Raw genomic sequence first — 54,481 nt, 5'->3', positions numbered from 1 at the left:
GTCCTGGTCGTTCAGCCATTTGCCGCCGTCGAGCGTGTCCATGAAGTGGCGCTCGGCGGAATCGCCCTCGGCGATGGCGACGTTGTAGCCGCCCTGGACCATGCGGGTGCAGCCACATTTGCCGAGCAGGCCCTTCACCGCGATGGTGACGTCGAGCGTCGGGTTGGTGTCCTTGGCATGCAGCGCGGCGAGCAGGCCGGCACCACCGGCGCCGAGGATCAGGATGTCGGTGCGGCGGCGTTCGATGGTGGTCAACGCGGGCCTCGTGGGCTGGCGGGGACGCCGCAGCGGCAATCCTCCGCGCTGGCTGGGGCGGGCGGTGTGGCCGGCAGGGTGGCGGTCGTTTCGTGCGGGGCGGGTGGCTGGGCGGGCGCGGATGGCGCGGTGACCGGACTGGGTGCCGCGATGGGTAGCGCGGGCGTGGCGAGGTGAAGCAGCAGGACCAGGGGCAGGGCGGCCATCATGCCGCGCCCAGCTTTTCCAGCACGGCCTGGCGGCGCCTGGCGGCCTCGGCGTTCACGGTGGCGTAGAGGCTGCCGCCGTGGGAATCCATCGCCACCAGCAGCGGGCCGAAACCCTTGATGCGGAATTTGTAGAGAGATTCGGGGTTGAGGTCGTCGAGGTCGACATCCTCCACCGCCTCGATCCAGGTGGTCTCGAGTGCCGCCGCGCCGCCGACCACGGCGAGATAGGCACCGCCGATTTCACGGAAGGCTTCGAGCGAGCCGTCGCGCAGGCCGCCCTTGCCGATGATGATGCGCACGCCCTCGCGTTCCATCAGGGGGCGAGTGAAGCGTTCCATGCGGTCGGAGGTGGTGGTGCCGACGCAGACCGCCTCATAGCCGGAGTGGTTGGTGCCGGAGCGTTCGACCTTGCGCAGGTTTGGCGCGGTGTGGATGACCGCGTGGCCGCGCAGGTCGAACTTGGTGCGGCGGCCGTGATCGAACATGTGGATCTGCGTGGCGTCGCGGATGCCGTAGAGGGTTTCCTCGAGCGTCACGGTGTCGCCGGCACGTAACGCGCGGACCTGCGCTTCGGTGATCGGCATGGGCAGGACGTGGTGCGTCATGGCGTCAGAACCCGATCGCGATGCCGGCGGGGGTGAAGGTCGCACTCGCCCGCCGTGCCGAATGGCACTGGATGTTCACCGCGACGGGATTCATCGTGATGTGCGTCGCCGCGGTTTCGACATGCACGGCGAAGGCGGTGGAATCGCCGCCCAGGCCCTGCGGGCCGATGCCCAGCGTGTTGACCGCCTCGGACAGCGCTTCCTCCAGCTTCGCACCTTCCGCATCGGTGCAGCGCGAGCCGAGCGGGCGTGTCGCGGCCACCTTGGCGAGATGCATGCACAAATCGGAGGTGCCGCCCACGCCGACGCCGACGATGGTGGGCGGGCAGACCTTGCCGCCGGCCTGGATGACGCGGTCGATCACGAAGCGCTTCACCGCGGCGACGCCATCGGCGGGGATGAGCATCTGCAGGAAGGAGCCGTTCTCGGAACCGCTGCCCTTCGGGATCATCTCGAGGCGCAATTCGCGCTCGGCATCGGTGAAGTCGATGTTGATGACGGGGACGCGTTCGCCGCAGGAGGTGTGCTCGTTCTTGCGTGTGATCGGGTGCACCACGGAGGAGCGCAGCGGGTGTTCGCGGGTGGCGCGCGCGGTGCCCTTCGCGATGGCGTCCTTCAGCGCCCAGCCATCGACCTGCACGTTGCGGCCGATGAGGACGTTGAAGATCGGGATGCCGGTGTCCTGGCACAGCAAATTGTCGAGCCGCTCGGCGACGCCGATGTTCTCGATCATCGTCGCGAGGATGGTCTTGGCGGTCGCATCCGTCTCGCTGCCGTCGAGGCGCGCGAAGCCGGCCTTGATGTCGTTGGGCAGGATCTTGCAGGCGCGGATGTAGAGGAGCTTGGCGGCTTCCTCGATCGCCTCGGGCTCAATGCGCAGGGGTTCGACACCCGGCTTCGTCATCAGCGTCATGGCGCCTTGTTTCCTCCGGTCAGACCAGTAGCGAGATACCCGAGACCAGCAGCAGCGCGAGCAGGATAACGCGGAACGCCTGCGCCGGCAGCCTCATATAGGCACGCAGGCCGAGCATGGTGCCGAGCACCAGCGCGGGGGTGGCGGCGGCGGTCAGCCACAGCGCCTCGGCGGTGAAGAAGCCGCCGATGGCGAGGCCGACCGAGGTGATCGCCTGCATGAAGACGATGAAGGGCTGCATGAAGGCGCGGGCGCGGTCCTTCGGCCAGCCCTGGATGTCCGCCCACATCGCCGGCAGCGCCCCGACGAAGCCGCCGATGCCACCCAGGATGCCCGAGGCGAAGCCGACCGCGCCGTCGATGCCTCGGCCGCCGGCGACCTCGGGCGGCGCCATCCGCAGCGCCACGCGGGCCAGCATGTAGCCGGAATAGACCACCAGCAGCACGCCGACGCCGGCCACGATCATCCGCCCCGGCCCGTAGGTCAGCACCAGCAGGCCGACTGGCAGGCCCAGCACCGCCATGCCGACGAAGAAGGTCATGCGCGGCCATTCGATGTGTTTCCACAACGCCGGCAGGCTCATCGACTGCGCCATCAGGCTGCCCAGCACCAGCACCGGGGCGGTAAGGCTGGGCGAGACGACATGCAGCAGGATGCCTGCGGCGACGAGCACGAATGCGAAGCCCGCCATGCCGGCGCAAAAGGCGGCGATGAAGCAGCTTCCGGCGACCAGCGCGGCTTCAGACCACATTGAGCAGGAACACCAATCCGACCAGCAGCGCGATGCCGGCGGAGGCCGCCACCATGTCCTTCTGCCGCGACCGCCAGCCGAGGAATTCCAGCGCGAGCACGCGCAGGCCGCCGGCGAGATGGGCGGCGAGCAGGATGACGAGGATGGTCTCGGCCGCCTTGGCGAGCGGGTTCTCCGCCCAGCGCAGGAAGCCGTCGAGCCGCGCCTCGCCGGAGATCGCGGTGCCCAGCGCCCAGAAATGCAGCGGCAGGAACAGCGCGAGCAACAGGCCGGAGACGCGATGCACGACGAAGGCGAGGTAGGTCGGATGCGAGCGCGGGCGCATGTCCATCAGGCGTAGAGACCGATCGCGGCGCGGATGCCGAAGCCGGCGGTGAGGAGGCCGGCGGTGAGCCAGGCGAGGTCGGCGCCGCGGCCGCGCAGGCCGATGGCCTCCGACGCGATGTTGCGCAGGCCGATGGCGCCATGCAGCCCGGCGGCGAGCGCGAAGGTGACGTAGAAGGCCAGCCAGGCTTCGTTGCCACGGGTGCGCGAGAGGATCTCGGCGGCCGACAGCCCGCCACGCACGGCGGTGACGATCATCACCAGATGCACGACCACGGCCAGGGCGAGCAGCATCGCCGTGACGCGCTGCACGACCCACAGATGTGTCTGCGCGCGAGCGCGGGTCCGATGCGACCGATTCACGCCTTTGGTGCTCGCCGGCTGCCGTGTTGCGCTCATCGCCGGCCCAGCAGCGTGTCCCAGAACAGCGCCCGCTTCAGCCCGGCAATAGCCGAGGAGGGGTCGAGGTTCTTCGGGCAGCGTTCGGTGCAGGATTGCGTCGAATGGCAGGAATGGCAGCCGGCATCGCCGGCCACGGCATCGAGCCGTTCGGCCCGCCCGCCGTCGCGCACGTCATTGACCAGCGTCCAGGCGCGGTTCAGGGCGGCGGGGCCGAGATACTCGTCATTCCACGCCACCACGTCGCAGGACGCATAGCAGACGGCGCAACCGATGCATTCGATGCCGGCATCGGCCTCGCGCCGCTGCTTCGAGGCCGGCGGGACCACCGCGAAATCCTCCGGCACCGCACCGTCCGGCGCGTCCTTCGGCTGGAAGGTGCCGCGCGCGCGCGACCATTTGTCGAAGAAGGGGGCGAGGTCGGCGGCCAGGTCGCGGATCACCGGCAGGTTCGCGAGCGGGCGCAGTTCCAGCGCGCCATCGGCATCGACGACCTTGCGCACATGCGTCCGGCAGGTCCAGCGCGCGCGGCCATTCACGGTCATCGCGCAGGAGCCGCACATGCCGACGCGGCAGGCGAAGCGATAGGCGAGCGACGGGTCGAGTTCACGCTGGATGTAGGTGACGACGTCGAGCACGGTCTGGTTGGCGCGGGCCGGCACCTCGAAGCGGGCGAAGCTGCCCTGCTCGGCGCCACGCCATACACTGACCGTCAGACTGGCCGCTTCGGCCATGCGCGTTCCCCACTGGTTGGCGCGAGACTACCGGTGCTGGACAGGCTGTCCAGCCCGTGGCGTGCTGCGGCCACCACACAGGAGGAAGACGATGGTCGAGATGATCCGCGGTGCGGAGATGCTGGTGCGGGCGCTGAAGCAGGCCGGCGTCAGCCGCATCTTCAGCCTGTCCGGCAACCACATCATGCCGGTCTATGACGCGCTGTTCGCCTCGGGCATCGAGATCATCCACACCCGCCACGAGGCCGCCGCGGTGCACATGGCCGATGCCTGGGCCAGGCTGACCGGCGAATGCGGCGTGGCGCTGGTGACGGGCGGGCAGGGGCATACCAATGCGGTGGCCGGGCTGCCGACGGCGCAGGCGGGCGAGGTGCCGGTGCTGCTGCTCTCGGGTCATGCGCCGCTGGGTGAACTCGGCCTTGGCGCCTTCCAGGAGCTGGAGCAGGCGCGCATGGCCGAGCCGCTGTGCAAGGCGGCCTTCAACGCGAGTTCGGCGGCGGCGATCGCCGAGGAGGTCGCGCAGGCGATCGCCCTGGCGCGGTCGGGGCGGCCGGGGCCGGTGCATCTGTCGCTGCCGACCGATGTGCTGGATGCGCGCATTGAGGCGCCGGCGCTGCCCAAGCCGGACGCCTTCGCGCCGATCCCGATGCCGCTTTCGCCCGAGACGGCGGCGGCGATCGCGGGCGTCATCGCCGTCGCCGAGCGGCCGGTGTTGGTGGTGCCGCCGGCGCTGTGCACGCCGGCCGGGCAGGCTGGCGTGGCCGCGCTCGCCACGCGCACCGGCCTGCCGGTGGTGCCGATGGAAAGCCCGCGCGGCTTGGGCGACCCCTCGCTCGGCGCCTATGCCCAGGCCCTGGCGGAGGCGGACTTGGTCGTGCTGCTGGGCAAGGCGCTCGACTTCACGCTGCGCTTCGGGCGGGCGCCGGCGGTCGCGGCGACCGCGCGCTTCGTGGTGGTGGAGCCGGAGGAGGCGGTGCTGGCGCGGGCCGTGGAAAGCCTGGGTGCGCGCATCGCCATCACCGCCATGGCCGGGGCGGCGGAGGCGGTCGCGGCGCTGGCCGGGGCGGCCGCCGCCCACCCCAACACCGCCTGGGCGGAGCGGCTGCGCGCGCATGTCGCGCACCGCCCGGCCGCGTGGGCGGCGCTGGCCGGCACGCCGGCAGGGCCGATCCATCCGGCGACGCTGTGCCAGGCGCTGCTGCCCTATCTCGATGCCGGGCCGGATACCGTGCTGGTCTGCGATGGCGGCGAGATCGGGCAATGGGCGCAGGCGATCCTCTCGGCGCCCGCGCGGCTGATCAACGGCGTGGCGGGGGCGATCGGGCCGTCGATCCCCTTCGCGCTGGCGGCGCGATGCGCGCGGCCCGAGGCGCGCATCCTGGCGGTGCTGGGCGATGGCACCTTCGGTTTCCACATGGCGGAGTTCGACACCGCGCATCGCCATGGCCTGCCCTTTGTCGCCGTGGTCGGCAACGATGCGCGCTGGAATGCCGAGCACCAGATCCAGCTGCGCGAATACGGTGCGGCGCGGGCGCATGGCTGCGAGCTGGCGCCGGGCACGCGGTATGACCTGGTGGTGGCGGCGCTCGGCGGCCATGGGGAATACGTCACGCAGGTGGAGGAGTTGGCGCCGGCACTGGCGCGCGCCTTCGCCTCCGGCAAGCCGGCCTGCGTGAATGTGCTCATCGCCGGCCAGGCGGCGCCTTCGATCCGCATGGGGTGAGGGGGCGGGCTTCGGGCCGGGGGTGACGGCGGGCCGACATAGGCCGCGGCATGGTTCTGGTCGTGGAAAGGTGACCGCGTGTCGGCTCCGCGCGGTCTATTGAATTATGAAGTAAGAATTACTCTAGGGGGATGAAAGGTCATCAAGAGGCGAAGTAAAATTACTTGATCAACATTGCGCCCCAATCCAGCCACATTGCGTTCGACATGGCCTGACTATCGTTTGGTACGGATGCGGGTTTGATCTTTCTGTCGGTTTGTGGTCGGTAGCGGCCATGACAACCGCGAATGCATTGCCGGCCTCACCTTGCCGGCGACATGGTGCGGCCACCTCGCGCGCTTTGGCGCGGGGCGCCCGCCACCTCGGCACCCGGCTGCGCCGGATCCGGGGTCTCGCCAGCCGCCGCCGCCACCGCCTGCTGTCACCCTTTTGGGCGGCGGCGATCACGGGGGTGCTCGGCCTGGTGGCCTGCGCGCCAGCCCAGGCCACCCAACCGGTCACCCAGGTCGCACCGATCCTGCGCGAGGACCTTTCCCCGCGCGCCGCCTGCCTCAATGCCGCGCGCGCGGCCGAACGCGACTACGGCCTGCCCGAGGGACTGCTCGTCGGCATTGCGCTGAATGAGAGCGGGCTGCATGCCAATGCGTTGAGTATCGACGGCCGCGCCTATTACCCGGCGAGCCGCGAGGAAGCGATGCGCCTGATCCGTGCTTCCGGCGGGCGCGCCATGGTGGGCTGCGTGCAGATCAACTACGCCGTGCATGCGCGCGCCGGGCAGGACTGGCCGCTCGACCCCTACAAGGCGACGGCCTGGGCGGCGAACTACCTGCTGCAGCACTACGAGACCTATGGCGACTGGAGCATGGCCCTGGTGCGCTGGCATGGCGGGTCGTTCGGCCAGGCGACGTGGCTGGTCTGCCGTGTGCGCAGCAAGATCGACGTGGTGGCGCCGGACAGCCATCTGTTCGCCGAACGCTGCCGTGGCACGCAGGCGCAGATGGCGTCGTTCCGACGCAACGGCCAGGCCTTGCTGGAAATGGCCGAGGCGGCGGATTGATCGTGGCGGCAGGCAGCCGAAGGAGCCGCCGCGTCCTTTGTCATTGAGGCCTGCCCCCTGACGCCCGGGGCCCCAATCCGGCGGTCCAGGCTGCCCGGCACCCTGGCGGGGTGAGGTTTGGAGAGGGGCAGGGGCCCGCTCCAATCACCAGTGCCCCGCCTCACCCCATCGCGTGCACCCGCACCAGCACGCGATCGACGAACGCGCCCGCGCTGCCGAGATAGGCGGCCGGGTCGGTCATCTTCGCGATGGCGGCGACATCGAGCCGGGCGGAGACGCGCGCGTCGCGCATCAGCGCCTCGGTCAGGCCGATGCCCTCGGCGATGGCGAGGTCGCAGGCATCGTTGACGATGTGATGCGATTCGCCGCGGCCGAAGACCGGCGCGAGACCCATCATCACCGCTTCCGAGACGATCAGCCCGCCGGTCGCGTCCACGTTGCGGCGCATGCGCGCGGCATCGACGACCAGGCCCTCGGCGATGAAGCGCGCCTGGGACAGCGCGCCATGGCCGAGCAGGAAGGCCTGCGGCAGGGCCAGCAATTCGGTCTGCCACGGGCCGGTGCCGCGCTCGAAATCCTGCGCCATGCCGGCCAGCATCTGGGGAACCAGCGCGTGGACGCCGCGCGCTTGCGAGAGCACGTATTCGCAGGCGATCGGGTTGCGCTTCTGGGGCATGGTCGAGGAGCCGCCGCGGCCGCGCACATGCGGTTCGGAGACCTCGGCGAGTTCGGTTTGCATCATCAGCATCACGTCGGTGGCGATCTTCGCCAGGGTGCCGCACAGGATGCCGAGCCAGCAGACCGCCTCGTTCAGCCCGTCGCGCGCGACGTGCCAGGGGATGTCGGCCTCATTCAGGGAGAGTTCGGCGGCGAGTTCGCGGGTGACGGCGAGGCCCTGGTCGCCGAGCGAGGCCAGCGTGCCGGCGGCGCCGCCGAAGGACAGGCGCAGCGCGCGGGCGCGCACGCGCGGCAGGCCGTCGAGCGAGGCCACCAGCGGCGCCAGCCACACCGCGACCTTGTAGCCGAAAGTCACCGGCAGGGCGTGCTGGAGATGTGTGCGGCCGGCCATGACGGTGTCGCGATGCGTGGCGGCGAGGGTCGCGAAGCCGGCGATGGTGGCGCGAAGGTCGGCCTCGATGAGGGCCAGGCCGTCGCGCAGCTGGAGCACCACGGCGGTGTCCATGATGTCCTGGGTGGTGGCACCCCAATGGGTCCATCGGCCGGCATCGGGGCCGGCGAGGGCGGAGAGCTGCTTGACCAGGCCGACGACGGGATAGCCGGTATTGCGCGTCGCCGCGGCCATGGCGGTGAGGTCGAGCCGTTTCGCGTCGGCCGCCGCGGTGATTACGGGGGCGGCCTCGGCGGGGATGATGCCGAGGCGTGCCTGCGCGCGGGCCAGCGCCGCTTCGACATCCAGCATGCGCTGGAGGAAGGCGTGTTCGCCCATCGCGGCGCGCATGACGTCGGTGCCGTAGAGCGCGCCGAGCACGGCGCCATCGGCGGGGTTCACGGGCATGGGCGTTTCCTTGCTGGCCGTTGGTCGAGCCATGAAGCCGGGACGCGGGCGTGGCGCAAGGGGGGCGTTGGGCGACGGCGCTCTCCGCGGGCCTTACCCGAGATGCGGCATCAGCACGTTGTCATGCTCGTCCGCCGTCGCGCCGGCCCAGTTCTGGACGGTCTCGAGCAGCTCCGCGACCGGCAGGAAGCCTTGGTCGAAATAGCGCATCGCCGCGAGCATGACGGAATCGAAGCGCAGCGCCTCCGGCACCAGGAACATCAGTGCCGCGAGCGCCTGCAATTGCCGCGGCGAGGCGCGCGCGCGGCCGAAATCCGATGCGAGTGTCAGCAATTGCACCGGCGTCATCGCGATGGCCGAGGGGGCGGCGCCGAGCAGGCGGGCGTAGTTCAGTTCCTCATCGATCTCGACCACGGGCGCGCCGGGCGGATCGGCCGGGCGGGCGTAGTCGCGGAAGCAGTACCAGGGCCCATCGGGCAGGGCGCGAAGGCCGAACAGGTACAGGCTGCGCCGGTCGATCGCGACGGCGACGCGTGGTGCATTGATCGGCGCCCAGACCTCGATGACTTCCACGCCGTCGCGCGCCAGGCCGATGCGGTAGCGCAGCTCGCGCAGGCAGAAGGGGTAGAGGTAAGGCGAAAGCTGCACCCAGGACCGAAAATCACCGGGCTGGTTGAGCAGCGCGATATTGCCGGACATGCCGACCTCCGATGCCCCCGGGATGACCGGCGGCATCGTAGCATAGCGGCCCGCCGGCCCGGCTTCGAACCGGCGGAAAGTGCGTGACCGGGGTCACGCGCGACGATCAGTAGATGACGACGCTGCGGATCGATTTGCCTTCATGCATCAAGTCGAAGGCGGTGTTGATCTCGTCGAGCGGCATGGTGTGGGTGATCAGGCTGTCGATCTCGATCTTCCCTTCCATGTACCAGTCGACGATCCTCGGCACGTCGGTGCGGCCACGCGCGCCGCCGAAGGCGGTGCCGCGCCAGTTGCGGCCGGTCACCAGTTGGAAGGGGCGGGTGCTGATCTCCTGGCCACTTGCCGCGACGCCGATGATGATCGAGGTGCCCCAGCCGCGATGGGTGCATTCCAGCGCTTGGCGCATGACGTGGACATTGCCGATGCATTCGAAGGAGAAGTCGGCGCCGCCATCGGTGATGTCCTGGATCGCCTGCACCACCTTGTCGGTGCCGACGACGTTCGGGTTGACGAAATGCGTCATGCCGAATTTGCGCGCCATCGCCTCGCGCGCGGGGTTGAGGTCGACGCCGATGATCTTGTCGGCACCCACCATGCGCGCGGCCTGCAGCACATTCAGCCCGATGCCGCCGAGGCCGAACACCACGACATTTGCACCCGGCCAGACCTTGGCGGTGTTGATGACGGCGCCGATGCCGGTGGTGACGCCGCAGCCGATGTAGCAAATCTTGTCGAAGGGCGCGTCCTGCCGGACCTTTGCCAAGGCGATCTCAGGCAGGATGGTGAAGTTCGCGAAGGTGCTGCAGCCCATGTAGTGGAACACGGTGCCCTGGTCGCAGGAGAAGCGCGAGGTGCCGTCGGGCATCACGCCCTTGCCCTGCGTGGAACGGATCGCGGTGCAGAGGTTGGACCGCTGGGACAGGCAGGTTTTGCACTGCCGGCATTCCGGCGTGTAGAGCGGGATGACGTGGTCGCCGGGCTTCAGCGAGGTGACGCCGGCGCCGACCTCGCGCACGATGCCCGCCCCTTCATGGCCGAGCACGGCGGGGAAGATGCCTTCCGGGTCGGCGCCCGACAGGGTGTAGGCGTCGGTGTGACAGACGCCGGTGGCCATCACCTCGACCAGCACTTCGCCCGGCTTGGGGTCGCCGATGTCGATGGTCTCGATGGTCAGCGGGGCACCGGCTTTCCAGGCGACGGCAGCGCGGGTCTTCATGGCGTGGCTCCGAGTGATGGCCGCGCAGCTTTGCGTCGCCCGGGTCGGCGCCGCAACCCCATGGCGGAAGGATCAGCCTGGCAATGCCTTGGTGACCAGTTCCAGCAGTTCATTCGCGCTGGTGGCGCGCCCCGTGGCGCCGAGCGCCTTCGCCTCCTCCTTCTGCGCGGCGTTGGCCGGGCCGGCATAGATGATGAAGGGCGTGGCGTCGCCGCGGGCGCGCAGCGCCTTCAGCAGGTCGTAGCCCGCCTGCTCGCCCTCCGGGCGCCGCATGTCGGAGACGATGACATCGAAGCGATCGCCGCCTGCGCGCGCCAGCCCATCGTCGGTGGTCAGGGCGGTCTGCACCGACATGCCGGCGGCTTCCATCGCCCGGCGTTCATGCACGTTGTTGGTGGGGCGGTCATCGACCCACAGCACCTTCGGCACGCGCGCGGCGGTCCTGGCGGCGGTAGTCGCCATTCGCGCAGCGTTGAACAGGCGGACGGGATCGGCCGGCGGGGCGGCAGCCTGGCCGGGCGTGGCCTCGGCGCGGCCCGCGGCGGCAGCCAGGGCAGCCACCACCTCCATGAAGTTCTTCTCCTCCTTGAAATCGGCCGGGCTGTAGAGCTTGCCGGTGTGGTTCATCACCAGGTCGCGGAACACCCAGAGCACGCCGGGGGGGAAGCTCACGAGGAACAGCACGAGCAACACGCGCTCGAAAGCGCCGAGCCCGGTGGCAGCCACGCCGAGCACCAGCGCCGCCATGCCGTAGACCAGCACGATGAACAACGCGATGATGCCGAGCGGATTGCGCGACAGCGCCTTGGCCGTTTCACCCATGGTTCCGAGATTGTCGCTCATCGCGTGATCCCATCCGTTCCGGACGGACAATAGGAGAATGTTCGCATCAAGGAACGACAATTTCGCCGGGCCGCGGAAGCGATTGCATGTGGGGGCGTGTGGCCGACATTCCGGGCGGGAACCGACCCGAAGGGAGCGCCCGAGGGCTTCAGGATGCGCGCCCCGATCAGGTAGATTCACTTGGTCCGGTGAAGGCGCCCGCATCAGGCAAGGGGCTGGTGCGGATGGCGTGAGCCATGGCGAATGGCAACCCCTCCAGCCGCTGCGCCTTTCAACTCAGCAGCCGCACCATTGCCAGCGACAACCACGGAAAGGCGATGCACAGCCCGAGCCGGATGAAATCCGTCAGAAGATAGGGCAGCACGCCGCGATAGATCGCCCCGATCGGCACGTCCCGCGCCAGTCCGCTGACGACGAAGACGTTCAGCCCGATCGGCGGCGCCGTCAGCCCGATGCCGACGACGATCAGCACCAGGATGCCGAACCAGATCGCCGTCTCCTCCCCGGTCAGGCCGAAATCAAGCGCGGTGATGACGGGGAAGAACACCGGCAGCGTCAGCAGCATCATCGCCAGCTCGTCCATCACCGCGCCGAGCACGAGATAGACGGCGAGGAAGGCGCAGAGCACGCCGAGCGGCGGGAAGCCCTGCTCGGATACCCATACCGCCAACAGGTCCGGCGCCTGGGAGAGGGCGAGGAAGGCGTTGAACACCTCGGCGCCGAGCAGGATGACGAAGATCATCGCCGTCGTCTCGGCGGTGGCCTTGAGCGCCTCGACCACTGCGCGGGCGGAGAGCGAGCGGCGCAGCAGGCCGGTCAGCAAGGTGGCGACGCAGCCGACGGCAGCGCTTTCGGTCGGCGTGAAGATGCCGCCATAGATGCCGCCCACCACCACGACCGCGATCAGCAGCACCGGCACCACGGCGCGCAGCGCGGCGCGCCGGTGCTGTGCCGAGACGCGCGGGCCGGGGGGGCAAAGGTCAGGCCGGCGCCGCACCACCACCGCGATGGTGGCGATGTAGAAGGCTGTCGCCATCAGCCCCGGGATCAGCGCGGCCATGAACAGCCGGGCGATGTTCTGTTCCGTGCTGATGGCATAGACGACGAGGATGACCGAGGGCGGGATCAGGATGCCGAGCACCCCGCCCACCGCGATGGTCCCGGTCGCGAAGCCCGCCTCTGTGCCGTAGCGGCGCAGTTCCGGCAGGGCGGCGCGGCCGAAGGTGGCGGTGGTCGCCACCGATGAGCCGCACACCGCGCCGAAGCCGGCGCAGGCGCCGATCACCGCCATGGCCAGTCCGCCGCGCTTGTGCCCGACCAGCGCATTCGCCGCGGTGAACAGGTCCCGCGCCAGCCCGCCGCGTTCGGCAAGCGCGCCCATGAGGATGAATAGCGGAATGACCGATAGGGTGTAGTTGGCGAACAGGAAGAAGGGCGTGGTCTTGAGATACGCCAGCAGCCGCGTCGCATCGACGATATGCGCATAGCCGGCGCAACCGACCACCAGCATCGCCAGCCCGATCGGGCAGCGCAGCGCGAGCAGCCCGAGCAGCGCCGCGAAGCCGGCGCCGGCGACGATGAATTCCTCGGTCATTCAGCCGCGCCCGCGCGCCAGGCGCTCCGCCCAGGTGAGCGCCATCAGGCCGGTCACCGCGAAGCACAGCGCGCCGATGCCGATCGCCCACCAGATCGGGATGCCGAGCAGTCCCATGGTGGTGGAGCCATTGCCGAGCGCCTCCGTCGCACCCACCGCCATGCGTTCGGCCAGCACCAGTGCCGTGACGCCCCACACCAGGTTCCAGAAGCCGTCGATCGCCTGGGTGACGCGGCGCGGCAGCCAGGTCGTGAAGCTGTCGACGAAGATGTTGCTGCGCATCAGCGTGCCATAGGCGAGGAAGCCCAGCACCGCGAGCCCGCCGCCGATCTGCACCATCTCGACATCGCCGGTGATCGGCGCGCTGGCCAGCCAGCGCATCAGCACCGAGGCGGCGACCATGAAGGCCGTGGCGAGCAGCATCAGCCCGCCGGCCACCGCGACGGCGCCGGTGAGCCGCGCGACGGGCCCCGCCGGGGGCGTCAGGACACGCCCTGGCCGAACCGGACGACCAGCGCGCGAGTCTGTTCGACCAGCGCGGCGCCATCGATGTTCCGCTCCCGCATCTGGGCGATCCAGGTCTCGGTCACCGGGGCGGTGGCGGCGACCCAGCGCGCCTTCTCGGCCTCGGCTATCTCGCTGATCGTGTTGCCGCGGCGGCGGGCGGCTTCCTCCACCTTTGGGCCTTCCTCGTCCCAGACGCGTGCGGCCATGACGGCGGCGGCGTCACCGGAATTGGCGTCCAGCACCCGCTTCAGGTCATCGGGCAGGCCCTGATACCGCGCCGGGTTCATCGCCAGGACGAAGGACGCCGAATAGAAGGTCGGGCTGCCGGGGATGCCGATGTGGTAGCGCGCCATCTCCTGAAGGCGGATCGCCGGCACCACCTCCCACGGCACCACGGCGCCGTCGATGACGCCCTGCGACATCGCCTCGGGCACCTGCGGGACCGGCATGCCGATCGGGGTCGCGCCCAGCGCCTTGAGGCCCTCGCCGGCCTGGCGCGTCGGGAAGCGCAGCTTGAGGCCGCGCAGATCCTCCATCGTCTTCACGTCGCGCTTGGCGTGGATCAGGCCGCCATCATGCGCCCAGGCGGTGATGATGTGCGTCTCGGCGAATTCGGTGGTGCGCATGTGCTGGTCGAACAACGCCCAGGTGACGCGGGCGTTCACGCTGGCGCGGCGATGGGCGATGAAGGGCAGCTCGATCACCTCGATGCGCGGGAAGCGGCCGGGGGTGTAGCCCGGCAGCGTCCAGACGATGTCGGCGACGCCGTCCTTCGCCTGGTCGTAGAGCTGCGGCGGCGCGCCACCCAATTGCATGGAGGGGTAGATCTGGATGCGCAGCCGGCCGCCCGATTCCTCGCGCACCTTGTTGGTCCAGGGCACCAGGAAATGGCGATGGACGTTGGAGACCGCCGGCAGGAAGTGATGCAGCCGCAGCGTCACTTCCTGCGCGGCGGCGCGGTGGGAGACGAGCAGCGCCGGCGCGGCGATCGCCGCACCCGTCAGCAGCAGGCGACGACGGAACATCGGATCGTTTCTCCCTGATTCGGCCTCGGCGGGATTGAGCCCCCGCTTCGCCGCAAGCTTCAAGCGAAACCGGCGGGACCGTTCAAGAGGCGACGAGGGAGCGGCGCAGCGCGCGCGCCTTCTCCGACACCGTGGCCGCTGTATCGCCCGGCTTGTAGAGCGACGAGCCGACCCCGAAGCCGGCCGCCCCGGCCGCCTTCCAGGCCGGGATATTGTCCGCCCCGATGCCGCCCACCGGCAGCACGGCGGTCCCCTTGGGCAGCACCGCGAGCAGCGCGCGCAGCACGGCCGGGCTCGCCGCCTCGGCCGGGAACAGCTTCAGCGCATCGGCCCCGGCCGCGAGCAGGGCGAAGGCCTCGCCGGGCGTGAAGAATCCCGGGCAGGCGACCATCCCCCGCGCGCGGGCGGCGAGCACCAGCGCCGGGTCGCAATGCGGGGTGACCATCAGCCGCGCCCCGGCGCGGGCGATGGCGGCGACCTCATCCTCGCTGGTCACAGTGCCGGCGCCGACCAGCGCCCGCTCGCCGAAGGCGGCATGCAGGCGGCGGATGCTGTCGAGCGGGTTCGGCGAATTGAGCGGTACTTCGAGGATGGTCAGCCCCTCGGCGAGCAGGGCGGCCCCCACGGTTTCGGCCTCCTCCGGCCGGATGCCGCGCAGGATCGCCACCACGGGGCAGGCATCGAGCCAGGGAGCGAGGCTCATGCGAGGCGCGACGCGACGCGCCACAGGCCATGGGCCGCGGCATCCGGGTCGGCCTTGCGGTGGGGAATGCCGAAGGCGGCGAGGGCTGCGCCGTAGCGGGCCGTGAGCCGGTCCGCGCCGATCAGCAGGATCGGCGGAGCGACGCCATCCTCGAGCGCGGCGGCGACCTCATGGCCGATCAGCAGGCCCGACAGGTAGGAGGCCGCTTCCTCCTCCTGCATCTCGTCGAACAGGGCGGCGGCGCGCAGGCCGAACAGGTGGCGCAGCAGCCCGCCGCCCTGCCGGGAGCGTGCCACGCCGCGCTCGAAGCCGCCGGCATGGTGAGGGGCGCGGTCATTCATCATGCGCGCGAGGATGGTGTGGGCCGACAGCGCCGCGAAGGCCTCCCCGGTGAGGTGGGTGGTGAAATCGATCACCCGCCCATCCTGCACCCGCGCCCATTTGGAATGGCTGCCGGGCAGGCAGATGGTCGTCTCGCCGTCGCCCATGGCGGCGCCGAGCATCTGCGTCTCCTCGCCGCGCATCACCTCGGGCACGCCGTGGCGGTCACGGCAGGACAGGCCTGGAAGCAGGCGGACATCGGCATCGGGGAAGGGCACGGCGACGGCGGCGGCGGCGAGGCCGTCGAGGCCGGCCGGGCAGGGCAGGTAGGGCACTTCCTGCCAGCCCTGGCGACTGCCGACCATGCCGCACATCAGGATGCGGCGCTCCCCGTCCTCGATCCAGTCGCCAACCACCGCCCGGAGCGTGTCGGGGAATTCGCCCGGCGCGACGGTGAGGATGCCTCGGGGGGTGTCGCGTCGACCTATAACGCGTCCATCGGGCGCAAAGCGGTAGGCACGCAGGCTTGACGTGCCCCAATCAATTCCGAGCATTCTACCCCCAACAAGCCCCCATGGGGGCATGCCAAAGCCGCAACGCCAAAGCAATCCAAGCTTGCGTGTTTGCTGCGTTATTTGTCACGTCTTGCCTGAAGTGCCAGAGCCGGATCAACGCGATTGCGGCGCCGCTTCAAGCGACCTGGGACAGTACGCCAAGCGCTGGCACGCTGGCCGCATTTCCCCCGGCCGCCCGCAAGGCACCCCACAGCGACACCGCCACGGAATCGAGCACCGCCACCCCGGGCACGGTGGCGGCGGCCTCGAGGCCGCGGAAATTGGTGCAATGGATGGCGATGGCATCGCAGCCTTCAGCGGCGACCTCGCCGACCAGCCGCGTGACCAGGGCCGGCGGGTGGTCGGCGAAGCTGTAGTTGCCGGGGTCTTCCAGATGACGCTCGCCGGCGGTGACGAAGCCTTCGGCGCGCAGATTGGCGAGGATCGCGGCCTGGACCGCGCCGAGATAGGGCGTCACCAGGCCGACCCGTCGTGCGCCGAGGGCGTGCAGCGCGTCATGCAGGGCGAGGGTCGCGGTGGTGCAGGGGATGCTGGTCGCGCGCGTGACCGCGGCACAGATGGCGCGGTCGGCCTCAAGGCCGAGCCAGGCGCCGGAGGTGCCGTTCCAGCACAGGGCGTGAACCTTGGCATCGGCCAGCATCTCGGCGGCGGCGACCATCGGCCCGGCGTCGAACTGGCCGGTCGAGCCGCCCTCGAGGGTGATCGACAGCACCCGCAGCCGCTGGAAATGCGCGGTAATGTGGGGCGTGGCCGCGAGCAGCGCGGCGGTGGCGGGTTCCAGCACGGTGTTCGAGGATGGTGTGAGCATCCCCAGTCGTATGGCTGCGTCCATCATCCCCCCGTGGCGAGGCGCGGGTCGTTCTGCCCGCGCGTCGCCCAGCCGGTCGTGCGTTCCTCGATGGTCACCGCCACCCAGTACATCAGCACGCCCATCACGCCGGTCACGATCAGCCCGGCAAAGACGAGGGGGACGTCGAAGCGGGAGGAGGCGACCAGCATCAGGTGGCCGATACCCTCATTCGCGGCGACCGTCTCGCTGATGATCGACCCCACGAACGCCACCGTGATCGCGACCTTCAGCGAGGCGAAGAAATACGGCATTGCCCGCGGCAGGCCCACCTTCATGATGATGTCGATCGGCCGGGCGCCGAGTGCGCGCAGCACGTCACGCAGTTCCGGTTCCACCGTGGCGATGCCGGTCGCGACATTCACCACGATGGGGAAGAAGGAGATCAGGAAGGCGGTCAGCACGGCGGGCCAGAAGCCGGCGCCGAACCAGATCACCAGGATCGGCACCACCGCCACCTTGGGCACCGAATTGAAGGCGATCAGCAGCGGGTACAGCCCGCGATAGACCAGCACAGAGGAGCCGATCAGCACGCCGAGCGACAGGCCGAAGCCGACCGCCATGATGAAGCCGACGAAGGTGGTCAGCAGCGTGGCCCAGGAATTCGTCATCAGCGGGTACCACCATTTCACCATGCTCTCGGCGATGGCGCTGGGGGCAGGCAGGATGAAGGGCTGGATGTCGAAGGCGCGCACCGCGGCCTCCCAGACGGCGAACATGCCGATCGTGACGAGCCAGGGCAGCGCGTTCTCGAGCCGACGGCGGCGGCGGGCGGCCTCGGCGAGGGCTTCGGCGGAACGGGCGGACCTAGCGGACATCGGTGGCTTCCCCCTTGCGGGCCTCGCTGATGCGGTCGCGCAATTCGTGGACGATGGCCTGGAACTCGGCTTCGTAGGTCTGTTCGAGCCGGCGCGGGCGGGGGTAGGGGACGCGCCGCTCGGCGATGATGCGCCCGGGCCGGGAGGACATGATCAGCACGCGGTCGGCGAGGTAGACCGCCTCCTTCAGGTCGTGCGTCACCAGGATCACGGTGGGCTTCTTGGCCAGCCACACCGCCTGCATGACGTCCCACAGATCCTCCCGCGTGAAGACGTCGAGCGCGCCGAAGGGCTCGTCGAGCATCAGCAGCCGCGGGTCATGGACCAAAGCGCGGCACAGCGAGGCGCGCTGCTGCATGCCGCCCGAGAGTTGCCAGGGGAATTTCGCCTCGAAGCCGTCGAGGCCGACCAGTTTCAGCAGGTCGCGGGCGCGGCGTTCATAGGTGCCGCGCTGGGCGCGCAGTTGGCGGCGATGCGGCTGCACCACCTCGAGCGGCAGCATCACGTTGTCGATAATGTTGCGCCAAGGCAGCAGGGTCGGGTTCTGGAAGGCCATGCCGGCGATGGAAAGCGGGCCGTCCACTTCTGCGCCATCGACGATCACAGTGCCCTCGGTCGGCGGCCACAGGCCGGTGACCAGGCGCATCAGGGTGGATTTGCCGCAGCCGGAGGGGCCGACCACGGCGACGAATTCTCCATCGCCCACGTCGAGGGAGGCATCGCGGAGCGCCAGGGTGCCCTCGACGCCGCCATAGCGCATCGAGACGCCGTCGATCTGGACGAAGGGTGGGGTCATGCGGGCTGTCCTGGCATGTGGCGTGCCGTGATGGGCCGAGGACGGTTGGAGGGGCCTTGCCCCTCCAAGCCACCCCACCAAAGGCCTGAGGGCCTTTGGACACCTCGATTTGGCGCCGGGCGTGGGCGTCGGTGCGAAACGTCACGGCCGGCGCGGGGCGCCGTGTCGGGCTCCCAGATCGATCCGGATGGCCTCGCCAGGCAATGGCTGTCGGTATTTCGAAGGGCGCGGTCCCGCAACGGTCCCATTGGCGGTGCGGGCAGCGCCGATCGGTCGTCTGGAAGGGCGGCGCCGCTCCGGCTCAGAGGCGCCGATCCGCCGCCGGGGGCAGGAAGTCGGGCGTGTAGATCTGCGCCGCCTGCAGGCGGGGCTGGAGGTTGTAGGCTTCCTCTACCTGGCGGATGCCGGTCTGCAGCCGGGTCGCGTCCACCGCCGAGATGCCGTTGGCGCGGACATTGGCGCTCATGATCACCTTCTCGACGTTCAGCTCGTGGCGTTCGCGTTCCAGCGCCACATCCGTCAGCGGCTCGACGCGCTTGAGGATGTCGAGCATCTCCTGGCCATTCCTCACCGTCTCGATGAAGGCCTTCATCAGCGCCGCGGTCATGCCGCGCACGACCTCCGGGTTGCGTTCGAGATAGGCGCGGGTGGTCAGGATCGCGCCGCCATACAGGTCCAGCCCGTGGTCGTAGTACATCATGGTGCGCTGCTGGTTCAGGCCGAGCCCGATGCCCTTCAGCGCGAGCGCCGAGGTGGTGACGAAGCCGGTGACGCCATCGGCCTCGCGGCGCACCAGCATGGGTTCGCGCAGCGCGGGGGTGACTGAAAGGAAGGTGACCTTCGAGGCATCGACGCCGGCGGCCTTGGCGAAGGCCGGGAAAAGCTGGCGCCCGGCGTCGAATTCCGGCGCGGCGAGCTTCGTGCCCTCAAGGTCCTTGGGCGTGCGGATCGGGCCATCGGCGCGCACGATGGCGCAGAGCGGGCTGCGGTCATGCAGCACGGCGACGGCAACGATGCCGCGGTCGGGATTTTCCGCCATGAAGCGGATGGCGGGGTTGAGGTCGGCATAGCCGATGTCGTAGCCGCCGCCGGCCAGCGCCACCGGCACGCCGCCCGAGCCCTGCCCGCGGTCGACCGTCACATCGAGGCCGGCGGCACGGAAATAGCCCTTCTCGCGCGCCACCAGGGCGAAGGCGTTGGGCGCCTGGAACGCCCAGTCGAGCGTCATGCGCACGCGTGTGGCCTGGGCCTGCGCCAGGCGCGGGGCGGCCAACAGGCCACCGGCCGCCAGCAGGGCCGAACGTCGGTTGAGGCGATGGACCATGTCTGCGTCTCCCTGCACTTCGGCTGGTGCCGTCCGGGTCGATCTGTGCGGCATCAGGCGCGGCGCCCGCAAGGTGCATCGGTGGGGGCGTGCCGCCGAATATGACGCGCGGAGGCGATGGTCGCACAAATTGCGGGCAACCAGTGCGCGTGATGCGGGCGCCGGGTCGCAGCGGGGTGCGGCGGCTACCATCTGCCTGGCAGTGGCGCCGGGCGGCGCCGATCGCCGCGCCGAGGCCACCCCATCGCGAACGGAGACGGCCGATGTTCGAGATCATGACCGAATCAAGCCCGGAGCTGCTCGCGATCCGCGTCAGCGGCAGGCTGAGCAAGGCGGATTATGCGCGCATCATCCCCTGGCTGGACGAACAGCTCGCGCGCCATCCGCACCCGGCCATGGTGGTCGACATGCGGGATTTCCACGGATGGGACGGTGCCGGCGCGCTGTTCGAGGATGCGCGCTTCGGCCTGACCCATCGCGGCGACCTGCGGCGGGTCGCGATGATCGGCGACCGCACCTGGCAATCCTGGCTGGCGACGCTGTTCGCGCCGTTCATGAAGACGGAACTACGCTATTTCGAGCGGGCCGAGGTCGAGCGGGCCTGGGACTGGGCGCGCGGCCCGGTCAGGGCGGCACCATGAAGGCGGAAGCCGCGCAGGCCCGCCCGAGCAGGGAGCGCATCGCCGGATTGGCATGACCCTCATGGGCCGTCAGCGCTTCCATCGGGCAGAAATACTCGTGCGGGTGCGGCACCTGGTGGCGGGCGAAGCCGTCATAGTGGTCCCGCTGCAGGCCATAGAGCACCCGCAGGTCGCGCACCGGCAGGCTGAACCCCGCGATGGGTTCCGCGCTGAGGAAGGGAATGATCCGCCAGCGCGGCGTGGTGTCATTCGCCTGCAGGGGCGCAAGCAGCCAGGCCAGCGGGCAATGCGCCAGCAGCGAGACGGTGGAGGGCGCGAAGCGCGACCGCTTGTCGAGCAGGTTCTGGAAGGTCGAGCAGGCCTCGATGCAGAGGATGTCCGCATAGGGGTCCTCCGACGAGCCGCCGAAATGCAGCCAGAGCCCGTCGGGGATGGTGCGCATCCGATCCGAGCCGGGGATCTTGAGATAGGGCTGGGCGACCGGCTCCCCATCGCAGGGGCGCCCGCGCAGCCAGGCGCCATCGGCGCCGAGGCTGCCGGCGCCCGGCGGGCGTTGGGGCCAGGTCTTCAGCCGGTCGCGGACGACGTTGTCGAGCCGCTTGGGACGACGCAGCAATGGCCGGATTTCGCTCATGGAACGAGATTTCACCCTGTTATTCAACTTATAGGCGAATCAATATCAACCATTGGAGGATCAACAAGGAAAAATATCAACCATTTGGATAGATTTCCGCGTTTTGACGGAGAGGAAACGCACGGCACTGGCGTGGCGTCGGGCCCAATCTTCACCTGATATCTCAAGTAGAGTCTGCAACAGATTCCAGAGAGTCGCGTTTTCGAGGATCGTCATCGCGCCGCGAATGTTACGGCTCCGGCGTCTCATTTTTGTCTGCCGGGCGGCTTCCGGCCGAAATCCGGTCCGTCAGGGCGAGCGCTACGGCGCCGACCAGGAACAGCGCGTGCAGCCCCATCGCCCAGCCGATCGCGCGGTCCGAGTAGCCGTCCCCGCGCAGGAACATCTGCAGCAGCTGGATGGAGGAGATGGCGACGATCGAGCCGGCCAGCTTCACCTTGAGGTTGCCGGGGTCGAGCTTGCGGATCCAGGACATGCCGCCGGCGCGGCTTGCCGGGTCGAAGGGGGAGACCAGGCTGTCCCAGGAAGCGAGGATCACCATCACCACCAGCGAGGCGACGAGCGTCCAGTCGAGCAGGTGCAGCAGGTCGAGCAGCGCCTGGTCTTCCTGCGACTGGAAGACATTGGCGCCGAACTTCACCACCTTGGTGATGAAGCGCGCCGCGAAGAGCCCCAGCGCCACCGTCAGCCCGACCAGGAACACCGCGGCGAGCCAGCGGTTAACCAGAATGAATTTGGCGAGAATCGAGCGCATGGGATGAACCTCCGTCCCGGGTTATGACCGGCATGGGGGGACGACGCGCAATGGCAATCCGCAGAATGGCCGAGGAACAGCGCCTGTCCGGCGCGGTGGTGGCGGGCGGCATGGTCTGGCTGGCCGGCCAGGTCGCCGATGACGCGACCGCCGATGCCGAGGGCCAGACCGCCGATATCCTGCGCCAGATCGACGCCCTGCTCGCCGAGGCCGGCACCGACAAGCGCGCGCTCGTCTCCTGCACCATCGTGCTGGCCGACATCGCCGATGCGCCGGCGATGAACCGGGCCTGGGATGCCTGGCTCGACACCGGCCACAAGCCGGCGCGCATGACGATCCAGGCGGCGTTGGTCGACCCGGCCTGGAAGGTCGAGATCACCGGCGTGGCGCTGGCGCCGGCGTGAGCCAGGCGCCGCCATTCTATCGGCCGCCCGAGGGCTGGCTGCGCTCGACGCTGATGACCCTGGGCTTCGGCCTGCTGGTGGCGGGCGGGGTGGCGGATCAGGGGACGATCTTTCCCTTCATGGTCATCGGCGTCGCGGCGCTGGGGCTGACCACGCTCTATCTCCTGTTCCCGCACGGGCTGCATTTCGCCTTCGGCACCAGCGCGGGGCTGGCCGTCTATGCCTGCCTGTTCGCCGTGATGGGCCGGGCGGCGTTTCCCTCGGCCGATGGCGCCGCGCGGGCGGTCGCGTTCCTGCTGCCGGTGACGTCCTTCCTGGTGGCGGTCTGGTGGCGGCGGCGGACCCTGCGCCTGGTGGCCGAAGCGGCCCATCCCTTCGATCTGGGGCATCTGCCGCGCATGGCGCGCTGGCTGATCCCGGTCTGGTCGGTCGGCGCCCTGTCGCTGACACTGCCGGTCAATCGCCTCGGAGTGCTCGACCAGAGTGTCGCGGTGATCGCGGCGATGGCGGTGATCTCGGCGGTGGTCGCCGCCTCGGTGCGCGGCGTCGTGCTGCTGCTGACGGACATGGCGCTGATCACCGAGGAACTGGCCGGGCGGGCGGCGCGCATCCTGGTGCCGGTGGTCGCCTTCCTGGCCATGTACGCCATGCTGGTGATCGTCTTTGCCTGCCTATACCGGATTGCCCAGGGGCTTTCCCTGCATGCGCTGTTCCATGGGCCGCAGGGGCCGGTGCCGCTGCCCTTCCCGGATGCGCTGTATTTCAGCCTCGTCACCCAGGCGACGGTCGGCTACGGCGACGTCACGCCGCATGACGAAGGCATCCGGCTGCTGGCATCGCTGCAGGTGGTGGCGGGCCAGGTGCTGCTGCTGTTCGGCTTCGCCGAGATCATGCGCACCAGGCGGGTGCAGGCCAGCGATGCCGCGGTACGTCGCCATGGCCCTACGGGGGATTGACGGTGGCCGCCTCGCGCCATGCGCAACCAGGCGCGCCTGGTGTTCGGCCATGCTCCCGTCGGGTAGGCTAACCTTTTGTTTAAACAAGAATCCCTCGCGCGCCGGCGCGATCCACTCCAAGGAAGCCGCCATGCCGCTGCCGGTCCTGACGACCGCCCCCGTGCTGGACCAGCCGGCCTCGGCCGCCCGGACGCCGACCGATCAGCGGCTTGCCAAGTTCCGCGCGGTGATCAACGACCCCGTCGCGTGCATCGAATTCCTGCGCAACGATGTGTGGCGCGTCTCCGGCGCGTGCTGGAGGGTCGATATCGCCCTCGTCGGCACGCCGCGAGCCAGCCGGGTCTGGTCGGCCCCCGGGAGCTCGAGCTACGCACCCTCGACCGAACCTGCTCCTGAGCGGCACTGGCGGTCGGCGCGCGCAAGGATGCCGCGGCGCCGGCCTCATTCCGCCGCAATCACGCGCAGAATGCGCCCGATCGCTTGGAAGGCTGAAACATGAGTACGGCGGAGTTCTGGCGCGGCAGGCGGGTGTTGGTCACCGGCGGCGCGGGCTTTCTGGGGTCCAACCTGTGCCATGCGCTGGCTGGCTTCGGCGCGCGCGTGACCGCACTCGACGCGATGATGCCCGATGGCGGCGCCTCGGCGCGCAACCTCGAAGGGGCGGGGGTGCTGCTGGTGCGCGGGGATATCCGCGACACCGAGTTGCATTCGCTCTGCGAGGGCGTCGACGTGCTGTTCAACATGGCCGCCCAGACCAGCCACATGGGCGGGCAGAAGGACCCTGTGGCGGATATCGCCATCAACGCCGTAGCCCAGGTGCGGCTGATCGGCGTGATGCGGGAGGTCGCCCCCAAGGCCGCCGTGGTGCATGCCTCGACCCGGCAGTTCTATGGCCGTCCGCGCGCCCTGCCGGTCGATGAACTGCACCCGGTCAATCCGCCCGACGCCAATGGCGTGTCGAAATGGGCGGGCGAGCAGTATTGGCTGCTCGAACAGCGGGTGCATCACCGGCCGGTGGTCTCGCTGCGACTGACCAATTGCTATGGGCCGCGGCTGCGCATCCGCGATGCGCGTCAGACCTTCCTCGGCATCTGGATCCGCCGGGTGCTGGAAGGCGAGCCCTTCGAGGTGTGGGGCGGGGCGCAGCTGCGCGACCTCACCTATGTCGAGGACGTCACCGACGCCTTCCTGGCCGCGGCAGAAAAAGCTTCTGAACCAGCGCTTTCGGGGCAGGTGTTCAATCTTGGTGGAAGCCCACCGACTTCGTTGACCGACCTCGCCAAGCGGTTGATCGCGGCCAATGGCGGCCGCGGCTCCTTCGAGATGAAGGAATTCCCGGCCGACCGCGCGCCGATCGACATCGGCTCCTATGCCGCCGACGACACCGCCTTCCGAAATGCTTCAGGATGGGCGCCGAAGGTCAGCCTCGATGAGGGGTTGCGCCGCTCGCTCGCGTGGTATCGTCCGCGCCTCGCCGACTATCTTTAGAGCGTGGTTGGTTCATGTTCATTCACCAATCCCGCTTTAACCCTTTGTTTGATCGCGTGATTCAGACCTCCGGTGCATTCGCACCTGCGGCCATCACGCTCTGAGGCCTGCTGCCATGAACGCGCCCACCCTCGCCACCATCCCCCAGGCCGACCCCGGTGCCGGCTATCGCGCCCAGAAGGCCGAGATCGATGCCGCCGTCGCGCGTGCGCTCGAGTCAGGCTGGTACATCCTTGGTAAGGAAGGGGCGGCATTCGAGAACGAGTTCGCCGCCTGGCTGGGGCTGAACCGCGCGGTCGGCTGCGCCAATGGCACCGATGCGCTGGCGCTGATCCTGCGCGGCCTCGGCATCGGGCCGGGCATGACGGTCGCCACCGTCTCCCACACCGCCGTCGCCACCGTCGCGGCGGTCGAGATGGTGGGGGCGACGCCGCTGCTGCTCGATATCGACCACGACACCTACACCATGGATGCGGATGAGTTGGTCTCCGTGCTGGACGATCCGCCGCCGGGCCTGCCGCCGATCAAGGCGGTGATCCCGGTGCATATCTATGGCCAGGCCTGCGACCTCGGGCCGATGCTGGAAGCGACGCGGGCGGCCGGCATCCCGCTGGTCGAGGATTGCGCCCAGGCGCATGGCGCGGCGCTGGACGGGCGGAAGCTCGGCACCTTCGGCACCGCCGCGGCCTTTAGCCTCTATCCGACCAAGAACCTCGGCGCGCTGGGCGATGGCGGGGTGCTGGCGACCAATGACGCCGAGCTGGCCGACCGCATTGGCGCGATCCGGCAATATGGCTGGGTCGACCGCTACATCTCGGCGATGGTGGGCGTGAATTCGCGCCTCGATGAGGTGCAGGCGGCCATCCTGCGGGTGAAGCTGACGGCGCTCGATGCTGGCAATGCGAAGCGCCAGGCGATCGCGGCGGCCTATGACGCGGCGCTCGCGGGGGCCTCGATCGCGGCGCCGTACCGCCGGCCGGGCGCGGGGCATGTGTTCCACCAGTATGTGCTGCGCTGCGAGAACCGCGCCGAGGTCCAGGCGCATTTCAAGGCGCAGGGGATCGGCACAGGCGTTCACTACCCCGTGCCGGTGCATCTGCAGCCGGCCTACAAGGACCGCTCGCCGCTCGGCCCCGCTGGTTGCGCCGAGACGGCGCGCGCCGCCGAAGAAGTGCTGAGCATCCCGATGTATCCGGAATTGTCGGAGGCGCAGGTGGAGCGGATCTGCGCGGCGCTTCAGGCGCTCTGACGGAAGGAGGAGGGGCGGTTGGCCCCTCCTGCCGCTGCGGTGTCAGCGGCTTTCCAGTGCCAGGATGATCGGCACCATGCTGTGCGGATGCGGCGCCTGGGTCGGGCAGTCGATTGTCTGCAACGGCATGCCGACATGCGAGCCGAACTGGCTCACCGGGTCCCAGTTGCCGCGGAAATTGGCGATGGGCGCGAAGGCCTCGTCGCCATAGGCCGCGGCCGCCTGGTTGAGCGCGGTGACGATACGGCCGCCGAGGCCGAGCGTCGCCAGGCTTGCCAGGAAGCCGACGCCGGCCGAACCGGCCCCGCCGATCGCCGCCCGCACCGGGTTGGACGAGAGCTGGTTGACCAAGGCCAGCGCGCCCGGCGCGTTCCAACTGATCCCCGGCAGGCCGAGGATGGCGCCCACCATCTGCACGAAGGCGCCGCCGAGCGAATGGCCGGTGAGCCACACCACCTCGGCCTGGCGCGCCACGCCGGCGGTGAACTCGACAGCGTCGTTCAGCTTCATCGCCAGCGCGTTCAGTCCCAGGCCGATGCCACCAAGGTCCGCGGCCACCGCATCCTTCAGGTTCGCCGTACCGCGGAAGCACACGCAGGCGATCTTATGCCCGGAGCCCTTCCAATAGGCGCGGGCACGAAAGTTGTCGTTCTCGTAGAGGTCCTGGATCTGGCTGGTGTGCCAGTCGCGCAGCATGCTTGAATTCGCAGTGTCATTGTAGATGTCGTCCGCAATTCTTGCCATGTTCAGGATGTCGTACATCGTCGCCTTCCAGCCGTCGAAAATCGGTGCGGCGGAATACGTCGGAGCCCAGTCCGATGGTAGCGATTCAGGTCACAGCGACATGCCCGGTCTGCGGCATTTCATACCGGCGGTGGCGCAAGCCGAGGGCCGGACTCAGGCCGACGGCACGAGGCTTTGACGCATGCCGAGGCCGCAGATGCGGCCCGCCGGACGTTCGGCGTCACGCCGCAGGCGTGCGTTCGGCACGATGCGTGTGAGGGGCCTAAGCTAAGGATGTCAACGGCCGCGAACTGCGAGCGTTGACATCAGGGAGGGGTGCCGCGCCCGTCCGCCACGTCGTGGTCGCGCAGCAACCCGGCCAGGCTGGCGACCAGCACGGCCAGCAGCGCCCCGACGCTCATCGCGTTCAGCGCCACCAGGTTCCCCTGGACCATCGGGTCGAGCCCCGACAGCGCCGGCCAAGGCCAGCGCAGCAACGCTTGCTGCGCGGCGAGCCCGGCCCCCAGCAGCACGAACATGGCCGTCTTTTCCCGCCAGGACAGCATGGCGAGCAACAGGCAGGGGAAGAGGAACACCGCCACCCCGGTCGCCGGGCCGAGCAGCGCTGCGGTCCATACCGTGTTGGCGATGCCGACCACGGGCAGGGCCACCCTGGCGGCGACCGCGCTGCGGCGGCTCAGCCACGGGATGGCGAGGAAGAACGGGCTCGCCGCCATGGTCGCGAGCGAGACCGGGCCGGCCTCGGGGGCGAGGTACCAGACATAGGCCGGGTAGAACGGGCCGTTGGAGCCAACCAGCAGGGCCACGGAATTGGCGATGCGCGTGGCGGGGTCGGCGTGGTCGATGTAGCGGCCGAGCGCGGCGAAGACCCTCACGCCGGTCGCAGGCGGTAATGGCTGACGCCCCATTCCTGCCCGCCCCTGGCGCCGAACAGCCCGGCGGTGGCGAGGAAGAACAGCCGCCAGCGGCGCCGCCACAGTTGCCACTCGGCGCCATAGGTGGCGCGCAGGGTCTGCTCGATCGTCCCGGCATGGGCGTCGTAATTGCGGATCCAGTCCTCGGCGGTACGCGCGTAATGCGTGCCGGACCAGCGCCATTCCTTGTCGAGCGTGAAGCCCGTGGCGACGTGGCGGATCAGGTTGTGGCTCGGCATGATGCCGCCGGTGAAGAAATGCTGCGCGATCCAGTCGGCCTGGTCGGTGTGGTCGAAGCGATAGGGCGTCGCCTGGTGGCTGAACACATGCAGGAACAGCGCGCCATCCGGCCGCAGCCAGCGCCGGATGTTGTCCAGCAGATGCGGCCAGTTCGACATGTGCTCGAACATCTCGACCGAGACGACGCGGTCGAAGCGTCGGTCGGTCGAGAAGCGGTTCATGTCCTCGGTGATGACCGTGACGTTGAGCAGGCCACGGCGGGCGGCCTCGGTTTCGATATGCTCGCGCTGCGGGGCGGAATTGGAGACGGCGGTGATGCGCGCCGCGGGGAAGTGTTCGGCCATCCACAGCGTCAGCGAGCCCCAGCCGCAGCCAAGTTCCAGGATGTCCTGGCCATCGGCGAGGTCGGCATGCGCGGCGGTTTCGGCAAGGCCGAGTTCCTCGGCCTCGGCCAGCGTCGTGTCGGGGTTCGGGTAGAGGCAGCAGGAGTATTTCAGGCGCGGACCGAGCACCTGGCGGAAGAAGGCGGGCGGCACTTCGTAGTGCTGCGCGTTGGCGTCGACCGGGAACAGCGCGATGGGGTGGCGGTGCATCGCCTCGGCGAATGCGTGCTCGCTGTCCGGCGGGGCGCTTCGCAGCTTGCGCGCGGTGCGCCCGACCAGCGCGGCGATGCCGGCGCGGGTGAGGCTGTCGGGAAGCGGCAGGCGTTCCACGGCGGTGACCGCGCTGGCGACGAGGCTCATATGGACCATCCCTTCGGCAGAGGCAGGAAGGCGCTGACGCGCCGCTGATAGGCGCGATAGGCATCGCCGCGGCTGCGCAGCATCTGCGCCTCCAGCGGCGGGATGCCCGAGACATGGACCAGCAGCCAGAACATCAGGGCCGGCCCGACCAGCGCCAGCACGCCCCAGGGCGCGCCGATCGCGAGCAGCGGATAGACGCACCAGTGCAGCCATTCGAAGACGTAGTTCGGGTGGCGCGACAGGCCCCATAGCCCGTGGTCGCAGACCTTGCCGTGATTGGCCGGGTTGGCGCGGAAGGCCTGAAGCTGGCGGTCGGCGATACCCTCTCCGAGCACGGCGATGGCGGCGATGAGCAGGGCGAGCGCGTCGAGCCAGCCGAGCGGCCGCGTGGAGGAGGCGGCGAGCAGGATCGGCACCAGCAGCACCGCCGAGGCGGCCGCCTGGATCTGCAGGAAGACGAACATCCGGCGTTCGAAATCGGCACCCCATTCCTCGCGGAACTGGGCGTAGCGGGAATCCTCCGCGGCGCCGTGGCTGCGGGCGACGATGTGCAGGCCGAGCCGCACCGCCCAGGCACCGATCAGCGCGGCGACGATGAAGCGCCGCGGCCCTTCGCCCGCCACCACGGCGACGAAGATGCCGGCGGCACCGAGGCCGAAGGTCCAGAAGGCGTCCACCCAGCCGGCATTGCGCAACAGGCGCTGCACCCACCAGGCCGCCGCCATGACGAGCGAGAGGAAGATGATGGCCGCGAGCATGGTCACGCCGTCGCCTCTGTCACGAAACGCAGCACGTCCTCGCGCACCGGGGCGAGGAAGCGCAGCGTCGGCGCGAAGGCGCCGATGATTTCCGTATGGCCGATGCCGGGGTAGGCGATGGTCCGCACAGCGTTGCCAGTGTCGCGCAGCTTGGCCGCGAGGCGCTCGGTGTTGCGCGGCAGCACGACGGAATCATCCTGGCCGGTGGCCAGCATCATGCGCGGCGCGCCGGGCGTGGCGAAGTTGATCGGCTGGGAGGCAGGCCAGTCGCGCTCGGGGCCGAAGATCGCCTGCAGGGTCGGGCTGCGCAGCGGCAGGAAGTCGTAGGGGCCGGACAGGCCGATGACGCCGCGCAGGGTGGCCTTCGGCTCCAGCCCCATGGCCTGGAGGTATTCGGGGTCCAGCGCCAGCAATGTCGCCATCTGCGCGCCGGCCGAATGGCCCATCAGCACGAGACGGTCGGGCGTGCCGCCATGCTCGGCCGCATGTTCGCGCGCCCAGGCCAGGGCCCGGGCCGCGTCATGCATGAAGTCGGGGAAGCGGACCTCGGGATAGACGCGGTAGTCCGGCACGACGCAGACCACGCCCGCACTGGCCAGGGAGGCGCCGAGGAAACGGTACATGCCGCGATCGCCACTGTCCCAGGACCCACCGTAGAGAAAGACGACGGTCGGTGCGTCCCGCGCGCCTTCGGGTGCATGGACATCGACGCCATGCCGGTCGCCGGGGGCATAGGCGAGGTCGGTGGTGGTGCGCACGCCGTCGCGCGCCGCCAGCGCGTTCAGTACCGTGGTCGGCGAGCAGCCGGCGGCGAGCAGCGAGCCCAGCCCGGCGAGCAGGCGCCTGGCCAGCATGGTCAGACGCCTACCAGCGGCTGCACCAGCCGCGCCAGCCAGCTATGGGCGCGCAGCCTGCCGGTCGTCGCGATCAGGCAGATGCAGTCGCGCCCGGTCGGCATCGCCACCGGGCAATGGTCGAGATCCTCGTCGCCCTCGGCGACGTCGCCGGCGTGGTATTCGCCGGTCTCGTCGCTGAAGGCACCTTGCAGCACGCAGGTGAGTTCCGAACCGGTATGCCCATGGCCCGGCATGGCCAGGCCGGGGGCGACGCGGATCAGGTCCAACCGCGCATCGGACCGGTCACGGCGGATCAGCGGCATCAGCCGGATGCCGGGACCGATCCACCACCAGCGGCGCGTGGCGAAATCCTCGACCGTGACCGGTACGCGGGCGGGGGGCGGGGCGCGGTCCGGCTCGCCAAGCCGGGCGAGGGTGCGTGCCAGCGCATCGCCCGCCATCGCGGCCGGTGCCTGGTCCTCAAGCAATGCACCACCCAGCTCGGTCGCCTGACGCACCAGCGCGCGGCAATCGCCGCACAGGGCGAGATGCGTGCGGATGACGATGCTGTGGGGGGCGGGCAGGGTGCCGGCGACATAGGCCAGCAGCGTCGCCTCGGAGGGGTGGCGGGTCATTTCATGTCGTCCAGGAGGGTCCGCAGCCGCGCCATGGCGAGGCGCAGGCGGGATTTCACGGTCCCGAGGGGAATGCCGAGCGCGCGCTCGATCTCCGCATGGGGCCGGTCGTCGAAGAAGGACAGGCGCACCACCTCGGCCTGTTCGTCCGGCAGGCTGGCGAGGGCGGCGCGTACCCGTTCGCCATGCTGGCTGGCCTCGACAGCGGCGTCGGCATGGGGTGGCGGGGGCGGTTCCTCGGCCATCAAATCGAGGCGCGGCACCAGCCGGTCGCGCCGCACCGCATCGACGCGCAGGTTGCGCGCGATGGTGAAGATCCAGGCGGCGGCGCCGTGTGTCGCGGGGTCGAACTGCTCGGCCCGGCGCCAGACGGTGAGCATGGCTTCCTGCGCGAGTTCCTCGGCCTGCGCGGCGGGCAGGCCTAGACGCATCAGGTAGCCTTTCACGCGCGGGGCGAAATGATCGAACAGGGCGGCGAAGGCGTCACGATCGCCACGCGCGGCGATCGCCGCGAGCAGCGCGCCGGCATCGGCTGCTGGCTGGCCGTCGGTCACGGTCTCCCCCCGGGCAGTGGCGGAGCGCTGCCCTTGGGTCCGGCCGCTCTGGTGAAGGTGCAGCGCAATCATCATCCCCTTAACGCGTGACCGGCCCGATTGGATCACAGGCGATCGTCGGTGATCCAATCGCCCGCCAGCTTCGTTGTGTTCGGGTAAGCGGCAGTCGCGGGAGCCCGGACACGACATGGCAAACTATCAACGACGACGCGTGGCGGTGGTCGGCAGCGGGATAGCCGGACTGTCGGCGGCCTGGCTGTTGTCCCGCGCGCATGATGTGACCGTCTATGAACAGGGCTCGCGGCTTGGCGGGCATAGTCGCACGGTTACGGCGACGCCGGGTGGCGTTCCGGTCGATATGGGCTTCATCGTCTACAATGAGGCGACCTATCCGAACCTGATCGCGCTGTTCCGCCATCTAGGCGTCGAGACGCAGGTCTCGGACATGTCCTTTGCCGTGTCGATCGATGACGGCCGGGTGGAATATGCCGGTACCGACCTCAAGGGGTTGCTGGCTCAGCCGTCGAACCTGTTGCGGCCGCGCTTCTGGTCGATGATGCGCGACCTGCTGCGCTTCTATCGCGAGGCGCCGCGTGATGCGGCGGCGTTGGAACGCGACTTGGTCAGCCTGGATGATTATGTAGCGCGCGAAGGCTATGGGCCGGGCTTCGTGCAGGACCATCTGTTGCCGATGGCCGCGGCGATCTGGTCCACGCCGGCGGCCGAGGTGGGTACCTATCCGGCGACCGCCTTCATCCGCTTCTGCGAGAATCACGGCCTGCTGCAACTGCGCGACCGGCCGGTCTGGCGCACGGTGGTCGGCGGCAGCCAGGCCTATGTCCGCCGGTTGTCGGAACCCTTCGCGGGTTCGACGCGGCTGGGCTGCGGCGTGGTCTCGGTGCGCCGCGACGGTCTTGGCGTGGTGCTGCGGGACACGCTGGGCGAGACGGCGCAGTACGATGACGTGGTGATCGCCACCCACGCGCCGCAGGCGCTGGCGATGCTGGAGGATGCGTCGGACAGCGAACGCGCCCTGCTTGGTGCGATGCGCACGACACCAAACCGCGTGGTGCTGCATCGCGATGTACGCTTCATGCCGCGCCGGCGCGGCGCCTGGGCAAGCTGGAACTACATCGGGCGGCAGGATGGCGGGCTCTGCGTCACATATTGGATGGACCGGCTGCAATCGCTGCCGGGTGAGCAGCGGCATTTCGTCACGCTGAACCCGCCCGAGGACCCGGCCGGGATCCTGCACGAGGAATCCTTCGCCCATCCGCTGTTCGATGCGGCCGCCATCCGGGCGCAGCGCGCGTTATGGACGCTGCAGGGCACGCGCCAGACCTGGTATTGCGGTGCCTGGTTCGGCGCCGGTTTCCACGAGGATGGGCTGCAGGCCGGCTTGGCCGTGGCGGAACAGCTGGGTGGGGTACGGCGGCCGTGGCAGGTGCCGGCGGGCAGTTCGCGCATCCATGCGCCGGCGATGGTCGCCGCATGACGGTCTCGGCGATCTATCGCGGTACGGTGGTGCATTCGCGGGTGCGGCCGGTGCGCCACAAGCTGCGCTATCGCATGCTGAACCTGCTGCTCGACCTCGATGAATTGCCGGGGCTTGGGCGGCGGCTCGCGCTGTTCGCGCACAACAGGCGCGGGCTGTTCACCTTCCATGATGCCGACCATGGCGATGGCAGTGCTGTGCCGCTGCGCGTGCAGGTCGAGGCGCGGCTGCGCGAGGCCGGGCTCGACCCTTCGGGCGGGCGCATTCGCGTGCTGTGCATGCCGCGGGTGCTCGGCATGGTGTTCAACCCGATCAGCGTGTTCTTCTGCCACGCCGCCGATGGTGGCGTGCAGGCCATGCTGTACGAGGTGAACAACACCTTCGGCCAGCGCCACACCTATCTGATCCCGATCGGCGAGACGGCCGGCGGCACCATCCGTCAGCGCTGCGACAAGGGATTCTATGTCTCGCCCTTCATGGATATGGGGCTGTCCTACAGCTTCCGCGTCAACGTCCCGGCCGAGGCGGTCAGCCTGGCCATCGAAGCGCGCGACAAGGACGGGCCGCTGCTGTTCGCCGCCTTCACCGGCCGCCGTCGGGCGCTGACCGACGCGCAGCTTTTCGCCGCCCTCCTCGCGAATGCCTTCCTCGCTGGACGGGTGATGGGCGGCATCCATTGGGAAGCGCTGAAGCTCTGGATGAAGGGATTGCGGCTGCGGCCGCGACCGGGGCCACCGGCCGAGGCCGTCACCATTCACCGCGAGGGACACAGGACATGAGCCAAGCCTTGCGCATCCCGCGCGCCGCTGCGCCGATCACCCGCCTGGCCGGGCTTCAGGCGGCGCTGGCCAGCCGCATCATGGCGCGGCTGGGGCGCGGCAGCCTGGACGTCACCCTGCCCAATGGCGCGCGGCTGGCGCATCGCGCCGCGCTGCCAGGGCCGGAGGCGAGCGTCGTGCTGCATCGCTGGCGGGCGCTGCGGCGCCTGGTGCTCGGTGGCGACATCGCCTTCGCCGAGGCTTATGGCGATGGCGACTGGTCGAGCCCGGACCTCGCGAAGGTGGTCGAGCTGGCCGCGGTGAATGGCCCGGATTTCGAGGGGCGGCTCACCGGCACGCCACTCGCGCGGCTGTTGAATCGCCTGCTGCATCTGCGGCGGCCGAACAGCCGCTCGGGCAGTGCGCGCAACATCATCGCGCATTACGACCTGGGGAATGATTTCTTCTCGGCCTGGCTCGATGCGGGCATGTCCTATTCATCGGGCCTCTACGACACGGGCTCGACGACGCTCGATGACGCGCAGCGCGCCAAGCAGGACCGCGCCATCGCGCTGCTCGACCTGCGTGGCGGCGAAAGCGTGCTGGAGATCGGAATCGGATGGGGTGGCCTCGCCGAGCGCATCCTGCAGGCGCATGACGGGACGCTGACCGGCGTCACGCTCTCCCCGTCGCAGCTTGCCCATGCGCAGGATCGGTTGCTGCAAGCGGGTCTCGCCGGGCGCGCGCAACTGCGGCTGCAGGATTACCGCGACGTGCCGGGTCGCTTCGACCGCATCGTCTCGATCGAAATGCTCGAAGCGGTGGGCGAGGCCTATTGGCCGACCTATTTCCGTACGCTGCGCGAGAGGCTGAACCCAGGCGGCGTCGCGGTGTTGCAGGTGATCACCATCGCCGAGGACCGTTTCGCCGGCTATCGCCGCAGCGCGGATTTCATCCAGCGCCACATCTTCCCCGGCGGCATGCTGCCCTCGCCCTCCGTGCTGCGCGAGCAGGTCGCGCAGGCCGGCCTGGTGCTCGACCATGAGGAGACCTTCGGCCAGAGCTACGCCCGTACCCTCGCGGATTGGCATGAACGCTTCGTCCATGCGCTGCCCGACGTGGCACGTTGTGGGCTGGATGAGCGCTTCCAGCGGCTGTGGCGCTACTACCTCGCCTATTGCGAGGGTGGCTTCCGCGCCGGGGCCATCGATGTCGGCTTCTATCGGATCCGGCGCGGGGAGGGCGGGGCATGATCGGCCGGCGCCTGGCACTCGCGGGCCTGGCGGCGTTGCCGGCGGCGCGCGCCTCGGCATCGCTGCCCATCCCGGCCACGCGGCAACTCGGCTTCCGCGTGCTGCGCAAGGGCAGCGCCATCGGGCAGCACGTCTTTGCCTTCGAGGGCAGCGGCGATCGGCTGACGGTGCGCATTACGGTCGATCTCGCCGTCGGCATCGGGCCGATCACGTTGTATCGTTACCGCCACCGTGCGGTGGAGCAGTGGGAGGCCGATACCGTGGTCGCCTTCCAGGCCGAGACCAATGACGACGGTGCGATCAGCACCACGACGATGCGGCGCGAGGGCGATCGGCTCGCCGTCGACAGCAATCGCGCCGGCCGCTACGTCGCACCCGCCGGTGCGCTGCCGGCGACGCATTGGAACCGTCGCATGCTCGACGGGCCCTTCATCAATACGCAGACCGGCGCGGTGATGCGTCCCGCGGTGGCTCGGGAGGGTGTCGAATCCTTGCCCTGGGCGCCGCAGCGGCGGGGCACGCGCTTCGTCCTCAGCGGCGATGTCGATCTTGAGACGTGGTATGACGAGACGCCGCGATGGCTCGGCCTGCGCTTTCGTGGCGAGGATGGCTCGCCCATCCATTACGAGGCCGTGTGATGCGGTGGCTGCGTCTCTATCTGGTGAGCGGCCTCGTCATGCTGCCGATCGACGCCGTGTGGCTGACCCTGACGGCCGAGCCGATCTACCGCACGCATCTGGGCCATCTGCTGCGTGAGGGCTTCGCGCTGGGACCGGCCATCGCGTTCTATCTCCTGTATCTGGTCGGTATCCTGGTGCTGGCGCAGTTGCCGGCCGCTGACTGGAAGGGGGCGATGTGGCGCGGCGCGGTGTTCGGGCTGTGCGCCTATGGCACCTACGATCTGACGAACCAGGCGACGCTGCGGGATTGGCCGACCATCGTGACGGTCATCGACCTCGTCTGGGGCACCGTGCTGACCGCGAGCGTCGCGGCGTTGGGGTATCGGCTGGGGACGGGGCGGGGAGGGTGAAGGTAGGGGGACGCCATGGCGCGAAACTCAGCTTGCGTCGTTGAGGAAGGTCGAGGGGCGCTGCCCCTCGAGCACCCCGGCAGGAAACTCAGTTTCCTGCACCTTCGGGCGATTGCTGCGCAATCGTGCGGGTGAGCGGGCAGAGGTGTCGGGCGGGCTTTGGCTTGATTGGAGGAGCTGGTTGGGCCAGCGCCCGGCAGCATTATGCGTGTCGTCGGCTCGGCGAGGGCATTTGGGCAGAACAAGCGGGAGGTCTTGGCGCGGGGCGTCACTCACCGTGATCAAGACATCTGCCTCGCCTGGCGCCGGCATCAAAATGCACACTACGCCCAACGCAACCAAACACGACAGAATCCCCCGCCGCGCCCATCGCCAAGTATTGGTGTCCAGAGGCCCTTAGGCCTTTGGCGGGGTGAGGTCCGGAGAGGGGCAGAGCCCCTCTCCACGGTCCCCCATCCCCCGTCGTCACGCCGCCGCGCGCCGCCCCCAGGACGTATTCACCATCGGCGACCCGGCGCCGATCCGTTGGCGGGCCGCCGCATATTCCGCTGCCAGCCGGTCAATCAGCGTCGCCGCCGGCACCACTTCCTTCACGCCGGACACCGACTGCCCGGCGCCCCAGATGTCCTTCCACTTGCGCTTGCGGTCGGTGCCGAAGTTCATCGTCGAGCCTTCGACGCCGGCGAGGTTTTCCGGGTCGAGCCCGGCGCGGCGCAGCGACGGCTTCAGGTAGTTGCCGTGAACGCCGGTGATGAGGTTGGTGTAGATGATGTCCTCGGCGGCGCTGCCGACGATCATCTGCTTGTATTCATCGACCGCGCGGGCTTCCTCCGTCGCGATGAAGGCGCTGCCCATATAGGCGAAGTCGGCGCCCATCGCCTCGGCGGCCAGGATGGAACGGCCATGCGCCATCGCCCCGGACAGCGCGATCGGCCCGTCGAACCAGGCGCGGGTTTCCTGCAGCAGGGCGAAGGGGGATTGCGCGCCGGCATGCCCGCCGGCACCGGCGGCGACCAGCACCAGCCCGTCCGCGCCCTTCTCGATCGCCTTGTGGGCGAAATTCTGGTTGATCACGTCATGGATGATGTGGCCGCCATAGGAATGGACGGCGTCGTTCACCTCCGGCCGCGCACCGAGGCTGCTGATGATCAGCGGCACCTTGTGCTTCACGCACAGCGCGAGGTCCTGCTCCAGCCGGTCATTCGAGCGGTGCACGATCAGGTTTATCGCGAAGGGGGCGGAGGGCCGGTCCGGATGCGCTGCGTCGTGTGCGGCGAGGCGTTCCTTGATCTCGGCGAGCCAGTCGTCGAGCTGTTCGACCGGCCGCGCGTTCAGCGACGGCATGGCGCCGATCACGCCCGATGTGCATTGCGCGACCACCAGGTCGGGCACCGAGATGATGAACAGCGGCGAGCCGATCAGCGGCAGGCGCAGGCGTCCCTTCAGGGCGTCGATCAGGGTCATGGGGTTCCCTCGGTTCACTTTGGCCAAAGGTCGCCGGTTGTGGCCCGCTTGTCGAGCGCCCCCTCCCGGTCAGGCGAGCACGGCGAGCGCCCGGGCCAGCAGGATGCGGAACTGGTCGACCGCGATGCCGGCCGTGCGGGCCATGGAGGCATCGTCGCCGGTCCAGTTTACGCCGAAGGAGAAGGTGGCCCGCACCGGCCCCGCGACCATCTGCCCGGCGGCCGCGAGCGCCTGCGAGTCGACCCAGGTGATGCTGCCGCCCTTGCCATAGGCGATGATGTCCGGCGGCGCGATTTCGGGCATCGAGGTCGCCATCGACTGGATGCGCTTAAAGGTCGCCAGCGTCTCGGGCTTGGCGAAGAGCCGGCCGCTGAGGACGTAGTCGTACCAGGCAACCATGTCCTGGCCGGTGCTGGCCATGGTCGAGACATCGTTCAACGGCTTGCGCGGCGAGGGCATCGGCGCGCCGTTGTCGAGTGCCTGGATGCCGGCCCAGCCGAGATCGGTCCCCGGCGGCGCGCCCGCCAGGGCCGAGACCATGATGCGCGTCGAGTCAGGAATGCGCGTGCCTGCCAGCTGGCGTGACGCGATCAGCGACCGCACCACATCCGGCCCGACGCGGCGCAGCGCCATGTCGGTGCCGGTATTGTCGGAATGGGTGATCATCGCTTCCAGTGCGACGACCGCCGACGCGGTGCCGGTCAGATTGCCCAGGACGGGGCTGACCGGGGATCGCACATCGTCATTGACCGGCAGCTGCTCGGTCAGGGAGAGGCGGCCCTGCTCCACCGCCAGCAGGTAGGCGGCGAGGATGAAGGTCTTCACCACGCTGCCGACGAAGATCGGCGCCGCCTCGCGATGCGCGACGCGGATGCGGCCCTTGGGTCCCTCGGCCTCGAAGAGCAGCGAGGTCTCGCCGGGCAGGGCCGTGAGGGCGAAGGCGGCGACGTTCAGCGAGGCGTCATTCACCACGGTCTGGGCCAGCGCGGCGGGGGCTATCGTCGTCGCGGCGAGCGCGACGGGAAGGTGACGACGTTGCACGGTGTTTCCTGCCTGTTGACCTGAGCGTGGGACGATGGGCGCTCGGGCGCCCCGGCGCAACGGCGGGCTCGTGGGGATTGGTGAACAATCCAGCAACGCCAGGTGCGCCTGCCCGGCCACGGCGCTATCCTGGACGGGGCGATCGGCGGGGCCGATGCGGGAAATACGGCGCCCTGTGGGCCGCCCAACGGGAGCTCAGGCGGGGAGCAACTCGGCCACAGCGATGCCGGCTTCCCCGCACACCGCATAGTACAGCAGGACCCGGCCGCTTTCCTCGAAGATGCAGGGATCGCGCAGCTGGTTGACCGGGGCGTTGATCGCGCCGCGCCAGGAGGGCGCGAGCGGCAGGTTGGCACCTTCCCAGGGTTCCACCGGGCGCAGCACCGGCCACTCGCCCTCGGCGCGCCAGGACATCCAGTCGCCGGTGAGATCGACCTCACTGAGCAGGATACTTTCCGGCAGGTCGCCGACGCGGGTCCAGAACACCTCGAGCCGGTCGCCGCGCAGGCGCAGCGCGGTGTGCCGCTGGGTTGGCGGGAACAGCGTCGGGCCGCGCTCGAAGCCGGTCAGCCCATCCTTCGAGCGGAACATGATCCCCGGCATGGCCAGCGCATAGGTCCAGCCGCCATGGCGGAAGACGCGGAAATAGGAGGGGCCGAGCAGTTCCGGCAGAGCCCGGAAGGCAATGCCGTCGCTGCTCAGCGCCACTCGGCTGCGCTGGGTGCGGAAGCCGACCAGGCCGTGGAAATACATCACGATGCGGCGGTTCGCCTCATCCACGTGCACGTCGGGCGAGGCGATGTGCGGGTGGGTGGCGTCCTCCAGCGGGTCCTCGACGCCGGGGGTGCCGGGCGGGGCGCGGCCGGGCAGCCGGTCGCCGCCGCCGGTATCGGCGGGGATGGCTGGCGGGTCGGTGGGGAACAGGCTGTCGGCCAGGGTCAGGCTGCCGGGGCCATGCACGCGCCAAGGCCCCTCCGGCGCATCGGCGTAGGCGAGGCGGATATAGGCGCCCTTGTGGTCGGCGAAATACAGGTAGTAGCGGCCGAGCGGGTCGCGCACCCAATCCGGCACGCGGATCACCGAGGGGCCTTGGATGTTGCCGCCCATGCGCGCATCCATCTCGGGGCGGATCACCGGATTGCCGGGCAGCCGGGTCGGGCGGTAGCGGTTCATCGGCGTCCCCCGGCGAGGATGCTGCACTGAGCGTCGAGGGGTGCCGGGACGCGCATGAGGCTGTCTCCTTCCGTCGCGCTGCCGGCGCGGTTGGGAGCGAGGCTCGCATGGGGGATGGGCGCGCGACAATGTTCCGGCCGGCGCGTTTCGACTCGCCAGGGTGGAGTTCGCGGGTGCAGCATGACGGCATGGATGATGCTGTCCCGACTGATCTCCTTGCCGACCTGCTCTCCCGCCTGCGGGCGGCGCGGGAAGCTGCTTCGGCCGACCCGTTCGGCGACCCGGTGCTGCTCGTCGCGCTCGATATCAGCCGTGCGCTGGATGAAGGCCGCGTCACCACGGATGCGCTGGCCGGGCTGATCGCCCGCATGGCGCGCGACGCGGCGCAGGATCGCGCGGCGCGGCTGGCGGCCTATGCCTGCATGGGTGACGATGCGGCGGCGCTGGCGCGCATCGCCGCGCGGCTGGTGCGGCCCGACCCCGAGGACAGCCCGGTGCCCTACGCCGCCTTTCGCGAGGCGGTGGAACGCACCCGTTTCGCCGCGGTGTTCACCGCGCATCCGACCTTCTCGATGCCGCTCGCCACCGGCACGGCGCTCGCCGAGGCCGCCAGTGGCGTGGCGCTGCCCGAGGGCTTGTCGAATCGCCCGGCGCCGGTGACACTGGAGGAGGAATTCGCCCAGGCCGGCGCGGCGATCGCGCGCGGGCGGGATGCGCTCGATGCGCTGTCCGCCGCGTTGTTCGAAGCGGCATGTGTGGTCTGGGGCGAACGCGCGCTGCAATTGCGGCCGCGCCCGGTCATCCTGACGACCTGGGTCGGCTACGACACCGATGGGCGCACCGATATCGGCTGGAACGACACGCTGCGGCTGCGGCTGCGGATGAAGCGGCTGCAATTGGCGCGGCTGGCGGATCGGCTGGAACCGCTCGGTGCCTGCGCGGCGCCCGTTGTCGCGCGCGCCAGGGAAGCCGAGGCCGCCGTCGCCGCGCAGGAAGCCGCCGCGCCCGTGAAGCCCGATGCCGAGAGCACGCGGGCCTTCGCGCTGACGATGATCGATCGGCGTGAGGCGGCGCTGACCGCGCCCGAGCCGCTGCTCGCGCTGTTTCCGGCGGCGATCGAGGCGGCGCCGGATGCGGCCACGCGTCTCGCCTTGGCGGTGCAGCGGGCGGGGTTGGCGGCGCATGGGCTGGCGCTGGCGCATACCCATGTGCGGCTGAACTCGACGCAGGTGCACAACGCGCTGCGCCAGCGGCTCGGCATCGCGGCGGCGCCGGAGGATCGCGCGGCGCGGCGCGGGTTGTTGACGCAGATCAACGCCGCGCTGGCGGAGGTCAAGACGGTGCCACTCGATTTCGGCGCGCTGTTGAGCGAGCAGGCTTCGGCGGTGCGGCTGGTGATGACCTGTGCGCAGGTGATCAAGCATGTCGATGGCAGCCAGCCGATCCGCTTCCTGATCGCCGAGACCGAGACGGGCTACACGCTGCTCGCCGCGCTGTGGCTGGCCCGGCGCTTCGGCATCGCCGACCGGGTGGAAATCTCGCCGCTGTTCGAGACGGCCGATGCCCTGGAGCGCGGCGAGCGGGTGCTGGAGGAAGCCCTGCGCAGCCCGCATTTCCGCGACTATCTGCGCCTGCATGGGCGGTTGTGCCTGCAATTCGGCTATTCGGATTCGGGGCGCTATGTCGGGCAATTGGCGGCGTCCTATCTCGCCGAACGGCTGAAGATCCGCCTCGCCGAGCAGATGCGCCGGCACGGGCTGGAAGGCATCGAGCTGGTGCTGTTCGACACCCATGGCGAGAGCATCGGCCGTGGCGGGCATCCGGACAGCCTCGCGGATCGGTTTGCCTATCTGTCACCGCCCGCCGCACGGGCGGCGCTGGCGGCGGCGAACCTGCCGCTGCGCGAGGAGACCGCCTTCCAGGGTGGTGACGGCTATCTGCTGTTCGGCACCGAGCGGCTGGCACTGGCGACGGTCGCGCGCATTGCCGAGCACGCCTTCGCCGCACCCGGCGAGGCCGACGATCCGATCTATGCCGAGGCGGATTGGGGCACCGATTTCTTCGCCACCATCCGGCGTGAAATGGCAACGCTGGTCGAAGACCCGGGCTATGCCGCGCTGCTCGGCGCCTTCGGGCCGGGGCTGCTTGACAGGACCGGCTCGCGCCCGGCGGCGCGGCAGGCGGATGGCGGCGGCGGGCCAGTGCGCATCACCCACCCGTCGCAGCTGCGCGCCATTCCGAACAACGCGATCCTGCATCAGATGGGGTTCTTGGCGAATACACTGCATGGGCTCGGTGCCGCGGCGGCGGCGAACCCGGAGGCCTTCGCCGACCTCGCGGTGCGCTCGCCGCGCTTCGCCCGCGCGATGGCGATGGCGCAGCGGGCGGCAGCCTGTTCGGACCTCGGGGTGCTGCGTGCGGCGGTGGATATGCTCGACCCGTCGCCCTGGCTCGATCGTGCCGGCTTCACCAAGCGACCAGGTCGGCGGGAGGCGCTGACGGCGGTGTCGAGTGCGCTGGAACGGCTGGGCCTCGCCTCGGCGACGCGGCGGATGTTCCGCCGGTTGCAGGCGGACCACCAGGCGCTGCGCGCCGCCTGGCCCGATTTGCCGGTGATGCAGGACCGGCTGGTGCTGGCGCATGCCGTGCGGCTGTGCCTGGCGCAGCGGCTGTGGCTGCTGGCGGTCTCGCTGCCGGAATTCAGCCCGCGCCATGGCGCGACGCGCGACAGCCTGGTGGCGCGGCTGCTGCAATTGGATGTGCCGCCGGTGCTCGACCTGCTGGGCGAGATATTCCCCGCGGCGCCGGACCCCTCAAGCGGGCTGGATTTCGGCGAGCCGGCCGGGCCGCGCGACGGGACCTCCTACGCCGCCGAACATGCGGCGATCTTCGGGCCGATGGCGGTGATCTTCGGGCTGGTGCGGGAATGCTCGGCGGTGATCAGTCATGAGGTCGGCGCGTTTGGGTGAAGCGTTTCGGCGCGTCAGGGGTGGCGGCGCGGCAGGGTTCGGCCATGGTCGTGCTTCGCTGGCTCGCGCCGCTGGTTGTTCTTCTCATGGCGTGGCCGGCCGGGGCCGAGGAACGCTGCCCCACACGGCGGCATGTCGATTGCGCCGGGGCTGAACGCGCCATCGCCGCCGCCATCGCCGCCGACCCCTGGATGACGCTGATCGACCAGGCGTGGCGCATGCGCATGGCGGAGCTGTCGCATCTGCTGGGACCGGCCGGCGCGGCGGAACTCGCGGCGCAGGATGTCGCCCAGCGCCGCGTGCTGTCGCGGGACCTGTTCTTCACGCCCGACGGCGCGGTGGAACCCGACAGCGTCCCGGGCCTGCGCTGGCGGATGGAGCTTTGGCTGATGCGGCTGATCCGGCTACAGCCCGACCCCCCTGCCGTCATGGAAGGGATCTGGTTCAACCTCACCGGCGAGGCGGTGATCCGGCGGCGCAATGGCGGCCGCTACCTGGTGACGATCAGCACGGTGGAACCCTACGCCCTGGCCTCGACCTGCGAATATGAAGGCGAAGGGCAATCCGACCGGGCCGATCGGTTGGAGACCGATGACGGTGCGCTTGAGCTCACATGGGACGGCCCGATGCTGCGTATCCGCCAGTTGGTCATCGGTCACCAACCCTTCTGCGGCGCTGTTGCCACCGTTACCGGGCGCTATTTCCGCATCGGGGATGCCGATTGACGCCGGGACCATTCGAGCGGGGCCGGATGTCTAAAACGGACACGCGACCCGAGGCCGCGAATGCGGCCCGCCAGCAGCCCAGCGAAGGTTCGGCAAACGGAGGTTTGCGCGTCACGCTGGGCGCGCCTCCGGCACGACGCGTGTGAGGGCACGTACATGTGGATGCCAATGGTCGCGAATAGCGAGCGGTGGTCTCAGAACCCGACGCAGGCACTGCGATAGACGGTCAGCACGGAATCCTGCTGGAAGCGCGACGTCCAGACCTGTTCCAACGGCCGAACCCGGGCGCGGGCCTGCTCGGCACTGGCGCCTGGCAGCACCAGCGTCACCACCTTGCTGGCTTCGCGCAGGATGCGCGCATCGGGTCCGCGCCATTGCCCGGCGCCGTCCACCGTTGTCAGCCCGTCGGGGAAGGCGGGCGTCACCGTGTCGTCGAGAAACGTCTGCCATTCCGCATCGGTGACCGGTGCGCGGCCGCGCACGTCGCGGCCGAAATAGGCCTCGGCGACCGTCGCGCGCTGCGTCCCGGCGGGGCAGGTCGGCTCAAGGCCGGCGCAACCCGCGGCCAGGCCGGCCAGGAGAAGCGCCGCCAGCCTCACGCCGAGGTCGCCAGCAGCACCACGCCCGCGGCGATCAACGCGATCGCGCCAACCTTGTGCACGCCCATCGTTTCGCCGAACACCCACCAGCCAATGAGCGCGATCACCACATAGGAGATGGCGGTGCAGGGCAGCGCCACGCTCATCGGGATTTTCCGCAAGGCGATGATGTAGAGCAGCGACGCACCACCATAGAACACTATGCCGACCATGGTGTGGATGCGGAACAGCTGGTCGATGAAGCTGCCCTCGGCTGCGACGGAGTGGCTCGCGCCGTATTTCAGCAGCACCTGCCCGATCATGGAGGCGCTGATCGCCGCCGCCAGCGCCAGCCAGTACAGGATCATCGGGCGTCGTCCCGGGCCGGGATGATCTCGCGGACCACGCCCTGCGGCTTGCCATTGGCCGACATGAAGGCACGCCCGACATATTCGCCCATCACGCCGAGTATCAGGAACTGCACCCCCGCGATCAGCAGCGTGACGGTCATCAGCGAGGCCCAGCCGGAGGGCGTCTCGCCGATCATCGCCTCGATGATGGTCCAGAACGCCGCGATCAGCCCCAGCGTGCCCATTCCAACGCCCGCGAAGATCGCCATGCGCAGCGGCAGCACCGAGAAATTGGTCGCGAGGTTCAGCCACAGCCGGATCAGCCGGCGCATGGTGTAGTTCGACCGGCCTTCGGCGCGGGCGAAGTGCTTCACCTCGATGCTGTCGAGCCGCTGGGTGATCTGCATCAGCAGGCCGTCGATATAGGGGTAGGGGCCGCGATATTTGACGACCTCGGACACTGCCAGGGCCGACATGCAGCGGAAGGAGGAGAGGTACAGCCCCGCCGGCTTGTCCATCAGCTGGTCCGCCACCCAGTTGGCGAAGCGCGAGCCGAGGTTGCGCCAGCCCTCATGCTCCTTCACCGCATAGCGGGTGTAGACAACGTCGAAGCCGCCGAGCCGGGCGTGGTCGTACAGCTTCACCACCTCCTCGGGCGGGTTCTGCAGGTCGTCATCCATGGTGATGACATAGGCGCCGCGGGCATGGCGCAGCCCGGTCATGACCGCATTGTGCTCGCCGAAATTGCGCGCATGTTCGATGAAGGTCAGCGGAATGGTGGCGATGCGCGCCAGCTCCCGGCAGACAGCGCCGGAATTGTCCGGGCTGCCGTCATTGACCAGCACGACCTCGAGCCCGCCTTCGGGCGACAGCTTCGAGAGTTCGGCGACCAGCGTGCCGACGGTGGTCGCGCCATTGTAGACGGGCACGACGATGGAAAGGCCGACCGGGTGCGTCGCCCCGGCCGAAAGGGTGGTCATGAAGTCCGTCTCCGACATCAAGGTCGCGTCGCGACCAGAAGGATTGATCCGCCGGCAGGATAGCGCAGGCCCAGCCGGGCGAGCCCATGCTCGAGAACCGTGGTGCCGTACAAGGCGGCGTCGAGCCAGGGCGGGAAGGGCGCCACGTCGCTTTTCGCCGCTTCATCCGAACGCAATACCTTGCGCTGCAGGATCATCAGCGGAAGAAGGATGGCATTCCAGTAGCGTGCCTCGATCGCCGTGAACCCTGCCTGAACCAGAAGGTCGCGGCCCTGGCCGGCGGTGAAACGGCGGTCATTGTGCACGCGCTCATCATGGGTGGAGCGCAACCATTGGTAGGCGGGCAGGTTCAGCACGACCGTCCCGCCCGGGGCGAGGACGCGGTGGAACTCCGCGACTGCCGAGGGCGGATCGACGGCGCGGTGGCACAATACATCGCAGGAGGTGAGCGCTCCGAAGGCCCCATCGCGGAACGGCAGGCGGTTGGCGTCGCCGGCCGACGCCAGCGCGCCGGACTTCGCACCCGCACGCGCCGCCGCCTGCGGACTGAAGTCGAGCCCCGCCAATGGCTGGCCGAGCGACGCGAGCCGGCGCAGCAGCCCGCCCGTGCCACAGCCGGCATCGAGCACCGCGCCGGCAGGGCCCGGCCGGCGCCGCAAGGCATCCATGACACGCATATGGAGCGCGCGGTACCACCACATGCGCTCCTCGGCCGCGTCCATCAGGTCGTATTCGGCGGGTTCCACGGCACCAGTTCATTGCATCGCAGCAAGGCCGGAACATGGCATGGCGATGCCCGGTGCCGCCGTAATCCGGTTGCATCCTCGCATTTCCGTCATAAGGATGCACGGCGTCCATGAGCCAGTTGCAGCGCCAACCCGAGTCCGGCCCGGTCGAGCCCTATACCACCCACAGCCCGGCCGTGCCACGGGAGGTGCCGGCGAGCCGTGCGCGGATGGTGCGCTGGGCCGGCTTCGCCCCGGCGTTGTTCTTCCTGGTCATCGTCATGCTGCCGCCGCTCAACCACGATGCCGCGGCGGTGCTCGACTTCTCCCGCCGCTGGCTGGCCGGTGAACGGCTCTACATCGACCTGATCGATGTGAACCCGCCGCTGATCTTCATCCTGAACCTGGTGCCGGCGGCGCTGGCGCGATGGACCCCGCTCGGGCCGGCGCAGGCCTTGGTGCTGTGCCTGCTTGGCGTCGCCGGGTTGGTGTGGTGGCTGTGTGCCAGCCTGCGCGTCCGCGAAACGGAGGGCGAGGTCGAGGCGGCGGTGCTGACCACCTGCCTGCCGCTGCTGCTGGTCATGGCGGGCTCGGATTTCGGCCAGCGCGACGTGCTGATGGCGATGGCGGCGATCCCGTATTGCCTGCTCGCCGCGCGGCGGATCGAGGGGCCACCGGCGCCGGGACGGCTGGCGATCGGCGTGGTCGTGCTGGCGGCGCTGGCCTTCGCGCTGAAGCCCTATTTCCTGATGGTGCCGCTGATGGTCGAGGGGCTGGTTGGCTGGCGCCGTGGCTTCGCCCGCGCGGCGCGTGACCCGGTGCCCTGGCTGATGGCGATGGTGTGGTTCGCCTACCTGCTGCTGGTGCTGGCCGCCTTTCCGGCCTTCTACCAGAAGGTCCTGCCCTTCGCCTGGGAGGTCTATGGCGGCATCCATGGGCCGGGTCCCTGGCGCGTACTCGTCACCGACATGATGGGCGCGGCCACGTTCCTGTTGCTGGTGGCCGTGGTGGCGGCGATGCGCTGGCAGGCCGGCGCCTTCGCCCAGGCCCTGGCCGTGGCGGCTTGCGGCGCCTTCTTCAGCGCCTGGATGCAGCACAAGGGGTGGCCCTATCACGTCATTCCGGTCACGATCCTGGCCTGTGGGGCGGTCGTGTTTGCCGCCGCACGCTGGGTGGACCGGATGCTGCCCCACGCCAGCGCGTATGCGGTGGCGCCGGTGCTGGCGGCGGTCGCCTCCATCGCCATCCTCCTCTACACCGTGCATGGCAGCGAAACGCCCTGGCGGGAGGCCGAATATGCCGACGGCACCGCCGACCGCCTCGCGACCTGGTTGCGGCAGCAGGCGGGCGGTTCGGATGTGCTGGTGCTCAGTCCCGACATCTTTCCGGTGCAGCCAGCCCTGACCTATGCGGGCGCGCGCCAGCGGTTACGCCCGATGAGCACCTGGATGTTGCAGGCGACCTATCGGCATTGCCCGGATGGCGCCTCGCCCTATCACGAACTTGAGCAGATGGGTCAGGCCGAGAGGAGCTTCTTCCTGCGCACTGCCGAGGATTTCGCCGCCGCGCCGCCGCGCGCACTGGTGGTGCAGCGCGATGCCAAGATCCATGATTGCGGCGCCCGCTTCGATCTGCTCGACTATTTCCTGCGCAGTCCAAGCTTCCTTCATGCCTTTCGGAACTACCGCCCGGCGGGTGAGATCGACGGCTACCGCCTGTTCCTGCGGCAACCCTGACGCTGGAGCGGGTACGGCACCATGGCCGATTTTGAGCCTAGGCGACACGGCGGGCTGACGATTCCCACGGGCGCGGAATCAATCCGCGGCATACTGCTCATCCTGCTCGCCTACTTCGTGATCACCGGCGCCGATGCCTCGGTGAAGTGGGCGCTGCCGCAGGTCGGCGTCGCCGTCTCGATGATCGCGCGCGGCGTGGTGGGGGCGATCGCCGTCCTGGTCCTGACGCGGGGGCGCGGCATCCGGGCGGTCAATGGCCGTCTGCTGACGATGCGGGGGCTGTTGCATTGCGGCGTCTCGGCGACCTGGTACTGGGCCTGGTCGCGCGGCATGCCGCTGGTTGATTCATATGCCATCGCCTCGGCCGCACCGTTGCTGATGACCATCTTCGCCATTCCCATCCTGGGCGAGAAGGTCGGCTGGCGGCGCTGGACCTCGACGCTGGTCGGTTTCCTCGGTGTGTTGTTCATGCTGCAGCCGCAAGGCGATCTGTGGCGGTTCGAGACGCCGTTCCTGATGGTGGCCGTCGTCGCCATGGCGGTGACGCGGATCTGGACGCGGGTGCTCTCGGCGACCGACGGGCCGGCGTCCGTTGCCTTCTGGCTGATGGTCGCGCATATCCCGGCCGGGCTGCTGCTGTTGCCGGGCTTTCCGCCGCCGCCGGTGATGCCCGGGGCCGGCGTGCTCGTTGCGCTGCTGTTCTTCGGCGTGGCCAACGCCATCGCGCATATACTGTTTGCCCGCGCCTTCGGCCTCGCACCGGTCTCGGCGCTGGCGCCGTATGAGTATTCGCCGTTGTTGCTGGGTGGTGTCCTCGGCTTTCTGATCTGGTCGGAGGTGCCGGCCTGGACGACGATCGCCGGCGCGGCCGTCGTCATCGTCGCCGGCCTTTACAATCTGCATCGCGAAAGGGTCCGACGGGCCGCCGAGCGGCGCGACGGCCTTCACTGATGCCGCTTCGCCACGATATTCGCCGCGGTGCGCTGATGATGCTCGGCGCCACGGCGCTGTTCACCGTGATGTCGGCGATCATCAAGGGGGTGTCGGACGACATCCACTTCATCGAGATCATGTTCTTCCGCTCGGCCTTCGCGCTGCCGGTGATGTTCGCCATCGCGGCGCGGCGGCATGACTGGAACCTGCTGCGCACCAAGCGGCTGAAGGGCCATGTCGTGCGCGCCTTCACCGGCACCATGGCGCAGGGCTGTTCCTTCTTCGCCCTGACGGTGCTGCCGCTCGCCGAGCAGACCTCGCTGTCCTACACGACGCCGCTGTTCGTCACGATCCTGTCGATCCCGTTCCTGGGCGAGAAGGTCGGCATCCATCGCTGGTCGGCGGTGTTGCTGGGCTTCGCAGGCATCCTGGTGATCGCGCTGGGTGAGGGCGCGTTCCAGGGCGGCGGCATGCCGCAGGGGATCGTCGCGGTCGGCATGGCGGCCGCCGTTGTGCAGGGCGTGTGGTCGGCCATCACCACTCTGCTGGTGCGCAGCCTGTCCGCGACGGAATCCTCGACGACCATCGTACTGTGGCAGTCGTTGCTGATGACCGCCTTCACTCTGGTGGCGCTGCCGTTCTTCTGGACCACGCCGAGCCTGGGGGAATTCGCGCTGCTCGTGCTGGTCGGGCTGATCGGCGGGGTCGCGCAGATCCTGCTGACGGAAGCCTATGCCTCGGCGCAGGTCTCGGCGCTTGGGCCGTATTCCTACACCTCGATCCTGTGGTCGGTGGCGCTGGGCTGGGTAGTCTTCTCGGATCAGCCGAGCTGGAGCACCCTGGCGGGCGCCGTGCTGATCGTCGCCTCGGGTCTGTATATCCTGCACCGGGAACTCAAGCGCGCGGCGATGCGGAGGAACCAGTGAGCATCCCCTTCCTCAAGGAAGACGCCCTGCCGCCGGGGCAGGTCGAGAAGACCGCGCCAGGCGTTCGTCGCGTGCTGTGCGACAATCCCGGGCCGTTCACTTGGCGCGGCACCAACACCTGGATCATCGGGCAGGGGTCATCGGTCGCGGTGCTCGACCCCGGGCCGGAGGATGCCGCGCATCTTGCCGCCATCCTGCGCGCGACGGCGGGGGAGCGGATCACCCACATCCTCGTCTCCCATACGCATCGGGACCATTCGCCGGGCGTCGCGGCGCTGCAGGCGGCGACCGGCGCGCGTTCTTACGGCTTCGGCCCGCACGTGACGCCACCCGACCAGGGCGGTGAGAGTGGTGACCACAGCTTCCACCCCGACGTGCTGTTGCCCGACGGCGCCAGCGTCGAGGGCGATGACTGGCGGCTGAGCGCGATCCATACGCCGGGCCATTGCGCCAACCATCTCTGCTTCGCGCTCGAAGGGACCCGCATCCTGTTCAGCGCCGACCACGTCATGTCGTGGTCGACCACCGTCGTCAGCCCGCCGGATGGCGACATGGCGGCCTATATGGCGTCACTGGCGCGCCTGCAGGCGCGCGACGACCGGCTGTACCTGCCCGGCCACGGGCCGCCACTGCCCAACCCGGGGCCTTTCGCCAGCGCGCTGGCCGCGCACCGGATGGAGCGCGAGGCGATGGTCCACGCGGCGCTGCGCCGTGCCGGGCGGGCGACAGCGCAGGAGTTGGTGCCGCCGGTCTATGGTCCGGCACTCGATGCACGTCTGCTGCCGGCGGCGGCGCGCAGCCTGCTGGCGCATCTGATCAAGCTGGAGAGTGAGGGGGCTGCGGCTCGCGACGGGGAGCACTGGGAGGCGCTGTAGGACGAAAGGCCAGAGGGGCTTTGCCCCTCCGGACCACCCCACTCCGGCGCATGATGGGCGGGCAGGATCGGCGCCGAGCCCCACCCGAACGCACGGCGCGCGTCACGCCGAAGCAACAATCCCATCCTGCCCGGCGCCAAAAGAGGGCATTCCAAATGACCCCGTCATTTGGCGGGGTGGTTTGGAGGGGCGGCGCCCCTCCAACCTTCTCACTTCATTGGTGGCCGCGACCGGCGCGCCGGCGCCTTCACCGGCTGCATCGGAATGATGTGGATATGCGCGTCATCCCCATCTGCCTTGCGCGCCGCCGCGGCGAAGCGCGCCGCCGCATAGGGCGCGACCTCGAACTGCGTCTCGCGTGACAGGATGCGGATGCGCCCGATCTCCTGCCGCGTCACATGCCCACGCCGGCACAGGAAGGGCAGCAGCCATTTCGGGTCGGCGCGGCCGTCACGGCCGACATCCATGCGGAACCAGATGCCTTCCTGCCCGTCGGCGACCAGGGGCGTGTTCTCGCGCCGTGGCATGGCCTCGCGCGGGGCCGGGCGGTCGTTGATCTCGCTCAGCTCCTCGGGGGCCGGCAAGGGGCCGCGCAATACGTGCAGCAGCGCCGCGGTGACCGCCTCGGGCCCATGCGCGGCGAAGGCCGGGTCGGTGAGCAGGCGGCGCGCCAGGGCGATATCCGCATCGTCCGGCTCCTCGGTGACCAGGGTGAGGGCTTGTTCGCCCAGGCGCTCATCGTCACGCGCGCGCACGGCTTCGACGGAGGGCGCGGGGCCCCAGCTGGCCTTCACGCGCGCGGCCGAGATCAGCCTTTCGCCCAGGCGCCGACGCGTGTGCGGCACCAGCAGGACGGAGACGCCCTTGCGCCCGGCGCGGCCGGTGCGGCCGGAGCGATGCAGCAGCGTATCCGGGTCGCGCGGCAATTCGGCGTGGATCACGAGGCCGAGATCCGGCAGGTCGATGCCGCGTGCGGCGACGTCGGTCGCGACGCAGACTCGCGCCCGGCCGTCGCGCAGGTTCTGCAGGGCGCGATTGCGCTCGGCCTGGGAGAGTTCACCCGATAGCGCGACGGTCGAGAAGCCGCGTTCGGACAGGTTGCCATGCAGGCGGGCCACGGTGGCGCGCGTCGCGCAGAACACCATGGAGATTCGTGCATCCTCGAGCCGCAGCACGTTCACCACGGCGCGTTCGATCTCATGCGGGGCGACCACGGCGGCGCGGTATTCGATGTCGCCATGCGGTTCGGACTGGCTGGTGGCCTCGATGCGCAGCGCGTCGCGCTGATAGCCCTTGGCCAGGGCGGCGATGCCACGCGGCACCGTCGCGGAGAACAGCAGGGTGCGTCGTTCGGCCGGCGTCTCGTCGAGAATCGCCTCCAGCTCCTCCTTGAAGCCGAGGTCGAGCATCTCGTCGGCTTCGTCCAGCACCACGGCGCGCAGCGCGGCGGGGGCGAGGTTGCCGCGTTCGAGGTGGTCGCGCAGGCGGCCCGGCGTGCCGACGACGATATGCGCGCCCTGGGAGAGCAGGCGGCGCTCGGCGACCGGGTCCATGCCGCCAACGCAAGAGACGATGCGCCCGCCGGCCGGCGCATAGAGCCAGGCGAGTTCCGCCTTCACCTGCAGCGCCAGTTCGCGCGTGGGGGCGACGACCAGCGCGAGCGGCGGGCCGGCCGGTGGCAGGCGCGGCGCGTCGCCGATGAGCTCGGGGGCGAGCGCCAGGCCATAGGCGACGGTCTTGCCTGAGCCGGTCTGAGCGGAGACGAGCAGGTCGCGTCCAGCCGCTTCCGGCGTGAGGACGGCCGATTGCACGGCGGTCGGTTCGGCATAGCCGCGGGCGGTGAGTGCGTCGCGCAGGGGCGCGGGCAAAGTGTCAAAAGACATGAGGCAGGTTCCGGAGAGCGCGGCGGAGCGTAGCGCCTGCGCGGGCGGCGCGTCGGGCGCGCGATGGGGGAGTGTTTGTCACAGAGAGGCGTCCGGGTCGAGCCGAATGACGTAGGAGCGCCAGTCGGTGTGCTCGGCGATGCGGTCATACAGGGCGATGGCGCCCTTGTCGGCCTCGGGCACGATCCAGCGCAGATGCGACCAGGCGCGCGCGCGGCCGAGGTCGCACAGCGCGGCAATGAGCGCGCGCGCGAGGCCGCGGCCGCGTTGGTCGGGGCGCACGAAGAGGTCGTCGAGCGCGCCGCAACGACGGGCGAACACCACCTCGGGCAGGTCGAAGAAGATGGCGAAGGCAAGGATGTCGTCACCCTCGGTCGCGACGAGGATCTCGGTGCGCGGGTCTGCCGCGAGCAGCGCGGCGGCCTGCGGGCCGGGCGCGGGCCGGCTGCCGGCCAACGTGTCGCGCATCTCGCCGGCATAGGTTTCGAGCAGGGCGGCGAGACGGTGGCGCTCGGCCGGGGGCAGGGGGTGGATGGTGGTCATGATGGAGCCTCACGCGAAAAGGGCGCCGCCCGCATGGCGGACGGCGCCCCTTCGCCGGGATCGGCGATGCTCTCAGTCGGCCGGGGTTTCCGACATCGGCTCGGGGGCCGGTGCGGCAGCGGCGGCGGCAGCGGCCTTGGCGGCCTTGTTCGCGGCGCGCGTCGCGGCGGCCTTCTTCGCCGCTTCGACGCGAGCGCTGGACTTCACGACGGCCTTCTTCGGGGCTGCCTTGGCGGCGGCCTTCTTCGGCGCGGCCTTCTTGGCGACGGCCTTCTTCGGCGCGGCCTTCTTCACCGCGGCCTTCTTCGCGATGGGCTTCTTGGCAGCGGCCTTCTTCGGCGCGGCCTTCTTGGCGGCGGCCTTCTTCGGCGCGGCCTTCTTCACCGCGGCCTTCTTCGGCGCGGCCTTCTTGGCGACGGCCTTCTTGGCAGCGACCTTCTTCGGCGCGGCCTTCTTGGCAGCGGCCTTCTTCGGCGCGGCCTTCTTGGCAGCGGCCTTCTTCGGCGCGGCCTTCTTGGCGGCGGGCTTCTTCACCGCGGCCTTCTTGGCGGCCGGCTTCTTCGCGGCGGCCTTCTTGGCAGCCGGCTTCTTGGCGGCGGCCTTCTTGGCGGCCGGCTTCTTCGCCGGTGCCTTCTTCTTCGCGGCGGCCATCGCCATTGGCTGGGCGCGCAGGCCTTCTTCGGTCTCAGTGGTCTCGATGATGTCTGTCATGGTGTCTGGTGTCTCCGAGCGTTCCGGTGAGTGGGGCGCGACGCATATGCGGGCGGCGGCTCCGTGGGGGACAGCAGGTGGGAACGGGTCGGCTTCAGGCGCGCGGACCCCGCGGCGCGCTCCATCGGCTGCCTGGCGATCAGTTGGATGCGGGCGACGCAATGCGGCGCGTTGGCGGTAAATCCCCACCGCTTGACGCTGCCGGTTTCGCCGTCGCCGGATGGCAGCAGCTGCGCTGCATGATCCGGCGATGCGGGATGGGTGGTCTCTTGCGCCGTCCATCCCAAGTGCCTGCGGTCCATCGACCGTCCTTCCCTGCTGCGGCGGTCACCCGTCGCGATGCGTCGTTGCTCTCCGCTGCTTGACGATCCGACCAAGTCGTTTGGATCGACGTGCGAGAGATCGAGTTCGACGAATCGCGCAAGATGATTCGCGCGCAGTCCACGCTATCTGCACGCGCATATTGCGTGTCAACAGAATCCGTGCGCACGCGCGTGCAAATTGCACGTCGCGCACGTCGCGATGCTGATTGTGTTGCGCGCGTGTCGCGTTCGCGGCGCGATGGTGTCGTGCAACGCATCAGCGCAGCACGCGTTGTCCTTCCGTCGCGCTGCGTGCGCGCCACGGAAGGACGCAGGCGTCAGCCGCGCTGCGGCAGTGGCACGACGGGGCGTTGTTCGACGCCGGTATAGACCGACAGCGGGCGGATCAGCCGGTTGTCAGCCGCCTGTTCCAGCACATGCGCCGCCCAGCCGGTGATGCGCGAGCAGACGAAGATCGGCGTGAAGAGCGGGATGTCGAAACCCATCAGGTAGTAGGCGGGCCCTGCCGGGAAATCGAGGTTGGGGTGGATGTTCTTGCGCGCCAGCATGACCTTCGCGAGCACGTTGGAGGTGTTCATCCAGCGCTTGTCGCCGACCACCTCGGCCATGATTTCGGCATACTTCTTCATGGTGGGGACGCGGCTGTCGCCGGTCTTGTAGACGCGGTGGCCGAAGCCCATCACCAGCGCCTTGTGGTCGAACT

Annotated in this window: 59 protein-coding genes (2 of these 59 cut by a window edge); 19 read left to right on the top strand and 40 right to left on the bottom strand. The window is 69.5% G+C overall.

Annotated elements, in window-relative coordinates:
• The 7 genes from IEY36_RS02780 to IEY36_RS02750 form a co-directional block, all read right to left on the bottom strand.
• Positions 1-255: the 5' end (the start) of an L-aspartate oxidase gene (locus IEY36_RS02780; RefSeq protein ID WP_229681051.1), read on the bottom strand. Its footprint begins 1,473 nt before the window's first position; only the first 255 of its 1,728 coding nucleotides appear in the window; its start codon is at positions 253-255; its stop codon lies off the left edge, out of view.
• 205 nt (positions 256-460) lie between these two features.
• Entirely contained in the window at positions 461-1,069 is a 609-nt protein-coding gene (locus tag IEY36_RS02775; protein ID WP_188965370.1) for a fumarate hydratase C-terminal domain-containing protein, read from the bottom strand.
• A gap of 4 nt (positions 1,070-1,073) precedes the next feature.
• Complete coding sequence (locus IEY36_RS02770) at positions 1,074-1,982, bottom strand: fumarate hydratase (protein WP_229681049.1); 909 nt, start codon at positions 1,980-1,982, stop codon at positions 1,074-1,076.
• Between the two features lie 19 nt (positions 1,983-2,001).
• Positions 2,002-2,733 carry a sulfite exporter TauE/SafE family protein gene (locus IEY36_RS02765; RefSeq protein WP_188965369.1) on the bottom strand — a complete coding sequence of 244 codons (732 nt, stop codon included), beginning with the start codon at positions 2,731-2,733 and terminating at the stop codon, positions 2,002-2,004.
• Positions 2,723-3,058 carry a succinate dehydrogenase, cytochrome b556 subunit gene (gene sdhC, locus IEY36_RS02760; protein ID WP_229681048.1) on the bottom strand — a complete coding sequence of 112 codons (336 nt, stop codon included), beginning with the start codon at positions 3,056-3,058 and terminating at the stop codon, positions 2,723-2,725. Before sdhC ends, IEY36_RS02765 begins: the two co-directional genes overlap by 11 nt.
• Before the next feature lie 5 nt (positions 3,059-3,063).
• Positions 3,064-3,420 (bottom strand): succinate dehydrogenase, encoded by a 357-nt coding sequence (locus tag IEY36_RS02755; RefSeq protein WP_229681047.1) that lies wholly within the window; start codon positions 3,418-3,420, stop codon positions 3,064-3,066.
• A 32-nt stretch (positions 3,421-3,452) separates the two neighbouring features.
• Positions 3,453-4,190, bottom strand: a complete 738-nt coding sequence (locus IEY36_RS02750; protein ID WP_188965367.1) for a succinate dehydrogenase/fumarate reductase iron-sulfur subunit — start codon at positions 4,188-4,190, stop codon at positions 3,453-3,455.
• 91 nt (positions 4,191-4,281) lie between these two features.
• Between IEY36_RS02750 and IEY36_RS31050 the strand changes: the two genes are divergently transcribed.
• Together IEY36_RS31050 and IEY36_RS02740 are read left to right on the top strand one after the other, a co-directional pair.
• On the top strand, positions 4,282-5,913 hold the full coding sequence (locus tag IEY36_RS31050; protein WP_188965366.1) for a thiamine pyrophosphate-binding protein: 1,632 nt from the start codon (positions 4,282-4,284) through the stop codon (positions 5,911-5,913).
• A gap of 274 nt (positions 5,914-6,187) precedes the next feature.
• Positions 6,188-6,970: a transglycosylase SLT domain-containing protein gene (locus tag IEY36_RS02740; protein WP_188965365.1), complete on the top strand. Its 783-nt coding sequence runs from the start codon at positions 6,188-6,190 to the stop codon at positions 6,968-6,970.
• A 160-nt stretch (positions 6,971-7,130) separates the two neighbouring features.
• On the opposite strand, the gene IEY36_RS02735 is transcribed toward IEY36_RS02740, so the two are convergent.
• From IEY36_RS02735 to IEY36_RS02675, 13 genes are all read right to left on the bottom strand, one after another.
• On the bottom strand, positions 7,131-8,486 hold the full coding sequence (locus tag IEY36_RS02735) for a class-II fumarase/aspartase family protein (RefSeq protein WP_188965364.1): 1,356 nt from the start codon (positions 8,484-8,486) through the stop codon (positions 7,131-7,133).
• 93 nt (positions 8,487-8,579) lie between these two features.
• A complete protein-coding gene (locus IEY36_RS02730) occupies positions 8,580-9,185 on the bottom strand; it encodes a ribosome-inactivating family protein (RefSeq protein ID WP_188965363.1) in 606 nt (201 codons plus the stop codon).
• Positions 9,186-9,291: 106 nt separating this feature from the next.
• The gene (locus tag IEY36_RS02725) at positions 9,292-10,404 is read right to left on the bottom strand and encodes an S-(hydroxymethyl)glutathione dehydrogenase/class III alcohol dehydrogenase (protein ID WP_188965362.1); all 1,113 of its coding nucleotides are present in this window, start codon (positions 10,402-10,404) and stop codon (positions 9,292-9,294) included.
• A 72-nt stretch (positions 10,405-10,476) separates the two neighbouring features.
• Positions 10,477-11,247 carry a response regulator gene (locus IEY36_RS02720; RefSeq protein WP_188965361.1) on the bottom strand — a complete coding sequence of 257 codons (771 nt, stop codon included), beginning with the start codon at positions 11,245-11,247 and terminating at the stop codon, positions 10,477-10,479.
• 271 nt (positions 11,248-11,518) lie between these two features.
• A complete protein-coding gene (locus IEY36_RS02715; RefSeq protein WP_188965360.1) occupies positions 11,519-12,841 on the bottom strand; it encodes a TRAP transporter large permease in 1,323 nt (440 codons plus the stop codon).
• Positions 12,842-13,264, bottom strand: a complete 423-nt coding sequence (locus tag IEY36_RS02710) for a TRAP transporter small permease (protein ID WP_188965359.1) — start codon at positions 13,262-13,264, stop codon at positions 12,842-12,844.
• Between the two features lie 59 nt (positions 13,265-13,323).
• Positions 13,324-14,373, bottom strand: a complete 1,050-nt coding sequence (locus tag IEY36_RS02705; RefSeq protein ID WP_188965358.1) for a TRAP transporter substrate-binding protein — start codon at positions 14,371-14,373, stop codon at positions 13,324-13,326.
• A gap of 82 nt (positions 14,374-14,455) precedes the next feature.
• Positions 14,456-15,076: a 2-dehydro-3-deoxy-6-phosphogalactonate aldolase gene (locus tag IEY36_RS02700; RefSeq protein WP_188965357.1), complete on the bottom strand. Its 621-nt coding sequence runs from the start codon at positions 15,074-15,076 to the stop codon at positions 14,456-14,458.
• Positions 15,073-15,951, bottom strand: a complete 879-nt coding sequence (locus tag IEY36_RS02695) for a 2-dehydro-3-deoxygalactonokinase (protein ID WP_188965356.1) — start codon at positions 15,949-15,951, stop codon at positions 15,073-15,075. The genes IEY36_RS02700 and IEY36_RS02695 overlap by 4 nt, the downstream gene beginning before the upstream one ends.
• Positions 15,952-16,087: 136 nt before the next feature.
• Positions 16,088-16,780: a maleate cis-trans isomerase family protein gene (locus IEY36_RS02690; RefSeq protein WP_229681045.1), complete on the bottom strand. Its 693-nt coding sequence runs from the start codon at positions 16,778-16,780 to the stop codon at positions 16,088-16,090.
• A 23-nt stretch (positions 16,781-16,803) separates the two neighbouring features.
• On the bottom strand, positions 16,804-17,637 hold the full coding sequence (locus IEY36_RS02685) for an ABC transporter permease (protein WP_188965354.1): 834 nt from the start codon (positions 17,635-17,637) through the stop codon (positions 16,804-16,806).
• On the bottom strand, positions 17,627-18,433 hold the full coding sequence (locus IEY36_RS02680; protein WP_188965353.1) for an ABC transporter ATP-binding protein: 807 nt from the start codon (positions 18,431-18,433) through the stop codon (positions 17,627-17,629). Before IEY36_RS02680 ends, IEY36_RS02685 begins: the two co-directional genes overlap by 11 nt.
• A gap of 301 nt (positions 18,434-18,734) precedes the next feature.
• On the bottom strand, positions 18,735-19,757 hold the full coding sequence (locus IEY36_RS02675) for an ABC transporter substrate-binding protein (RefSeq protein ID WP_188965352.1): 1,023 nt from the start codon (positions 19,755-19,757) through the stop codon (positions 18,735-18,737).
• A 263-nt stretch (positions 19,758-20,020) separates the two neighbouring features.
• Between IEY36_RS02675 and IEY36_RS02670 the strand changes: the two genes are divergently transcribed.
• Positions 20,021-20,398: a SpoIIAA family protein gene (locus IEY36_RS02670; RefSeq protein WP_188965351.1), complete on the top strand. Its 378-nt coding sequence runs from the start codon at positions 20,021-20,023 to the stop codon at positions 20,396-20,398.
• Here IEY36_RS02670 and IEY36_RS02665 read toward each other — a convergent pair.
• Positions 20,382-21,032 (bottom strand): hypothetical protein, encoded by a 651-nt coding sequence (locus IEY36_RS02665; RefSeq protein ID WP_188965350.1) that lies wholly within the window; start codon positions 21,030-21,032, stop codon positions 20,382-20,384. The two genes, IEY36_RS02670 and IEY36_RS02665, sit on opposite strands and share 17 nt — an antisense overlap.
• 229 nt (positions 21,033-21,261) lie before the next feature.
• Positions 21,262-21,786 carry a YqhA family protein gene (locus tag IEY36_RS02660; protein ID WP_188965349.1) on the bottom strand — a complete coding sequence of 175 codons (525 nt, stop codon included), beginning with the start codon at positions 21,784-21,786 and terminating at the stop codon, positions 21,262-21,264.
• A 50-nt stretch (positions 21,787-21,836) separates the two neighbouring features.
• On the opposite strand from IEY36_RS02660, the gene IEY36_RS02655 reads away from it, so the two are divergent.
• The 5 genes from IEY36_RS02655 to IEY36_RS02635 all read left to right on the top strand — a co-directional run bounded on the left by IEY36_RS02655 (position 21,837) and on the right by IEY36_RS02635 (position 25,883).
• Positions 21,837-22,190 carry a RidA family protein gene (locus IEY36_RS02655; RefSeq protein ID WP_188965348.1) on the top strand — a complete coding sequence of 118 codons (354 nt, stop codon included), beginning with the start codon at positions 21,837-21,839 and terminating at the stop codon, positions 22,188-22,190.
• Positions 22,187-23,146, top strand: a complete 960-nt coding sequence (locus IEY36_RS30500) for a potassium channel family protein (protein ID WP_229681044.1) — start codon at positions 22,187-22,189, stop codon at positions 23,144-23,146. Before IEY36_RS02655 ends, IEY36_RS30500 begins: the two co-directional genes overlap by 4 nt.
• Positions 23,147-23,276: 130 nt before the next feature.
• Positions 23,277-23,645, top strand: a complete 369-nt coding sequence (locus IEY36_RS02645; RefSeq protein WP_188965347.1) for a hypothetical protein — start codon at positions 23,277-23,279, stop codon at positions 23,643-23,645.
• Entirely contained in the window at positions 23,642-24,634 is a 993-nt protein-coding gene (locus IEY36_RS02640) for an NAD-dependent epimerase/dehydratase family protein (RefSeq protein WP_188965346.1), read from the top strand. The genes IEY36_RS02645 and IEY36_RS02640 overlap by 4 nt, the downstream gene beginning before the upstream one ends.
• A 115-nt stretch (positions 24,635-24,749) precedes the next feature.
• Complete coding sequence (locus tag IEY36_RS02635) at positions 24,750-25,883, top strand: DegT/DnrJ/EryC1/StrS family aminotransferase (protein WP_188965345.1); 1,134 nt, start codon at positions 24,750-24,752, stop codon at positions 25,881-25,883.
• 42 nt (positions 25,884-25,925) lie between these two features.
• On the opposite strand, the gene IEY36_RS02630 is transcribed toward IEY36_RS02635, so the two are convergent.
• The 7 genes from IEY36_RS02630 to IEY36_RS02600 all read right to left on the bottom strand — a co-directional run bounded on the left by IEY36_RS02630 (position 25,926) and on the right by IEY36_RS02600 (position 31,307).
• Entirely contained in the window at positions 25,926-26,645 is a 720-nt protein-coding gene (locus IEY36_RS02630) for an alpha/beta hydrolase family protein (RefSeq protein ID WP_188965344.1), read from the bottom strand.
• 287 nt (positions 26,646-26,932) lie between these two features.
• Positions 26,933-27,502, bottom strand: a complete 570-nt coding sequence (locus IEY36_RS02625) for a hypothetical protein (protein ID WP_188965343.1) — start codon at positions 27,500-27,502, stop codon at positions 26,933-26,935.
• Entirely contained in the window at positions 27,499-28,524 is a 1,026-nt protein-coding gene (locus tag IEY36_RS02620) for an SAM-dependent methyltransferase (RefSeq protein WP_188965342.1), read from the bottom strand. The genes IEY36_RS02625 and IEY36_RS02620 overlap by 4 nt, the downstream gene beginning before the upstream one ends.
• Positions 28,521-29,282 (bottom strand): DUF1295 domain-containing protein, encoded by a 762-nt coding sequence (locus IEY36_RS02615; RefSeq protein ID WP_188965514.1) that lies wholly within the window; start codon positions 29,280-29,282, stop codon positions 28,521-28,523. The genes IEY36_RS02620 and IEY36_RS02615 overlap by 4 nt, the downstream gene beginning before the upstream one ends.
• Positions 29,283-29,284: 2 nt before the next feature.
• Positions 29,285-30,136 carry an alpha/beta hydrolase gene (locus IEY36_RS02610; RefSeq protein WP_188965341.1) on the bottom strand — a complete coding sequence of 284 codons (852 nt, stop codon included), beginning with the start codon at positions 30,134-30,136 and terminating at the stop codon, positions 29,285-29,287.
• Between the two features lie 2 nt (positions 30,137-30,138).
• The gene (locus IEY36_RS02605; protein WP_188965340.1) at positions 30,139-30,753 is read right to left on the bottom strand and encodes a ChrR family anti-sigma-E factor; all 615 of its coding nucleotides are present in this window, start codon (positions 30,751-30,753) and stop codon (positions 30,139-30,141) included.
• The gene (locus IEY36_RS02600) at positions 30,750-31,307 is read right to left on the bottom strand and encodes a sigma-70 family RNA polymerase sigma factor (protein WP_229681042.1); all 558 of its coding nucleotides are present in this window, start codon (positions 31,305-31,307) and stop codon (positions 30,750-30,752) included. Before IEY36_RS02600 ends, IEY36_RS02605 begins: the two co-directional genes overlap by 4 nt.
• Before the next feature lie 187 nt (positions 31,308-31,494).
• Between IEY36_RS02600 and IEY36_RS02595 the strand changes: the two genes are divergently transcribed.
• The 5 genes from IEY36_RS02595 to IEY36_RS02575 are packed head-to-tail and all read left to right on the top strand — an operon-like array spanning position 31,495 to position 35,843.
• Positions 31,495-32,802, top strand: coding sequence for an NAD(P)/FAD-dependent oxidoreductase (locus tag IEY36_RS02595; protein ID WP_188965339.1), 1,308 nt, complete (start codon positions 31,495-31,497; stop codon positions 32,800-32,802).
• Entirely contained in the window at positions 32,799-33,581 is a 783-nt protein-coding gene (locus IEY36_RS02590) for a DUF1365 domain-containing protein (RefSeq protein WP_188965338.1), read from the top strand. Before IEY36_RS02595 ends, IEY36_RS02590 begins: the two co-directional genes overlap by 4 nt.
• A complete protein-coding gene (locus tag IEY36_RS02585; protein ID WP_188965337.1) occupies positions 33,578-34,813 on the top strand; it encodes an SAM-dependent methyltransferase in 1,236 nt (411 codons plus the stop codon). Before IEY36_RS02590 ends, IEY36_RS02585 begins: the two co-directional genes overlap by 4 nt.
• Positions 34,810-35,451: a DUF6134 family protein gene (locus IEY36_RS02580; RefSeq protein WP_188965336.1), complete on the top strand. Its 642-nt coding sequence runs from the start codon at positions 34,810-34,812 to the stop codon at positions 35,449-35,451. Before IEY36_RS02585 ends, IEY36_RS02580 begins: the two co-directional genes overlap by 4 nt.
• Entirely contained in the window at positions 35,451-35,843 is a 393-nt protein-coding gene (locus IEY36_RS02575) for a DUF2177 family protein (protein ID WP_188965335.1), read from the top strand. The genes IEY36_RS02580 and IEY36_RS02575 overlap by 1 nt, the downstream gene beginning before the upstream one ends.
• 465 nt (positions 35,844-36,308) lie before the next feature.
• Here IEY36_RS02575 and IEY36_RS02570 read toward each other — a convergent pair whose 3' ends face one another.
• The 3 genes from IEY36_RS02570 to IEY36_RS02560 all read right to left on the bottom strand — a co-directional run bounded on the left by IEY36_RS02570 (position 36,309) and on the right by IEY36_RS02560 (position 39,521).
• Positions 36,309-37,307 carry an NAD(P)H-dependent flavin oxidoreductase gene (locus IEY36_RS02570; RefSeq protein ID WP_188965334.1) on the bottom strand — a complete coding sequence of 333 codons (999 nt, stop codon included), beginning with the start codon at positions 37,305-37,307 and terminating at the stop codon, positions 36,309-36,311.
• 69 nt (positions 37,308-37,376) lie between these two features.
• Positions 37,377-38,348, bottom strand: coding sequence for a serine hydrolase (locus IEY36_RS02565; protein ID WP_188965333.1), 972 nt, complete (start codon positions 38,346-38,348; stop codon positions 37,377-37,379).
• Positions 38,349-38,543: 195 nt separating this feature from the next.
• Positions 38,544-39,521, bottom strand: a complete 978-nt coding sequence (locus tag IEY36_RS02560) for a hypothetical protein (protein WP_188965332.1) — start codon at positions 39,519-39,521, stop codon at positions 38,544-38,546.
• Positions 39,522-39,709: 188 nt separating this feature from the next.
• On the opposite strand from IEY36_RS02560, the gene IEY36_RS02555 reads away from it, so the two are divergent.
• Together IEY36_RS02555 and IEY36_RS02550 are read left to right on the top strand one after the other, a co-directional pair.
• The gene (locus tag IEY36_RS02555) at positions 39,710-42,490 is read left to right on the top strand and encodes a phosphoenolpyruvate carboxylase (RefSeq protein WP_188965331.1); all 2,781 of its coding nucleotides are present in this window, start codon (positions 39,710-39,712) and stop codon (positions 42,488-42,490) included.
• Positions 42,487-43,215: a hypothetical protein gene (locus IEY36_RS02550; RefSeq protein WP_188965330.1), complete on the top strand. Its 729-nt coding sequence runs from the start codon at positions 42,487-42,489 to the stop codon at positions 43,213-43,215. Before IEY36_RS02555 ends, IEY36_RS02550 begins: the two co-directional genes overlap by 4 nt.
• Positions 43,216-43,409: 194 nt before the next feature.
• On the opposite strand, the gene IEY36_RS02545 is transcribed toward IEY36_RS02550, so the two are convergent.
• Genes IEY36_RS02545 through IEY36_RS02530 form a run of 4 tightly spaced genes read right to left on the bottom strand, consistent with a single transcriptional unit; the run spans position 43,410 to position 45,869 of the window.
• Complete coding sequence (locus IEY36_RS02545; RefSeq protein ID WP_229681040.1) at positions 43,410-43,814, bottom strand: DUF3574 domain-containing protein; 405 nt, start codon at positions 43,812-43,814, stop codon at positions 43,410-43,412.
• On the bottom strand, positions 43,811-44,161 hold the full coding sequence (locus IEY36_RS02540; protein ID WP_188965329.1) for a DMT family transporter: 351 nt from the start codon (positions 44,159-44,161) through the stop codon (positions 43,811-43,813). The genes IEY36_RS02545 and IEY36_RS02540 overlap by 4 nt, the downstream gene beginning before the upstream one ends.
• Positions 44,158-45,123 (bottom strand): glycosyltransferase family 2 protein, encoded by a 966-nt coding sequence (locus tag IEY36_RS02535; protein WP_188965328.1) that lies wholly within the window; start codon positions 45,121-45,123, stop codon positions 44,158-44,160. The genes IEY36_RS02540 and IEY36_RS02535 overlap by 4 nt, the downstream gene beginning before the upstream one ends.
• 17 nt (positions 45,124-45,140) lie before the next feature.
• On the bottom strand, positions 45,141-45,869 hold the full coding sequence (locus IEY36_RS02530) for a class I SAM-dependent methyltransferase (RefSeq protein ID WP_188965327.1): 729 nt from the start codon (positions 45,867-45,869) through the stop codon (positions 45,141-45,143).
• A 110-nt stretch (positions 45,870-45,979) separates the two neighbouring features.
• Between IEY36_RS02530 and IEY36_RS02525 the strand changes: the two genes are divergently transcribed.
• From IEY36_RS02525 to IEY36_RS02510, 4 genes are read left to right on the top strand one after another with little or no spacing between them, the layout of a single operon-like run.
• A complete protein-coding gene (locus IEY36_RS02525) occupies positions 45,980-47,584 on the top strand; it encodes a hypothetical protein (RefSeq protein WP_188965326.1) in 1,605 nt (534 codons plus the stop codon).
• A gap of 21 nt (positions 47,585-47,605) precedes the next feature.
• Positions 47,606-48,535, top strand: a complete 930-nt coding sequence (locus IEY36_RS02520) for a DMT family transporter (protein ID WP_229681038.1) — start codon at positions 47,606-47,608, stop codon at positions 48,533-48,535.
• Entirely contained in the window at positions 48,535-49,443 is a 909-nt protein-coding gene (locus IEY36_RS02515; protein WP_188965325.1) for a DMT family transporter, read from the top strand. Before IEY36_RS02520 ends, IEY36_RS02515 begins: the two co-directional genes overlap by 1 nt.
• Positions 49,440-50,318, top strand: a complete 879-nt coding sequence (locus IEY36_RS02510; RefSeq protein ID WP_188965324.1) for an MBL fold metallo-hydrolase — start codon at positions 49,440-49,442, stop codon at positions 50,316-50,318. Before IEY36_RS02515 ends, IEY36_RS02510 begins: the two co-directional genes overlap by 4 nt.
• A 209-nt stretch (positions 50,319-50,527) precedes the next feature.
• Here IEY36_RS02510 and IEY36_RS02505 read toward each other — a convergent pair whose 3' ends face one another.
• From IEY36_RS02505 to IEY36_RS02490, 4 genes are all read right to left on the bottom strand, one after another.
• The gene (locus tag IEY36_RS02505) at positions 50,528-52,201 is read right to left on the bottom strand and encodes a DEAD/DEAH box helicase (protein ID WP_188965323.1); all 1,674 of its coding nucleotides are present in this window, start codon (positions 52,199-52,201) and stop codon (positions 50,528-50,530) included.
• 78 nt (positions 52,202-52,279) lie between these two features.
• On the bottom strand, positions 52,280-52,744 hold the full coding sequence (locus IEY36_RS02500; RefSeq protein WP_229681037.1) for a GNAT family N-acetyltransferase: 465 nt from the start codon (positions 52,742-52,744) through the stop codon (positions 52,280-52,282).
• A 72-nt stretch (positions 52,745-52,816) separates the two neighbouring features.
• Positions 52,817-53,455: a histone H1-like repetitive region-containing protein gene (locus tag IEY36_RS02495; protein ID WP_188965322.1), complete on the bottom strand. Its 639-nt coding sequence runs from the start codon at positions 53,453-53,455 to the stop codon at positions 52,817-52,819.
• A 640-nt stretch (positions 53,456-54,095) separates the two neighbouring features.
• On the bottom strand, positions 54,096-54,481 hold the final stretch of the coding sequence (locus IEY36_RS02490) for a bifunctional 2-methylcitrate synthase/citrate synthase (RefSeq protein WP_188965321.1). It continues 748 nt past the right edge of the window; 386 of the gene's 1,134 nt are visible here — the last part of the coding sequence; its start codon lies off the right edge, out of view; it ends in the stop codon at positions 54,096-54,098.

It is taken from the genome of Neoroseomonas lacus, assembly GCF_014644535.1.
Taxonomy (GTDB): domain Bacteria; phylum Pseudomonadota; class Alphaproteobacteria; order Acetobacterales; family Acetobacteraceae; genus Neoroseomonas; species Neoroseomonas lacus.
The sequence above is the reverse complement of the archived record's forward strand: the minus strand, read 5'-3'. Positions and strand labels throughout refer to the sequence as shown.

Excerpts from the sequence above, each read along its gene's own strand:
- IEY36_RS02610 (WP_188965341.1), bottom strand. The coding sequence starts at position 30,136 with ATGCTGGCCAGGCGCCTGCTCGCCGGGCTGGGCTCGCTGCTCGCCGCC.
- IEY36_RS02590 (WP_188965338.1), top strand. The coding sequence starts at position 32,799 with ATGACGGTCTCGGCGATCTATCGCGGTACGGTGGTGCATTCGCGGGTG.
- IEY36_RS02775 (WP_188965370.1), bottom strand. The coding sequence starts at position 1,069 with ATGACGCACCACGTCCTGCCCATGCCGATCACCGAAGCGCAGGTCCGC.
- IEY36_RS02520 (WP_229681038.1), top strand. The coding sequence starts at position 47,606 with ATGGCCGATTTTGAGCCTAGGCGACACGGCGGGCTGACGATTCCCACG.
- IEY36_RS02655 (WP_188965348.1), top strand. The coding sequence starts at position 21,837 with ATGGCAATCCGCAGAATGGCCGAGGAACAGCGCCTGTCCGGCGCGGTG.
- IEY36_RS02740 (WP_188965365.1), top strand. The coding sequence starts at position 6,188 with ATGACAACCGCGAATGCATTGCCGGCCTCACCTTGCCGGCGACATGGT.
- IEY36_RS02535 (WP_188965328.1), bottom strand. The coding sequence starts at position 45,123 with ATGACCACCCTTTCGGCCGGGGCGACGCACCCGGTCGGCCTTTCCATC.
- IEY36_RS02730 (WP_188965363.1), bottom strand. The coding sequence starts at position 9,185 with ATGTCCGGCAATATCGCGCTGCTCAACCAGCCCGGTGATTTTCGGTCC.
- IEY36_RS31050 (WP_188965366.1), top strand. The coding sequence starts at position 4,282 with ATGGTCGAGATGATCCGCGGTGCGGAGATGCTGGTGCGGGCGCTGAAG.
- IEY36_RS02585 (WP_188965337.1), top strand. The coding sequence starts at position 33,578 with ATGAGCCAAGCCTTGCGCATCCCGCGCGCCGCTGCGCCGATCACCCGC.
- IEY36_RS02705 (WP_188965358.1), bottom strand. The coding sequence starts at position 14,373 with ATGTTCCGTCGTCGCCTGCTGCTGACGGGTGCGGCGATCGCCGCGCCG.
- IEY36_RS02695 (WP_188965356.1), bottom strand. The coding sequence starts at position 15,951 with ATGCTCGGAATTGATTGGGGCACGTCAAGCCTGCGTGCCTACCGCTTT.
- IEY36_RS02505 (WP_188965323.1), bottom strand. The coding sequence starts at position 52,201 with ATGTCTTTTGACACTTTGCCCGCGCCCCTGCGCGACGCACTCACCGCC.
- IEY36_RS02560 (WP_188965332.1), bottom strand. The coding sequence starts at position 39,521 with ATGAACCGCTACCGCCCGACCCGGCTGCCCGGCAATCCGGTGATCCGC.
- IEY36_RS02540 (WP_188965329.1), bottom strand. The coding sequence starts at position 44,161 with ATGATCCTGTACTGGCTGGCGCTGGCGGCGGCGATCAGCGCCTCCATG.
- IEY36_RS02555 (WP_188965331.1), top strand. The coding sequence starts at position 39,710 with ATGGATGATGCTGTCCCGACTGATCTCCTTGCCGACCTGCTCTCCCGC.
- IEY36_RS02595 (WP_188965339.1), top strand. The coding sequence starts at position 31,495 with ATGGCAAACTATCAACGACGACGCGTGGCGGTGGTCGGCAGCGGGATA.
- IEY36_RS02725 (WP_188965362.1), bottom strand. The coding sequence starts at position 10,404 with ATGAAGACCCGCGCTGCCGTCGCCTGGAAAGCCGGTGCCCCGCTGACC.
- IEY36_RS02660 (WP_188965349.1), bottom strand. The coding sequence starts at position 21,786 with ATGCGCTCGATTCTCGCCAAATTCATTCTGGTTAACCGCTGGCTCGCC.
- IEY36_RS02615 (WP_188965514.1), bottom strand. The coding sequence starts at position 29,282 with ATGCTCGCGGCCATCATCTTCCTCTCGCTCGTCATGGCGGCGGCCTGG.
- IEY36_RS02570 (WP_188965334.1), bottom strand. The coding sequence starts at position 37,307 with ATGACCCTGATCGACGCCCTGAAGGGACGCCTGCGCCTGCCGCTGATC.
- IEY36_RS02735 (WP_188965364.1), bottom strand. The coding sequence starts at position 8,486 with ATGCCCGTGAACCCCGCCGATGGCGCCGTGCTCGGCGCGCTCTACGGC.
- IEY36_RS02495 (WP_188965322.1), bottom strand. The coding sequence starts at position 53,455 with ATGACAGACATCATCGAGACCACTGAGACCGAAGAAGGCCTGCGCGCC.
- IEY36_RS02690 (WP_229681045.1), bottom strand. The coding sequence starts at position 16,780 with ATGCTCACACCATCCTCGAACACCGTGCTGGAACCCGCCACCGCCGCG.
- IEY36_RS02685 (WP_188965354.1), bottom strand. The coding sequence starts at position 17,637 with ATGTCCGCTAGGTCCGCCCGTTCCGCCGAAGCCCTCGCCGAGGCCGCC.
- IEY36_RS02715 (WP_188965360.1), bottom strand. The coding sequence starts at position 12,841 with ATGACCGAGGAATTCATCGTCGCCGGCGCCGGCTTCGCGGCGCTGCTC.
- IEY36_RS02500 (WP_229681037.1), bottom strand. The coding sequence starts at position 52,744 with ATGACCACCATCCACCCCCTGCCCCCGGCCGAGCGCCACCGTCTCGCC.
- IEY36_RS02635 (WP_188965345.1), top strand. The coding sequence starts at position 24,750 with ATGAACGCGCCCACCCTCGCCACCATCCCCCAGGCCGACCCCGGTGCC.
- IEY36_RS02765 (WP_188965369.1), bottom strand. The coding sequence starts at position 2,733 with ATGTGGTCTGAAGCCGCGCTGGTCGCCGGAAGCTGCTTCATCGCCGCC.
- IEY36_RS02700 (WP_188965357.1), bottom strand. The coding sequence starts at position 15,076 with ATGAGCCTCGCTCCCTGGCTCGATGCCTGCCCCGTGGTGGCGATCCTG.
- IEY36_RS02605 (WP_188965340.1), bottom strand. The coding sequence starts at position 30,753 with ATGACCCGCCACCCCTCCGAGGCGACGCTGCTGGCCTATGTCGCCGGC.
- IEY36_RS02720 (WP_188965361.1), bottom strand. The coding sequence starts at position 11,247 with ATGAGCGACAATCTCGGAACCATGGGTGAAACGGCCAAGGCGCTGTCG.
- IEY36_RS02680 (WP_188965353.1), bottom strand. The coding sequence starts at position 18,433 with ATGACCCCACCCTTCGTCCAGATCGACGGCGTCTCGATGCGCTATGGC.
- IEY36_RS02670 (WP_188965351.1), top strand. The coding sequence starts at position 20,021 with ATGTTCGAGATCATGACCGAATCAAGCCCGGAGCTGCTCGCGATCCGC.
- IEY36_RS02620 (WP_188965342.1), bottom strand. The coding sequence starts at position 28,524 with ATGAGCCTCGTCGCCAGCGCGGTCACCGCCGTGGAACGCCTGCCGCTT.
- IEY36_RS02710 (WP_188965359.1), bottom strand. The coding sequence starts at position 13,264 with ATGCTGCTCGCCACGGCCTTCATGGTCGCCGCCTCGGTGCTGATGCGC.
- IEY36_RS02675 (WP_188965352.1), bottom strand. The coding sequence starts at position 19,757 with ATGGTCCATCGCCTCAACCGACGTTCGGCCCTGCTGGCGGCCGGTGGC.
- IEY36_RS02665 (WP_188965350.1), bottom strand. The coding sequence starts at position 21,032 with ATGAGCGAAATCCGGCCATTGCTGCGTCGTCCCAAGCGGCTCGACAAC.
- IEY36_RS02580 (WP_188965336.1), top strand. The coding sequence starts at position 34,810 with ATGATCGGCCGGCGCCTGGCACTCGCGGGCCTGGCGGCGTTGCCGGCG.
- sdhC (WP_229681048.1), bottom strand. The coding sequence starts at position 3,058 with ATGCGCCCGCGCTCGCATCCGACCTACCTCGCCTTCGTCGTGCATCGC.
- IEY36_RS02645 (WP_188965347.1), top strand. The coding sequence starts at position 23,277 with ATGCCGCTGCCGGTCCTGACGACCGCCCCCGTGCTGGACCAGCCGGCC.
- IEY36_RS02525 (WP_188965326.1), top strand. The coding sequence starts at position 45,980 with ATGAGCCAGTTGCAGCGCCAACCCGAGTCCGGCCCGGTCGAGCCCTAT.
- IEY36_RS02630 (WP_188965344.1), bottom strand. The coding sequence starts at position 26,645 with ATGTACGACATCCTGAACATGGCAAGAATTGCGGACGACATCTACAAT.
- IEY36_RS02575 (WP_188965335.1), top strand. The coding sequence starts at position 35,451 with ATGCGGTGGCTGCGTCTCTATCTGGTGAGCGGCCTCGTCATGCTGCCG.
- IEY36_RS02770 (WP_229681049.1), bottom strand. The coding sequence starts at position 1,982 with ATGACGCTGATGACGAAGCCGGGTGTCGAACCCCTGCGCATTGAGCCC.
- IEY36_RS02515 (WP_188965325.1), top strand. The coding sequence starts at position 48,535 with ATGCCGCTTCGCCACGATATTCGCCGCGGTGCGCTGATGATGCTCGGC.
- IEY36_RS02750 (WP_188965367.1), bottom strand. The coding sequence starts at position 4,190 with ATGGCCGAAGCGGCCAGTCTGACGGTCAGTGTATGGCGTGGCGCCGAG.
- IEY36_RS02640 (WP_188965346.1), top strand. The coding sequence starts at position 23,642 with ATGAGTACGGCGGAGTTCTGGCGCGGCAGGCGGGTGTTGGTCACCGGC.